Origin of the sequence: Kiloniella sp., assembly GCF_048270245.1 — a bacterium.
Classification (GTDB): Bacteria; Pseudomonadota; Alphaproteobacteria; order Kiloniellales; family Kiloniellaceae; genus Kiloniella.
Map to the genome: position 1 here is coordinate 403,699 of NZ_JBLWTH010000003.1, position 57,671 is coordinate 461,369.

The 57,671-nt window shown below is 44.8% G+C and carries 50 protein-coding genes (1 of these 50 running past the window's edge); 22 read left to right on the plus strand and 28 right to left on the minus strand.

All coding sequences use genetic code 11. The features are described 5' to 3' along the window. Positions 1 to 108 precede the first annotated feature (108 nt). Positions 109 to 798: a cell wall hydrolase gene (locus ACN0W5_RS09555; RefSeq protein ID WP_417453905.1), complete on the minus strand. Its 690-nt coding sequence runs from the start codon at positions 796 to 798 to the stop codon at positions 109 to 111. Positions 799 to 1,507: 709 nt separating this feature from the next. On the opposite strand from ACN0W5_RS09555, the gene ACN0W5_RS09560 reads away from it, so the two are divergent. From ACN0W5_RS09560 to ung, 4 genes are all read left to right on the plus strand, one after another. Then, complete coding sequence (locus ACN0W5_RS09560) at positions 1,508 to 2,341, plus strand: AsmA family protein (RefSeq protein ID WP_417453906.1); 834 nt, start codon at positions 1,508 to 1,510, stop codon at positions 2,339 to 2,341. Positions 2,342 to 2,524: 183 nt separating this feature from the next. After that, positions 2,525 to 3,790 carry an FAD-dependent monooxygenase gene (locus ACN0W5_RS09565; RefSeq protein WP_417453907.1) on the plus strand — a complete coding sequence of 422 codons (1,266 nt, stop codon included), beginning with the start codon at positions 2,525 to 2,527 and terminating at the stop codon, positions 3,788 to 3,790. Between the two features lie 168 nt (positions 3,791 to 3,958). Next, positions 3,959 to 4,876 carry a LysR family transcriptional regulator gene (locus ACN0W5_RS09570; RefSeq protein ID WP_417432287.1) on the plus strand — a complete coding sequence of 306 codons (918 nt, stop codon included), beginning with the start codon at positions 3,959 to 3,961 and terminating at the stop codon, positions 4,874 to 4,876. Positions 4,877 to 4,906: 30 nt separating this feature from the next. Beyond that, the gene (ung, locus tag ACN0W5_RS09575; protein WP_417453908.1) at positions 4,907 to 5,605 is read left to right on the plus strand and encodes a uracil-DNA glycosylase; all 699 of its coding nucleotides are present in this window, start codon (positions 4,907 to 4,909) and stop codon (positions 5,603 to 5,605) included. A 46-nt stretch (positions 5,606 to 5,651) separates the two neighbouring features. Here ung and ACN0W5_RS09580 read toward each other — a convergent pair whose 3' ends face one another. The 6 genes from ACN0W5_RS09580 to ACN0W5_RS09605 all read right to left on the minus strand — a co-directional run bounded on the left by ACN0W5_RS09580 (position 5,652) and on the right by ACN0W5_RS09605 (position 12,191). Further along, positions 5,652 to 6,194, minus strand: coding sequence for a glycine cleavage system protein R (locus ACN0W5_RS09580; protein WP_417453909.1), 543 nt, complete (start codon positions 6,192 to 6,194; stop codon positions 5,652 to 5,654). Positions 6,195 to 6,414: 220 nt separating this feature from the next. Beyond that, on the minus strand, positions 6,415 to 7,599 hold the full coding sequence (locus ACN0W5_RS09585) for an extracellular solute-binding protein (protein WP_417453910.1): 1,185 nt from the start codon (positions 7,597 to 7,599) through the stop codon (positions 6,415 to 6,417). A gap of 390 nt (positions 7,600 to 7,989) precedes the next feature. Continuing rightward, positions 7,990 to 8,859, minus strand: a complete 870-nt coding sequence (locus ACN0W5_RS09590; RefSeq protein WP_417453911.1) for an ABC transporter permease — start codon at positions 8,857 to 8,859, stop codon at positions 7,990 to 7,992. Positions 8,860 to 8,870: 11 nt separating this feature from the next. Beyond that, positions 8,871 to 9,770 (minus strand): ABC transporter permease, encoded by a 900-nt coding sequence (locus ACN0W5_RS09595; RefSeq protein WP_417453912.1) that lies wholly within the window; start codon positions 9,768 to 9,770, stop codon positions 8,871 to 8,873. Further along, positions 9,767 to 10,912: an ABC transporter ATP-binding protein gene (locus ACN0W5_RS09600; protein WP_417453913.1), complete on the minus strand. Its 1,146-nt coding sequence runs from the start codon at positions 10,910 to 10,912 to the stop codon at positions 9,767 to 9,769. The genes ACN0W5_RS09595 and ACN0W5_RS09600 overlap by 4 nt, the downstream gene beginning before the upstream one ends. Positions 10,913 to 11,096: 184 nt before the next feature. Beyond that, complete coding sequence (locus tag ACN0W5_RS09605) at positions 11,097 to 12,191, minus strand: extracellular solute-binding protein (RefSeq protein WP_417453914.1); 1,095 nt, start codon at positions 12,189 to 12,191, stop codon at positions 11,097 to 11,099. A gap of 303 nt (positions 12,192 to 12,494) precedes the next feature. Here ACN0W5_RS09605 and ACN0W5_RS09610 point away from each other — a divergent pair, with 303 nt between their 5' ends. Next, positions 12,495 to 13,994 (plus strand): PLP-dependent aminotransferase family protein, encoded by a 1,500-nt coding sequence (locus tag ACN0W5_RS09610; RefSeq protein WP_417453915.1) that lies wholly within the window; start codon positions 12,495 to 12,497, stop codon positions 13,992 to 13,994. A gap of 53 nt (positions 13,995 to 14,047) precedes the next feature. Here the strand turns inward: ACN0W5_RS09610 and ACN0W5_RS09615 are convergent, their stop codons facing one another. Next, a complete protein-coding gene (locus tag ACN0W5_RS09615) occupies positions 14,048 to 15,202 on the minus strand; it encodes an aminotransferase (RefSeq protein WP_417453916.1) in 1,155 nt (384 codons plus the stop codon). 255 nt (positions 15,203 to 15,457) lie between these two features. Here ACN0W5_RS09615 and ACN0W5_RS09620 point away from each other — a divergent pair, with 255 nt between their 5' ends. After that, positions 15,458 to 16,615 (plus strand): TauD/TfdA family dioxygenase, encoded by a 1,158-nt coding sequence (locus ACN0W5_RS09620; RefSeq protein WP_417453917.1) that lies wholly within the window; start codon positions 15,458 to 15,460, stop codon positions 16,613 to 16,615. A 56-nt stretch (positions 16,616 to 16,671) separates the two neighbouring features. Here the strand turns inward: ACN0W5_RS09620 and ACN0W5_RS09625 are convergent, their stop codons facing one another. After that, positions 16,672 to 17,436 (minus strand): sulfite exporter TauE/SafE family protein, encoded by a 765-nt coding sequence (locus tag ACN0W5_RS09625; protein WP_417453918.1) that lies wholly within the window; start codon positions 17,434 to 17,436, stop codon positions 16,672 to 16,674. A 493-nt stretch (positions 17,437 to 17,929) separates the two neighbouring features. Between ACN0W5_RS09625 and ACN0W5_RS09630 the strand changes: the two genes are divergently transcribed. Beyond that, positions 17,930 to 18,223 (plus strand): hypothetical protein, encoded by a 294-nt coding sequence (locus tag ACN0W5_RS09630; RefSeq protein WP_417453919.1) that lies wholly within the window; start codon positions 17,930 to 17,932, stop codon positions 18,221 to 18,223. Between the two features lie 85 nt (positions 18,224 to 18,308). Here ACN0W5_RS09630 and ACN0W5_RS09635 read toward each other — a convergent pair whose 3' ends face one another. Further along, positions 18,309 to 18,959 carry a substrate-binding periplasmic protein gene (locus ACN0W5_RS09635; protein ID WP_417453920.1) on the minus strand — a complete coding sequence of 217 codons (651 nt, stop codon included), beginning with the start codon at positions 18,957 to 18,959 and terminating at the stop codon, positions 18,309 to 18,311. Positions 18,960 to 19,286: 327 nt separating this feature from the next. On the opposite strand from ACN0W5_RS09635, the gene ACN0W5_RS09640 reads away from it, so the two are divergent. The 6 genes from ACN0W5_RS09640 (at position 19,287) to ACN0W5_RS09665 (ending at position 24,924) form a co-directional block, all read left to right on the plus strand. Next, the gene (locus tag ACN0W5_RS09640) at positions 19,287 to 19,856 is read left to right on the plus strand and encodes a hypothetical protein (protein ID WP_417453921.1); all 570 of its coding nucleotides are present in this window, start codon (positions 19,287 to 19,289) and stop codon (positions 19,854 to 19,856) included. Between the two features lie 85 nt (positions 19,857 to 19,941). Beyond that, on the plus strand, positions 19,942 to 21,084 hold the full coding sequence (locus tag ACN0W5_RS09645; protein ID WP_417453922.1) for an MlaE family ABC transporter permease: 1,143 nt from the start codon (positions 19,942 to 19,944) through the stop codon (positions 21,082 to 21,084). 2 nt (positions 21,085 to 21,086) lie between these two features. Further along, on the plus strand, positions 21,087 to 21,869 hold the full coding sequence (locus ACN0W5_RS09650; protein WP_417453923.1) for an ABC transporter ATP-binding protein: 783 nt from the start codon (positions 21,087 to 21,089) through the stop codon (positions 21,867 to 21,869). Between the two features lie 108 nt (positions 21,870 to 21,977). Beyond that, on the plus strand, positions 21,978 to 23,012 hold the full coding sequence (locus ACN0W5_RS09655) for an MlaD family protein (RefSeq protein ID WP_417453924.1): 1,035 nt from the start codon (positions 21,978 to 21,980) through the stop codon (positions 23,010 to 23,012). A gap of 111 nt (positions 23,013 to 23,123) precedes the next feature. Then, on the plus strand, positions 23,124 to 23,768 hold the full coding sequence (locus ACN0W5_RS09660) for an ABC-type transport auxiliary lipoprotein family protein (RefSeq protein WP_417453925.1): 645 nt from the start codon (positions 23,124 to 23,126) through the stop codon (positions 23,766 to 23,768). 175 nt (positions 23,769 to 23,943) lie between these two features. Beyond that, a complete protein-coding gene (locus ACN0W5_RS09665) occupies positions 23,944 to 24,924 on the plus strand; it encodes a bestrophin family protein (protein WP_417453926.1) in 981 nt (326 codons plus the stop codon). A gap of 24 nt (positions 24,925 to 24,948) precedes the next feature. Here the strand turns inward: ACN0W5_RS09665 and ACN0W5_RS09670 are convergent, their stop codons facing one another. Next, on the minus strand, positions 24,949 to 25,479 hold the full coding sequence (locus ACN0W5_RS09670) for a MarR family winged helix-turn-helix transcriptional regulator (RefSeq protein ID WP_417453927.1): 531 nt from the start codon (positions 25,477 to 25,479) through the stop codon (positions 24,949 to 24,951). Positions 25,480 to 25,628: 149 nt separating this feature from the next. On the opposite strand from ACN0W5_RS09670, the gene ACN0W5_RS09675 reads away from it, so the two are divergent. Then, on the plus strand, positions 25,629 to 26,252 hold the full coding sequence (locus ACN0W5_RS09675) for a nitroreductase family protein (RefSeq protein WP_417453928.1): 624 nt from the start codon (positions 25,629 to 25,631) through the stop codon (positions 26,250 to 26,252). A gap of 43 nt (positions 26,253 to 26,295) precedes the next feature. Continuing rightward, positions 26,296 to 27,231: a DMT family transporter gene (locus tag ACN0W5_RS09680; protein ID WP_417453929.1), complete on the plus strand. Its 936-nt coding sequence runs from the start codon at positions 26,296 to 26,298 to the stop codon at positions 27,229 to 27,231. 51 nt (positions 27,232 to 27,282) lie between these two features. Here ACN0W5_RS09680 and ACN0W5_RS09685 read toward each other — a convergent pair whose 3' ends face one another. Further along, a complete protein-coding gene (locus ACN0W5_RS09685; RefSeq protein ID WP_417453930.1) occupies positions 27,283 to 28,170 on the minus strand; it encodes a LysR family transcriptional regulator in 888 nt (295 codons plus the stop codon). 105 nt (positions 28,171 to 28,275) lie between these two features. On the opposite strand from ACN0W5_RS09685, the gene ACN0W5_RS09690 reads away from it, so the two are divergent. Continuing rightward, a complete protein-coding gene (locus ACN0W5_RS09690; protein WP_417453931.1) occupies positions 28,276 to 28,749 on the plus strand; it encodes an OsmC family protein in 474 nt (157 codons plus the stop codon). A 64-nt stretch (positions 28,750 to 28,813) separates the two neighbouring features. Here the strand turns inward: ACN0W5_RS09690 and sthA are convergent, their stop codons facing one another. Further along, positions 28,814 to 30,205, minus strand: coding sequence for a Si-specific NAD(P)(+) transhydrogenase (gene sthA / locus ACN0W5_RS09695; RefSeq protein WP_417453932.1), 1,392 nt, complete (start codon positions 30,203 to 30,205; stop codon positions 28,814 to 28,816). A gap of 465 nt (positions 30,206 to 30,670) precedes the next feature. Here sthA and ACN0W5_RS09700 point away from each other — a divergent pair, with 465 nt between their 5' ends. Both ACN0W5_RS09700 and ACN0W5_RS09705 read left to right on the plus strand, forming a co-directional pair. Further along, entirely contained in the window at positions 30,671 to 31,696 is a 1,026-nt protein-coding gene (locus ACN0W5_RS09700) for a glycosyltransferase family 61 protein (RefSeq protein ID WP_417453933.1), read from the plus strand. A gap of 35 nt (positions 31,697 to 31,731) precedes the next feature. Next, positions 31,732 to 32,694 (plus strand): UDP-glucuronic acid decarboxylase family protein, encoded by a 963-nt coding sequence (locus ACN0W5_RS09705; protein WP_299376858.1) that lies wholly within the window; start codon positions 31,732 to 31,734, stop codon positions 32,692 to 32,694. A 95-nt stretch (positions 32,695 to 32,789) separates the two neighbouring features. Here ACN0W5_RS09705 and ACN0W5_RS09710 read toward each other — a convergent pair whose 3' ends face one another. The 7 genes from ACN0W5_RS09710 to cysD all read right to left on the minus strand — a co-directional run bounded on the left by ACN0W5_RS09710 (position 32,790) and on the right by cysD (position 45,916). Then, a complete protein-coding gene (locus ACN0W5_RS09710; RefSeq protein ID WP_417453934.1) occupies positions 32,790 to 35,210 on the minus strand; it encodes an acyl-CoA dehydrogenase in 2,421 nt (806 codons plus the stop codon). A gap of 64 nt (positions 35,211 to 35,274) precedes the next feature. Further along, the gene (locus tag ACN0W5_RS09715; protein WP_417453935.1) at positions 35,275 to 37,605 is read right to left on the minus strand and encodes a 3-hydroxyacyl-CoA dehydrogenase NAD-binding domain-containing protein; all 2,331 of its coding nucleotides are present in this window, start codon (positions 37,603 to 37,605) and stop codon (positions 35,275 to 35,277) included. Further along, a complete protein-coding gene (locus ACN0W5_RS09720) occupies positions 37,602 to 38,744 on the minus strand; it encodes a thiolase family protein (protein ID WP_417453936.1) in 1,143 nt (380 codons plus the stop codon). Before ACN0W5_RS09720 ends, ACN0W5_RS09715 begins: the two co-directional genes overlap by 4 nt. A gap of 71 nt (positions 38,745 to 38,815) precedes the next feature. After that, positions 38,816 to 40,498, minus strand: a complete 1,683-nt coding sequence (locus ACN0W5_RS09725; protein WP_417453937.1) for a long-chain-fatty-acid--CoA ligase — start codon at positions 40,496 to 40,498, stop codon at positions 38,816 to 38,818. After that, on the minus strand, positions 40,498 to 42,846 hold the full coding sequence (locus tag ACN0W5_RS09730; protein WP_417453938.1) for a serine aminopeptidase domain-containing protein: 2,349 nt from the start codon (positions 42,844 to 42,846) through the stop codon (positions 40,498 to 40,500). Before ACN0W5_RS09730 ends, ACN0W5_RS09725 begins: the two co-directional genes overlap by 1 nt. A gap of 263 nt (positions 42,847 to 43,109) precedes the next feature. Next, on the minus strand, positions 43,110 to 45,008 hold the full coding sequence (cysN, locus tag ACN0W5_RS09735) for a sulfate adenylyltransferase subunit CysN (RefSeq protein WP_417453939.1): 1,899 nt from the start codon (positions 45,006 to 45,008) through the stop codon (positions 43,110 to 43,112). Continuing rightward, a complete protein-coding gene (gene cysD / locus ACN0W5_RS09740; RefSeq protein ID WP_417453940.1) occupies positions 45,008 to 45,916 on the minus strand; it encodes a sulfate adenylyltransferase subunit CysD in 909 nt (302 codons plus the stop codon). The genes cysN and cysD overlap by 1 nt, the downstream gene beginning before the upstream one ends. Positions 45,917 to 46,373: 457 nt before the next feature. On the opposite strand from cysD, the gene ACN0W5_RS09745 reads away from it, so the two are divergent. Next, positions 46,374 to 47,069: a D-glycero-alpha-D-manno-heptose-1,7-bisphosphate 7-phosphatase gene (locus ACN0W5_RS09745; RefSeq protein WP_417453941.1), complete on the plus strand. Its 696-nt coding sequence runs from the start codon at positions 46,374 to 46,376 to the stop codon at positions 47,067 to 47,069. Positions 47,070 to 47,186: 117 nt separating this feature from the next. On the opposite strand, the gene ACN0W5_RS09750 is transcribed toward ACN0W5_RS09745, so the two are convergent. From ACN0W5_RS09750 to ACN0W5_RS09765, 4 genes are all read right to left on the minus strand, one after another. Then, on the minus strand, positions 47,187 to 47,753 hold the full coding sequence (locus tag ACN0W5_RS09750; RefSeq protein WP_417453942.1) for a D-sedoheptulose-7-phosphate isomerase: 567 nt from the start codon (positions 47,751 to 47,753) through the stop codon (positions 47,187 to 47,189). A gap of 157 nt (positions 47,754 to 47,910) precedes the next feature. Then, positions 47,911 to 48,558 carry a GntR family transcriptional regulator gene (locus ACN0W5_RS09755; protein ID WP_417453943.1) on the minus strand — a complete coding sequence of 216 codons (648 nt, stop codon included), beginning with the start codon at positions 48,556 to 48,558 and terminating at the stop codon, positions 47,911 to 47,913. A 65-nt stretch (positions 48,559 to 48,623) separates the two neighbouring features. Next, positions 48,624 to 49,217, minus strand: coding sequence for an NADPH-dependent FMN reductase (locus tag ACN0W5_RS09760; RefSeq protein ID WP_417453944.1), 594 nt, complete (start codon positions 49,215 to 49,217; stop codon positions 48,624 to 48,626). A gap of 98 nt (positions 49,218 to 49,315) precedes the next feature. After that, positions 49,316 to 50,191 carry a helix-turn-helix domain-containing protein gene (locus tag ACN0W5_RS09765; protein WP_417453945.1) on the minus strand — a complete coding sequence of 292 codons (876 nt, stop codon included), beginning with the start codon at positions 50,189 to 50,191 and terminating at the stop codon, positions 49,316 to 49,318. Between the two features lie 174 nt (positions 50,192 to 50,365). Between ACN0W5_RS09765 and ACN0W5_RS09770 the strand changes: the two genes are divergently transcribed. Continuing rightward, on the plus strand, positions 50,366 to 51,262 hold the full coding sequence (locus ACN0W5_RS09770) for a DMT family transporter (protein ID WP_417453946.1): 897 nt from the start codon (positions 50,366 to 50,368) through the stop codon (positions 51,260 to 51,262). Positions 51,263 to 51,335: 73 nt separating this feature from the next. Here ACN0W5_RS09770 and ACN0W5_RS09775 read toward each other — a convergent pair whose 3' ends face one another. Continuing rightward, positions 51,336 to 51,908: a TetR/AcrR family transcriptional regulator gene (locus tag ACN0W5_RS09775; RefSeq protein ID WP_417453947.1), complete on the minus strand. Its 573-nt coding sequence runs from the start codon at positions 51,906 to 51,908 to the stop codon at positions 51,336 to 51,338. Positions 51,909 to 52,034: 126 nt separating this feature from the next. Next, positions 52,035 to 55,070, minus strand: a complete 3,036-nt coding sequence (locus ACN0W5_RS09780) for an aminotransferase class III-fold pyridoxal phosphate-dependent enzyme (protein ID WP_417453948.1) — start codon at positions 55,068 to 55,070, stop codon at positions 52,035 to 52,037. A 170-nt stretch (positions 55,071 to 55,240) separates the two neighbouring features. Between ACN0W5_RS09780 and ACN0W5_RS09785 the strand changes: the two genes are divergently transcribed. After that, positions 55,241 to 55,672: an Lrp/AsnC family transcriptional regulator gene (locus ACN0W5_RS09785; protein WP_417453949.1), complete on the plus strand. Its 432-nt coding sequence runs from the start codon at positions 55,241 to 55,243 to the stop codon at positions 55,670 to 55,672. Between the two features lie 212 nt (positions 55,673 to 55,884). Here ACN0W5_RS09785 and ACN0W5_RS09790 read toward each other — a convergent pair whose 3' ends face one another. Then, on the minus strand, positions 55,885 to 56,283 hold the full coding sequence (locus ACN0W5_RS09790) for a DUF983 domain-containing protein (RefSeq protein WP_417453950.1): 399 nt from the start codon (positions 56,281 to 56,283) through the stop codon (positions 55,885 to 55,887). A 141-nt stretch (positions 56,284 to 56,424) separates the two neighbouring features. Further along, positions 56,425 to 57,285, minus strand: coding sequence for a GNAT family N-acetyltransferase (locus ACN0W5_RS09795; RefSeq protein WP_417453951.1), 861 nt, complete (start codon positions 57,283 to 57,285; stop codon positions 56,425 to 56,427). A 109-nt stretch (positions 57,286 to 57,394) separates the two neighbouring features. On the opposite strand from ACN0W5_RS09795, the gene ACN0W5_RS09800 reads away from it, so the two are divergent. Continuing rightward, positions 57,395 to 57,671: the 5' portion of a DinB family protein gene (locus ACN0W5_RS09800; RefSeq protein WP_417453952.1), read on the plus strand. 218 nt of this gene lie beyond the right edge of the window; the window shows 277 of its 495 coding nt (coding positions 1–277); it begins with the start codon at positions 57,395 to 57,397; its stop codon lies beyond the right edge, outside the window.

Genomic DNA, 57,671 nt, shown 5'->3' on the forward strand with positions numbered 1-57,671 from the left:
CGAACTTAATCCACGTCTGAAAATTAAATATCTAACGTATTCTAAAAAACCGCTCACAAAAAAAGCGCCATAAACGGCGCTTTTTACTATTTCGGGATCAGCGTGAAGCTACTTTACTTCTAATGAAGCAACTTCCAAATCATCCGTTTTCTCACGATAGAAAATATGGCGGCCAATGGTTGGCCCTTCGTCAAAAGCTGTACGCCATTTTGGGTTCACATAATCAGCGTGATACCAAAGGGCGCCTTCACTAACATCATTAGAAACACCCCAATACACATACCGAGCTAACTTTTGTGCCTCATCCCAAGACGCCTGATCTTTAATTTCGTCTTTCTTACCGTCACACCACCAAGAAAACTGGCACTTGTTCAAGCGAGAAGAACCACCCTGTTGAACCACACCACATATCGTGGACGGGAAGCGCTTGCTTGCAACACGATTGAGGACAACATGGGCAACAGCACGTTTACCACTTGTATTTTCACTGCGGGATTCAAAATAAATATTCTGTGCTAGACACTCTAATTCAGTATCATAGCTTGCCGGCGTCGGACGGCGGCGCTCTAATTCTGGTAGGACAGCGTAATCACGCGCCAACGGCCGTACATCAACAGGAGAAATAAAGTCATCTTCTGCCACCTGAACGGCTAGAGCATTTTGCTGCGCTTCAGGTGCAATTAACCCAGCACTGATAACAAGTGCAAACAAGAATGACGAAAAACCATACCAATGGTTACGGAATTGGCCACGTAGCCCATACCCTACACGTCTGATCTGTCGTAAACCACGTCTCATTTAAGTACCTCAGCTTATCACTTCAGCAGCTTCTTCAAGCCCGTGCCCACACAGCCTGTATCATTGTGAGCGTACCCCGATGTGGGGATGAATTGAAAACAAACAACCCTATGTCGCTTGTTACGACCAAATCTTTACAAGAGATTAACACAAAGAGTCAAAGAAATATTTATCATGAATTAGAGACAAAAACGTCTCAAACTACTTACACTCACCATGAATACACTAACTAAAAAACACTTTTACTTTAATTTATTCATCTTTACTTTAAATAAAGAATAATAAGCCATGCAACTTTCGCATGCACCCTATGCCCACTAATCAAAAATGCTGATATTTATTGTGATAAAAATGAGACCTAAAAAAATAAACGCCAACAACACACCAAGACATTGATTTATAATTGTTTTCTATAAATAAGCCATTTTTGACGAATTCTTTTCGTTAACAATTTTTATTTAAAACAATCATCGTGGTAAAATTACAACAGCCGAAAGGCATTCGAAACCCTCTGATAACGTCCCGACTTTCATTAACCTTTTTACTTCAAGCGTTAACCATATTTACTGCATGTAAACCTGTTGGTTTTCGCGGATTCACAAAAATCCTCCCCCAATTTGGCTCCCATTTTGCGGTATATACCTATAGATTTTGGCTACCACAAATGCTTTAGTGCGCTATCAGATCAACCTCGGGGAAGCCTGAAATTATGAACAAGACTATTAAAATTGCCGGTATTACACTTATTACAATTGCCGTCCTAATCGTTGCCGGTGTTATTTTCATATACTCATCACTGGATTCAATCGTTAAAGCCGCTGTCGAAAGCGTTGCTTCGGACATGACCCAGACAGAAGTCACGCTTGATAACGTCTCTATTTCGCCAACGACAGGTGAAGGTAGCCTATCCGGTTTCCTTATGAGTAACCCGCAAGGCTTCAAATCAAGCGATGCTTTCAAATTTGAAGAAATCACAATTAAGGTTGACCCAACGTCTATCGCCAGCGATGTAGTGGTTATCAACGAGATCCGCATCAAGGCCCCACACATCACCTATGAAGTCGGCCCGCAAAAAAGTAATATCGACACAATCAACGAAAATGCTCAGACAACCAGTAACTCTAATAATAGCGACAACAGTGCGGGTTCAGGCCCTAAATTCATCGTCGAGCACCTATACCTAAACGACGGCGAAGTTTCTGTAGCTGCTGCGCCGCTTGGGGATAAAACAATTGATGTTGATTTACCCAACATACACCTTAAAGACATCGGCAAAGGTGATAGCGGAGCAAGCCCGGATGTTATTTTACAAGCCGCGCTTGGTGCAGTGACAAAAAATATTACCCGCGCGCTTAACTCTGTTGATCTAGAAGGCATTGCAAAAGATGTAAAAGGCCGTGTTCAGGATCTATCAGAAGGGGCCGCCAGCGGTGCTTCAGCAGTAACCGATACGGTTGGTAACGCTGCATCTGGTGCTTCCGACGGCATTAAAGACGCCGCTGATGGTGCTGGAAATGCCATCAAAGGTCTGCTTGGCGACTAAAAAGACCGCGATAAAAGCAACGATGGAATGGGGCCCTTGACAACAAGCGGCCCCGTTTTTTTTATCACTTCGCAAAAATCTCTAAACTGTGACAAGACAACACCTTGCACCACTGGTACTTTGAGGGTACCTCAGAATACAAAATAATACCTTCCGCATTCAGCACAGGTGTAACCAGAAACCATGACCGACCAAAATTCTTCCGCAGCACTTGCAAATCAGGTTCAGATTATTGGTGGCGGATTGGCCGGATTAGGTTTAGCCGCAGCACTTGGCACCGCAGGCATAAAAACGCTTTTGGTCGACCTAGAACCGCCTTTGCCCGAAAATGCCTATCAAGATGCAAAAGATAATCGTACCACTGCGCTCATACAAAATTCGATAAATCTGCTCAACGCCTGTGGCGCGTGGGCCGGATGCGAAGAACACGCAACGGCGCTGACCGTCATGCGCATTGTTAATCTGCCACGGGGAAAACAGAAATACCCCAGCTCAACTGATTTTGATTCCAGAGAGATAAATGACAGCCCCTTTGGTTTTAATGTACCCAATGCAGTTTTACGAAGAGCATTATGTGACAGATTAACGGAACTGCCCGCCGTCACCCACCTAACATCAACCAAGATGGAAAAACTGGAAGAAGGCGACAATGGCTATACCCTCACCCTGTCAAACGGGCAACGTTCTATAGCAGAATTGACAATTGGTGCTGATGGAAAGAACTCCCCCAGCCGCAAAGCTGTTGGCATCAAATCCATGTCCTGGCCCTACCCACAAACAGCCATAACCTGTTACATCGAACACAGTAAATCACACCAGAATGTTTCAACAGAAACCCATTTCCCAGCTGGCCCTTTCACTCTCGTACCAATGACAGGAAAACGATCGTCCATCGTTTGGGTAGAAGAAACTTCCTTGGCGAAAAAAATGCTCGCTTTGGACGAAGAGGCCTTCACAAAAAAACTGAAAGAGAAGATCAAAGGGCGCCTTGGCAATGTAAAGCTATTTGGAAAACGTGGTGGGTTTCCTATATCTGCCATGCTCAGTAATTCTTTCCATGCCAGCCGCTTCGCTCTTATCGCCGAAGCAGCACATGCACTGCCACCTATTGCGGCTCAGGGACTTAATCTGAGCTTACGCGATGTTGCCGTCTTGGCAGAACTACTTATCGATCAAAATAATAAAGGAAACGATCTGGGCGACACTCAGCTACTTGCTGAATACGACAGGGCCAGACGCTTCGATGTTGTGACACGCTTGGCGGCTGCCGATGGCCTTAACAGATTTGCCTCAAATGACAGCGCGATTCTTCACAAAGTCAGGGACCTTGGACTATCCGCTGTGCGGAATTTTGCCCCGCTGCGCCACTTCATGATGAAATCGGGAATGACATCCCCACTTGGAACGCCAAGCCTGATGACAGGTAAAGAAATAAAAAAACAAAGCTAATGTCGCCAAGGATACATGACTCTGCCGTTTTGAGTAATGGCTTTCAAGACATATCCCCTTATATCTTTTAGGGATATGTTGTATACACCCTATGTCAGGAATTCGGCACGCCGTAGTTCTCAAAACGAATAAAAATATAACTCTATTGCACGACAGGAGATAACGACCTTGGATTTGCGCCAATTGGAACTACTCTGTGCGCTGGCGCGCGAAAAGCATTTCGGACGAGCCGCGAAAAATTGCCACATCTCACAGCCGGCCTTTTCTGCCCGAATTCGACAGCTAGAGAACGAGCTCGGCGTTCCAATCGTCAAACGTGAGCGTAGCTTCCAGGGACTGACCACCGAAGGTGAATTGGTTGTTACGATCGCCCAGCGTATTCTGGCCGAAGCGCGGACCCTCAAGCAATCCCTCAGTCAAATGAGTAAAGGCTTGGCGGGGCATTTACGGATTGGGGCCATTCCATCGGCAATGCCAATGATGTCGCTGATCAAGAATCCTTTTTGCGAAGCTCACCCCAATATAACTGTTTCAATTCTGTCACTCTCTTCAGCAGAAATACAGTTAGGCTTGGAAAAGTTCGATCTTGAAGTCGGCGTCACCTATCTGAGTGATGAGCTTAGCACCAACGTCGAAAGTCACGAACTTTACCACGAAGAATACTCCCTTATCCACAAGGCAGACGGCCCATTAAAAGGCACAAAGACAATAACCTGGCAAGAAGCTGCCGAGCTGCCGCTTAGCCTATTAACAAGGGATATGCAATATCGTCGTATTATCGATAAAACATTTGAGGAACTCGATTGTTTTGTCACGCCACATACGCAAACCAACTCTATCACACAGCTTCTTCATGAAACGCGATTTGGCAACACATCCAGCATTGTTCCGATTAGCCTGATCCATGTCCTGCGTAACCTAGAAGGCGTCGTTGCAATTCCCCTGTCCGAACCAAGACTTGTCAATAAAATCGGTATGATTATCGCCAAAAGAGAACCAAGTTCCCCCATCGCAAAAGAGTTTTTCAAACACACCAAACGTTTGGATGTGGAAAAACTGCTGCTTGAAGCGGGGCAGGAAAGCTAAAATAATTATCGATTAACTCTGAAACCTGACATGAATACAACAGCAGACACAGTAAAGCTTGATCCTAGCTGGAAAGAAGCGCTTTTTTCCGAGTTCAACAAAGATTATATGCGGAATCTTAAAGCCTTTTTGAAGCAGCAAAAAGACAGCAAGAAAGTTATATTCCCCAAAGGTAACGAGCTTTTCCAAGCCCTTGATCTTACGCCAGTTGATAACGTGAAAATCGTTATTCTGGGGCAAGATCCATATCATGGCCCCGGTCAAGCACACGGGCTGTGTTTTTCTGTCAAACCGGACGTTCCGATCCCTCCCTCTCTTAAGAATATCTATAAAGAAATGGAGCAGGATCTTGGTATCTGCCAGCCACCTCACGGCTATCTCAATTCTTGGGCGGAACAAGGTGTCCTACTGTTAAACTCGGTTTTAACCGTTGAACAGCATAAAGCCGGATCGCATCAAGGTCGTGGCTGGGAAATCTTTACTGATAAAATAATAGAAACGCTAAACCAAAAACATAGCGGGTTAGTGTTCATGCTTTGGGGAAGCTATGCGCAAAAGAAAGGCGCTGTCATAGACCGAGACCGGCATCTCGTTTTACAATCGCCCCATCCATCGCCCTTAAGTGCCCATCGCGGATTTTTTGGCAACCAGCACTTTTCACAAGCAAATGCATATCTGGAACAGAAAAAAAAGACAGCCATCGACTGGTTACTCCCTGAAAACCCTTAAGCATTCAGGACCAAATTCTCTGGCTGCCTTTTGATAGCTAACGCAGTTAAATCCGTGTCACAGTTCCCTTTAGGTCGTCCATGGTGATATCTACAAATAACTGATTTGCCAGCTCTTCCAACTGATCCCGAATACTGTCAACAGGCATAGATGTGGGAATGGCAATATTAATCTCTGCGTTAAAAATGCGCTCAGAAGACATTGCACCATCCTGACAATCAGTAGAGATCTCATTAATGCCGATTTTCTTCTCTGCCAAGGCATGTGAAATGTCTTGAACAATACCGGGATGATCTGGACCAATTATCTCGAGACTAAGTTCACGCAAGGTCTCATCAGAGCCAACTTTGGTTTCTTGTTCGATGATGAGCTGACAGTTTGCACAACCAAGAGACTGTATATCGCTCTCTAAAGCCTTGTGGTTCGCTTCGAGGACAGAAACGCGAACGATACCTGCGAAGTTACTGGATAGCCTAGTCATCCTACTTTCCAGCCAATTACCACCATGCTTATTCACCATCGTGGCCAGGTCATCAACCAACCCCGGCCGATCAGAACCAATAACTGTAAGGATAATGGTATTCGCCATGACACAATTCCTTTTCCCTGTGCATTATACAATTAGTATAAATTGTTGACCGCTCTCCATTTATACAAAAACGACTTTATTTGCCTATTTAATGACATAATATTTCAAAAATTATTTAAAATATATCACCATCTGCCCCGGAGAGCACAAGAGCATCCGGAGACGAGCTCTGGGATTACCTGCAATTTCTTGAGAAAAATATATAAATGGCCCTTTGTAATCAGGCTGCTTCTACGTATTTTCGAACATAAATATCACGCAAGTCCCTAAACCAAGCCGGTTCGGGCTTGAGCCAATAAAGGTCGTCGATGGCTTTAGCGTCGTTATAAGAAAAGTTAAATCGTTCTTGAGCAGCCAAATCCAATTCATTATGCGCATCTTTAACAACCGAATTATACCCAGAAGATGCCATAAACATCCCGGCACCTTTTGGGGATAAAAGCCAATTAATCAACTCATACCCTTGATCAACATTCGTGCTTCCGGCAGGAATCGCCAAAGTATCCAGCCAAGCAAGGGCCCCCTCTTTCGGGGCCAAAAATTTAAACCTGCTCTTTGTTTGCTTCCACAATGTGTGCGCAGCACCACCCCATCCTTGCCCAACAACACAATTGTTGAGTGTAAAGGCAGAGGCCAAACCTTCAGTATCGCGCCAAAACTGGCGAACATGCGATTTATGTTCTTTGGCAAAAAGAAGTGCTTCACCGAAAACTTCCCGGGAAAGGTCTTCATTTAAATAAGCAGAGTCCAATCGTTCTCCCGTTCCATCAAGCATCAATGCCATCGACGTCAGGGCAGATCCAGGGCGGGTCGCGACAAATCCCTTATTAATAAAGGACCATTGGTCATTCCAAGAGATCTCCCCGGGCTGATAGTCTCTTAACAGACTATCAAAGACAATGCCTTCACAGCCCCAAGCAAAAGGCAGTGCATAACGACGCCCCCTATAAATTGTCCCCATATTTTCAGCATTTGACAGAATACTGCCATGTATAAGGCCAAGGTCTAACTTACCTTCATCAATTGGCTGTAACAGATCCCTGGCCAGATGCCAGTTTGTTAAAAAAGAGGACGACGGGAAGACAAGATCAAAGCCCAGCCCCTTGGTGGCCTTAAGCATCAAGAGTGCTTCATCATTGCTGTCATATTCTGTCAGGTAAACTTGAATACCCGTATCTTTTTTAAACTCATCTATGATTTCTTGATTGAAATAGCCTTTCCAGCAAAAGACTTCTAACTCTTGCTCTGCGCTAATCGCCGGGGAAGGAAAAAGAGACGATGCACAACTGACACCTGTAAGACCTGCAAGCCCTTTGAGAAGGCTACGGCGGCCCATAACGGGTTCACGCTGTTTTAATGAAGCTGTTCTTTTGTCAGAAATGACAGGGCGATACGGCACGACCATGGACTGAGACTTCCCAATTAATTTTTCTCTTCAGACAATGGTATCAAGCCCCCACTCAACACACCTATCTGATCAGATAAAAACCGCTTTATTACGATATAAACATTGCCCCGCCAAAGATCAGTCCCCAATCCTTCGACAGGCGATACCCAAGCAGCATAGTGGCCCCCTAGCAAAAAAGCCACATAGAAAATGATATAGAAATATCATCCTTTAACCGAAACCCTTCATACAAAAAAAGACCGGGCATTAAAGCCCGGTCAAGTCATGTGGGGTAAGTTACTCGAGGAGCAACTTCCTTTTTATGTGCCGACCTTTCGGATCGGACGACACATAACTCGTACAGTTAAGCTGAACTAAAATACCTTATCCAAATTCAGCACCGTAGTATTACTCGTCATCAGCCGACTTTTTATCCCGCTGAACAAAAACAGATATCAAAGCCAAAACACCGGATACAACCATCAACATCAGTGACACAGCATTCAATGCAGGGGTTGATCCTTGTTTCAGGCGATCAAACATCGTGATTGTTAGCGGAGAGTCCGATCCAACCAACATCAGTGTTGTGTTGAAGTTCTCAAAAGACATCAGGAAACAAACAATCCCCGCACCAACCATTGCAGGCTTCAAGAAAGGAAGCGTAATCGTTTTTACCGCTTCCCACTTTGTTGCGCCCAAATTCAACGCAGCTTCTTCCAAGCTGGTATCAAATTTTCGAAGGCGAGCCGAAATCACCAACGTTGTGATCGTAGTTACAAAAGCAAACTGCCCCATAATAACGATAAACAAACCTGGGCGCAGAAAATCTAAATCCAGTCCGAAGCTGTCTTCAACACCATTGGCAATCGAATTAGTGAAAATCAGTATAGAGATCCCCAATATCACACCGGGAATAACCAACGGCATCAGCGCGAAGATGTAGAGAACATTTTTCCCCGGGAAAGTATGGCGTTCAAACAAAAATGCATTACAGGTCCCAACGAAAACAGACAACAACGTCACACAAACAGCAATAAAACCGGAATAGCCAATTGATTCCAAAAGTTGCCCATCATTAAAGACCCCAATACGGGTATCTTCTGTGCCAATAAACCAGTCGAACGTGAAACCATTCCATGGCATGGACGGGAACAGACTGTCGTTAAACGCAAAGACACCAACAACCACAAGCGGTGCCGCCAGGTATATAAAAAATAGAGTTATATAAGCCACATAAAGACGTGTGCTGAACTTTGACTGAGGAAGAGACGGTATCATATCAAAGCACCTTATTTCACAGTATCAGCAAGTGTCTGGCGACTTAACTTTAAGCCGACAAAAACAATCACAGATGAAAGGAATAAAAGAAGGAAGCCAAAGGCTGAGCCAGATTCCCAGTTAAAGCGCGTGATAAACTGGTTATAGATTTGCTCGGTAAACCACAGGCTATCTTTCCCACCAAGAAGCGTCGGCGTTAGATAATTCCCCAGCGTCAGCATAAAGACAACAATACAGCCAGATGCAATACCCGGCATTGCGTGAGGGATAACAATCTCACGCAAAATAGAATACGTGCTGCCACCAAGATCATACCCAGCTTCGATAAGGCTATCATCCAGCGTATCCAGCACAGAAACCAGTGGGACGACCATAAAGAGCATGGACGTATAAACCAGACCAACCATCAATGTTGCATCACTGTAGAGCAGCTCGACAGGCCCATCAACAAGACCTGCCCATTGTAGAAAACTACTGATCACACCGGATTCACGCAGTAAAATCATCCACCCAAAAGTTCTGACAAGCTCGGAAACCCAAAAGGGGATCAAGCACATCATGAACAAAAGGTTACGTTTTTTGCCCTTAAGAACTTTAGCAATGTAGTAAGAGACCGGGAAACCAACAACCAGTGTGATGGCTGTTGCGACAATGGACATAACAGCTGTGCGAACAAAGGTGTTCCAATAAAGTGGTTCGGTAAAGAACTCGATATAGTTCTGAAAACTGAAAGCATATTCCCGATACCCCAGCTTTTCGCGAAGGGAAACGGTCAAAAGATCAAGATGCGGTAAAATAATAAGTAAGAACAGCCAGAGCAAAAGCGGTAGCATCAACAGGAAAGTCCCGAGTTTAATCATCGGGATTGTATCACTCTTGTCTGTTCCAGAGGTCATCTGGAGTGTACTCATGCCGCCTGCTCCTTACCAAGCCCCGCCTGAGAGACATAAGCGCGGGCCTTGTCCACACCCCAAGACAATCGAAGCTGTTCGCCAGACTTGAGATCGCTAAAAGCACCTGTCTGAGGCAATGAAACAGTGACCTGATGGCCTGTTTGTTGATCGCGGACCTGCGCGCGGCTGTTTGCCCCGTCAAAGAGAAGGTTTTCAACAATCCCGGACAGCGTATTTTGACCATCTTCAAGATGCGCCCCTGTTTGAGCAGAGCTGTCGCGTTCAATCGTAATTGCTTCCGGCCTGACAAAAAGCTCTACTCTGTCACCAACCGTTAGCGTTTTTTCGTTGCCTGTTATTCCAGCAATCATACCGCCATCATCAAGTGATACCAGTGCCTGTCCGTTATCCATCGTATCGACCCGCCCACTCCAGCGGTTAGAATCACCAACAAAACCAGCAACAAAAGCTGTTTTCGGGTTGTAATAGAGATCTTGCGGAGATCCAACTTGCTCAAAGCGTCCCTGGTTCATAACAGCAACGTTGTCAGACATAACTAATGCTTCGGACTGGTCATGGGTAATATACACAAAGGTTGTACCCACCTCGTGCTGAAGCTGTTTCAGTTCAACTTTCATGTGTTCACGTAGTTTTAAATCGAGAGCACCTAACGGCTCATCAAGAAGTAAAACAGCCGGTTCAAGTACAAGAGAGCGCGCAATCGCAATACGTTGACGCTGTCCACCGGAAAGCTGCGTCACATCTTTTGGTCCTGCGTCGGGCAGACTTACCCGCTCCAAAACATTAGCAACCTTTTTATCAATTTCTGCCTGCGGAAGTTTTCTACGTTTCAAACCATAGGCAATATTCTCAGCCACATTCATCATAGGAAAAAGCGCGAGATGCTGGAAAACCATATTAACAGGGCGCTTGTTCGGGGGAACCCCCAACATGGACTGTTCTTTAATGACAATGTCGCCTGCAGTCGGTTCAATAAAACCAGCAAGCATACGTAAAAGAGTGGTCTTACCACAGCCACTTGGACCGAGTATTGAGAAGAAAGATCCCTTTGGAATTTCCAAAGACACATTATCAACAGCTGTAAATTTCCCAAAGGACTTCACCAGCTGCCGACACTCAAGATCCAATTGATTGCTCATATTCTTTATTTACCTGCGAAAGGGTGTTGTATTTATCAGGTCTGTTGGCCTGTTATGCCGGGTTTTAAAGTCCCCCGAGATTAGGACTTTAGCGGAAAGTGACTGAACAAACCGCTGATGGCAATACCCCCGATCTCTAACAAGACCGGGGGCCGCCTTTTATGCACCGTATGGCACGCTTTTCTTAGTTAGAAGAAGCAGCTTTCACACGGTCCAGAACTTTACCTTCGATAGTTTCAAGCCCTGGTGGTACAGTTGGGTACCATTTGATGTTATCAAGATCTGCCTGTGGGAAACTTCCCTGGAACTGAGCTTTCAGCGTAGCATCAGCATGCTCATCAGCACCTTTGGATGCTGTGAAGTTACCGGCAGCTGCTGTAATTTGTGCAGCAACTTCAGGACGCATTACGAAGTTGATCCACTTGTAAGCAGCAGCTTCATTTTCAGTTTTCTTTGGCAGAACAAAAGTATCAATCCAACCAAGAGCACCAGATTTAGGCGCAACAAAAGTTACGTCTGCATTATCGTTGTTAAGCTTCCATCCGCCTGTATCCCAGGCCATGGCAGCAACAACTTCGCCTGAACGAACAAGGTTAAGAAGTGCGTCGCCGCCTTCCCAATAGGTTTTCACATTTGCTTTACAAGAAATGAGCTTGTTTTCAACATCACCCATGATTTCTTCGTACTTAGCTTTATCGCCATAAGCAGCAAATGGATCATGACCAAGAGCAAAAGCAAAACCAATCAACGTTGGACGCTTTAGGCGGTAAGAAACTTTACCAGCAACGGCATCATTACAAAGATCAGTATAATCTTTAACAGTGCTTGCCAGCTTTGTATTCAAAACCAGACCACTTGTACCCCATACGTGTGGCACACCGTAAACATCGCCTTTGTAGGTTGTGTTTGTCTTTGTTGCTTCAAGCATAGAGCCGATGAACTGGCTAGAATCGATTTTCGAAAGATCAATTGGCTTGTAAATTCTATGTTCGGCCTGCGCACCAGAAATACGGTCTTGGCTGGGCTGAGCAAGGTCAAAACCGCCGCCGCCAGTCGCACGAAGCTTCGCAATCATTTCTTCGTTGTTAGATTTAGTAACCTTAACATCGATGCCAGTTTCTTCCTTGAACTGCTTAACAACAGATTCAGGAGCATAACCACCCCAGGTAAGAAGGCGTAGTTCTTCTGCGTGTGCTTGACCAGCAAATGCCAGGCCTGCGATTGCAGTTACACCCAGAATTGCCTGCTTAAGCGAAAGCTTGGCTTTCGTGTTAATCATAAAAAACCTCCGTGTTTATAAATGCGCATGTTCGAATACGTCATAGGCCCAAATTGAACCTTTTATTCACCGAACAAGAGCTCTCCAAGTCTGACTTCAATGTTCAGAATGAACACTTTTCTATCATGAATGCACACCTACAGGGCATGTATTACAGTGACATTGAACTTTGTTTGCAATTCCGCTTTTACACGGTTTTGCTTGCGGCTTTGTTGTTTTGGAAATACTACACGGATAGTGGCATCACTTTAAGATCCATTATTGAACACCCAAGCAGACCAATTTTACATTAAGTTCACGATCATGGCTAAATTTGCATCCGGCGCCTTACTTGAAGGCATAAAACTGGACCCGACATCACAAACCCCGCTTTACAGACAACTCTATAGCGGGATAAGAAAGCTTATTCTTTCCGGTGACTTACCCCCCGGAACCAAGCTTTCGGCCAGCAGAACAATCGCAACAGAACTGGAAATTTCCAGAACGACAGTCATCAATACAATTGAGCAAATGATTTCCGAAGGCTTCCTAGAAACACGTCGGGGAGCTGGTACTTATGTAACCCATCGTTTATCCGCAATGACAGATTTCTACCAATCTGCAAGTGATGACGACCCCGATTCTTTCGAAGAAGATCCAGATTTAACGCTTTCAAACCGGGGCCTCAAATATTCAGAATTGCCTCACCAATATGAACCGGAAGGCATCTACACCTTTAGACCTAGTCAGCCAGCATACGAGCTGTTGCCACATGATGTTTTCTCTCGCCTTACCAACAGGTATCAACGCAAGCCATCCAACGATGACCTCACCTATGCGGATCGCGGCGGGTTCATGCCTTTGCGAGAAGCGATTTCAAGCTACCTAAAAACGTCTCGTTCAGTGCGCTGCACACCAGAACAGATCATTATCACCTCTGGTACCCAGTCCGCCCTTAATCTTGCTAGTCAACTCCTGCTTGATCCCGGCGATACCGTCTGGATGGAAGATCCAGGTCACACCGCGGCACGCTGTGTCTTCGAGGGGACTGGCGCCAATGTCGTCCCCATTCCCCCCGATGAACACGGCTTCAACCCTGATCTTTGTCCGGAAGAAGCCAAAGATACCCCTGCACGCCTTGCCTATGTAACACCGTCAAGCCAACATCCCCTGGGTTATCGGATGCCCCTCACCCGTCGCATCAAGCTTTTGGAATGGGCGCAGCAAAACAATACCTGGATTTTTGAAGACGATTATAACAGTGAATTCAGATATACGGGGCGTCCTCTGTCAGCTTTGCAAGGGCTGGATAAAGGGGGGAGAGTTCTTTATGTCAGCTCATTTACCAAGATACTCTACCCTGGCCTTCGACTAGGCTATATGATCGTCCCCAAATCCATGGCAGAGGACTTTGCCCATGCCTCAACCATTTTACAGCGTTCAACCCCCAAGTTGACCCAACAGATCATCGCCGATTTCATTAATGAAGGTTTCTTCGCCACACACATGCGGAAAATGCGTCGTGTATATCATCAACGCCAACAAATTCTTATTGAAGCAGCAGAAAAGCACCTCAAAGGGCTGATCGAAATAAACCCGGTAGAACAGGGTTTCCACTGTAACGCCTGGCTTCCTGATCATGCAGACCCAGAACAAGTTGAACAAACATTACGAGCCGCTGGCTATGCCGTAAATAATCTGGACTATTACTGCATGACCCCGCTCAAACGAAAAGGTTTCATGATCGGTTTCGCAGGCACACCAGAAGATAAAATTTCAGACGGTATCAAAGGCATGGCCAAGATACTGAAAGAAATCCTCTAAGATTAAAACTCCCTAGCTATTCCAACGATTTTAAGCAGAAAAAGATCTTAAAGCTACGACAGGGCTTTCTTTAACCGGTTGACCGCTTCTTCAAGGACTTCCATTCGCTTGCAAAAGCAAAAACGAACTAAGTTGGTGGGGCCTTCCATATCAAAAAATACACTGACCGGGATTGCGGCAACTTTTGCCTCTGTCGTTATGTAACGGCAAAACTCTTCATCTTTGCCAGAGTGAACACCACGAATATCGACCGTAACGAAATAAGTACCATCACATGGCAAGACATCAAAACCTATATCAGCTAATGCCTTTGAAAGATAATCCCTCTTACCTTCCAGACCTTTTATTAGATTATTGAAATAGCTTTGATCTTTTGACAATCCCGCAGCCACTGCCTTTTGCAAATTTGGTGGCGTGGTAAAGGTCGTGAATTGATGTGCCTTGATAATCGGGGTTAAAACCTCTGGTGCGCCACACACATAGCCAACTTTCCAGCCCGTTAACGCAAAACTTTTCCCCGCAGATCCGATACGGACCGTACGATCACGCATACCAGGCAGGGTGATCAATGGATAGTGTTTACGGCCATCAAAAATTAGATGCTCATAAACTTCATCACAAACCGCATAGATGTCATACCGTAGACATAATTCGGCCAAGGCTTCCAGCTCATCCCAATGAAAAGCTTTTCCTGTTGGGTTCATTGGGCTGTTGATAATAATCAGTTTGGTTTCTTGGGTAAGGGCCTCATCCAGTTCTTCAATCGGCAGCTTCCAATCAGGTGCCGACATAGGCACAATTACCGGAATACCACCTGCTCTTTTAATAAGCGGAATATAACAATCATACGATGGCTCCAGAACGACAACTTCATCACCAGGTTCAATTAACCCGAACAAACAATCCGCCAAGGCTTCGGTTGCCCCGGAAGTCACCATAACTTCGGTCTTCCAATCCAGATTTAAGCCATAAAACTTTTTATCATGGTCAGCGATCGCTTTACGCAATTCAGGAATACCCATCATAGACGGATATTGATTGGGGCCTTCCATCAAGCTATCAGCCGCTATTTTCCGTAACTCTTCCGGGCCGTCTTCATCTGGAAAACCCTGTCCCAGATTAATGGCATCATGTTTCAAGGCCAATTGGGACATCACCTCAAAAACAGTCGTACTATAAGAAGAAAGGACAGAATTGGCGTCTTTCATGGTTTTGGCTCCCGGTTAGAATTTCTTGCATTAATAGTAACACCTTAGCTGGTTTTCACACAATGAAAGTTCAAACTATTATTGATCCCATGACCACTTCGTCATTCCCCTGAGAAAAACTGACTGATCTACCAAATAAAATCACTTCCCGATGCCCTCGATCTAATCCAAGTTCCTTTTTTAATCGTCAACAGATTTGCCCACAGACTTGCCCTACGACCTTCGGGGGCCAAATAGCTACTTACGGAGTAAAGAATGAGCTCGCTCGCCCAAAAAGGACAATTTGACGTTTCAGTAAAGGAATTAGGCCTTTCAGATCGTTCCTTGGAAATCAGCTGGTCAGACGGCAAGGTTGCAACGTTCCATTACCTATGGCTTCGCGACAACTGTCCAAGCGGGTTCCACCCCTCAACACAAGAGCGCTTATTCAACCTGACGACGGTAAGTCCTGATATATACGCCACCGAAGGAAGCTTTGACCAGACCACCTTGTCTATCAGTTGGTCAGAAGAAGCACACAAAAGCACCTATCAACTACAATGGCTTTATGAGAATGCCTATTCCCCCGATTTCAAAAAGCCGAACACATCCGTTATCGTACCTTGGGGAACAGAAATACTTAATGATATGTACGAGGTCGAATACAATGACCTCATGCAGGATGACCTAGCCCTTTTTAACTGGTTAAAAGCAGTTCAAAGATCCGGCATTTCTTACGTACGCAATGTACCTTGCACAGACGAAGGGGTCACAAATGTTGCCAATCGGATCTCTTTTCTGCGTCAAACCAACTTCGGAACTGTTTTTGATGTACAGTCAAAACCAAACCCCATCAACAACGCCTATACCTCCGAAGCTCTGCCCCTTCATATTGATCTGATCAATCAGGAAACGCCACCAGGATATCAATTCCTGCACTGTCTGATGAATGACAGTCTTGGTGGAGAATCAACTTATGCTGATGGCTTCAAGATCATAGACGAACTCAGAAAAACAGATCCAGAGGCATTCCACCTGTTAACGACCGTGACTGTCCCCATGCGATTTCATGATTTTGAAACAGACATTCGAACACGAAAAACCATCATCAATGTTGACGAAAATAATCAACTTATTGAGTTAAGGTACAGCCCGCACCTCGTCGATACTTTTGATATGGATGAAAAAATAATGGACCGCTTCTATCTTGCCTTTAGAAAGCTCATGGTTCTGATTAATGATCCACGTTTTGTTATTTCTGTAAAAATGACCCCCGGCGATCTATGCATCTTTGATAACAGACGGGTCATGCATGGTCGAAACTCATACGAAGCTGGCGATGGCTACAGTGGCGCAAGACATCTAAGAGGCTGTTATGTAGATCGAAGTGATTTTGAGAGCCGTCTCCGCGTTCTGGCGCGGACTTACGGTTAATTCTCTTCCAAGTACATTCCATAACTTACCAAGTTCAAAAGGCAGCGTTTGTTATGTTACCAAACAAGTGGCGACATTCCATCATAAAGCAGTTTTGCACCAGCCAATATCATCATCAAATAACTGATTTGATAGAATAGTTCAGGTGCAATTAATTTATGTAACTTCAAACCTAACCAAATGCCCAAGGGGACAATTGGAACAAACAAAAGCGAAAGCATCAGGTTTTCAGAAGAAAACTGCCCCATCCACGCGTAGGGTATTAACTTAACCTGATTAACAATCAGAAAGAAGGCAACGTTTGTTCCAACAAAAACCGTTTTGTCTAACCGCTGCCGTAAAAGAAAGAACTTAACTGGGGGACCGCCCGCATGAGCCACAAAGCTGGTAAATCCAGCAATCACACCGCATCCAATTCCGACAGGAGACGATGCCTCTGTTTGTTTTCTTTCTTTTTGATTACCAATAAAATAACTCAGCCCAAACAACAGCGTCAGAAGCCCTAGCAAAATTCGGATATCATTCGCATCGACATAGCTATAGGTCAGTGCGCCGATACCAATCCCCGATAAAGCCCCCAGAACAAGCACCATTAAGTTTTTACGGTGAAAGCTTTTCCGATAAGCCCAAATACTAAGAGCATCCATACAGCACAAAATGGGTAGCATTATCGCAGCCGCTTTAAAGGGGGAAATGAACATCGCCATCAAAGGCACGGTCAAAGCCCCCATTCCCCCCGAAAATCCGCTTTTGGAAATTCCGGTGATTAAAACAGCAAAGGCTGCGACGATATAAAAAGAAAGAGAAACATCCGGCAACATGAAGCGCGGCCATCCTGTGAGATAAATGTGTCACCCAGTTACACTACAAATTCCCCAAAAGGCAAGGCAGGGGATAATCAAAGCGCAAAATAATAAGTTAAGACACTGTATTCATTTAAAAATAAATACTTTTCACAAAATTATTAACGTCCAAAAATAATTCCTATCAACCTGCCTTTTTGTGAACAAAAGGTTGTCTTTTTAATATCACACCTAAAGCACGGGTAATCAGTTAAGTTAATAGCCAAGATCTACTTGGAGCACCTCAGTCGTTACTCTAGGTATCAAATTTTGATCAAGCTAATTAAAAAATAAGAGGAGCCCGAATTGCAGTATTTAAACCGTGTATGAATGAAATTTATATCCACGCCTTTTGATCCAAAACACCGCATTGAAAAGGCTTAGATGAATGCATGATTAGCTCTCTCAAACATAATCAGCCCATTCAATTTAAATAATTCACTGTCTAAAAACTGTAATTGGAATCCTAGTTATGAAACAACTTATGCTTGCTCTATCTCTAATCGCCTTGTCATCATCACTAACGGCCCCGACCTTTGCCCAAGACATCATCGTCCCAAAAAACCATAAAGGCGAAGCGATGACACTTGCCGCGCTAGCTAAAGATGCGGCCTGGAGACAGAAAGTTACAAAGCAATGGAAAACTTCTGAGGCAAATCAGAAGACACGAAAACTAAGATATACAAAAGATAGCTTCTATATTGTGAATAACACTCAAGAAGCCTCGCTGTATAATAGTTATTCATCAAAATACATCTATAATTGAGACCTTAAATCGTGGCTCAATAGGCAGTCAAATTTCTGTTAAAAACAGTATGGCTACCTGTGTGTTGAGTTCTATTCAATAGCCCTTAGTTGTGATTGTTAAAATCGTGTATCAGGTCAGGTGCTATTGTTTTTGCATCCTCGAGTAAGGCTTCCCATTCAGGGCTATGTCTAAGTTCTCTGGCTGCATTTTTGATTTTTACTTTTTTTGAAAAATTTGGCGAAGCATTGGATAGCATCAGAAGCACATGTTTACAGCTCAAAAAATAAGGTGTTCCAATATCGCCTGTTGTCATACCGACTTTGGGCAACGAAGCATGAATAACCTGTTCTGTTCCGGTTACGACATCTACGCGCCCTTTTTTAAGTAACCACAAAGCCTCGGTAAAGTTAGCGGTTTCGATTTTCTTAATCGCTTTATTTTGATCTACCCAAGAGCCTGTGCTTGCCCCTCTGACTATAGCCAAACGCAAGCCTTCGATGTCCTCTTTGGACTTAATATTCAGCCCCTTTAACCCCACAAGCATTTTATCAAGCATAATGGTAGGCTCTAAAGGTGTTGCAAATTCTTCAGGCAGATAATCTTGAAATGTGATCGTTAGATCATAGGTTCCTTTTTTCATGCCACGGAGCAATCGTTGCCTTGGCACAAGAACAACTTCTATAGGTTCGTCCAAAAATTTCGACAAGCGCTTAAAATAAGAAACTGTGACGCCGCCCATCCCCCCCTGATTCATCGTAAAATCCCCACGGTTTTTCAGCCAACACAACAGCTTTCAACGGATTATCCGCGGCAAAACCATAGCTGATCGATGATACCAACAAGAACAGAATAAAGGAGCACAACTTCATTAACGCAAGCAACCAAACGCAAAAAAACAAACGTAAGCAGATCATTACAACAATTCTACTACCCATCAAGCGTTATATTAAGTACGTAACTTTACACAGTTATTTAAAAAAAATTGAGAAATGTGAAACTATTATGACAGTATCTTCTTGCTCTGGCTTGCTCAGCAGGAAAAGGGTAATAAATCCTTTCTACAAAGGTGAAAGGCAAGAAAGTGCCAATTGAAAACGAGTATAAATTTGCTCTCCACGATCCAGAGGGCAAACTAGAAGCAACGTTATCAGCCTCGGATTGTTTTCGTGTTGCCATACGGCAGGGCTATATTCGAAAAGGTGCTCGTATTCGTGAATGGCGTGACCTTAAGGCACAGATGGTCCGTTATATTTTCACCTACAAACAACGTGTCGATGATGACGTTATAGAAGTAGAAACAGACATATCTGAAGATGATTTTAACCGTCTTTGGTCTGTACGTGAGTATGATGTCACCAAAGTTCGCTTTAAATTCATTGTCGATGATGTGACGTGGGATGTTGATTTTTTAAAGGATCATGGCAAAACCTATTTCTCTTTGGCAGAAGTAGAATTACCCGAAGACGAACGCACCGTTCCAATGCCGCCTGACCTGATAAAAGATTATGTGCTGGGGAGTACAGGGCGACACGATAAAACCCTATCAAACAAACGTCTTTTGCATATTGATTATGCCAAGCAGGTCCAAGCCGCTTTTATCACTGGTGAAGATGCCGTTAGGGAATTGGTTTCAACATACCAAGTAACATAACCTTCTTTAAACTGGCCTTTTCAGGAAAAGAACGCGTAATATATATTTACGATCTCACTGAAACAAAAATGCGGCCTCTGATAATTTGACTTCACCGGAAATCAAGTTCTCCTCTGACAAAACAACACTGACCTACTTTCTTTCCGGTTCTTGGACAACGCAAGAACTCGCCAGCGTCATCACGCAAGTCTCTTCTTCAAAGGTTTCAAATGAAGCCGGCGCAGATAACGCGGTTCGAGTATTCGACCTAAAAGCTGTCGAGGTTATGGACACGGCTGGCGCACTTTACTTTCTACAGTACAAAGAAGCGATTGAAGAAAGTGAAGGAAAAACATCCCTTAAAAGTGTTCCCAAACATGTCAGGCAAATTCTTGATACTGTTCAAAAACATAGAATAAAAGAATGCCCCCCTGAAACCAGTCTCGTTGGTTTAAAAAAACTTCTTGCGGATACAGGTGAGAGTTTCTTCAAAATCATCACGCAGGTACAAGAACTCGTTGCATTTTTTGGGTTAGTTCTCGTTGCCTTCGCCAGACAAATGACCAACCCTAAACGCATCCGATGGACGCCTTTAGTTGCACAAATGGAACAAATCGGGATTCATGCCCTTCCGATCGTTGGTCTAATTTCCTTTCTGATTGGTGTGGTTTTAGCCTTTCAGGGTGCTGGACAACTCGAACGTTTTGGCGCACAGATATTCACAATTAATCTCGTTGCTGTCGGTGTGCTGAGAGAAATGGGAATCTTACTCACCGCCATTATTGTGGCTGGCCGATCTGGCAGTGCCTTTACGGCACAATTGGGAACCATGAAGGTCAACGAAGAAATTGATGCCATGCGCACAATAGGTTTAGACCCCATTGATGTTTTGGTTCTCCCTCGCATTTTGGGATTGATGCTAGTTTTACCCCTATTGACCTTTTACGCAGATATCATGGGCATTCTTGGTGGCGCAGCAATGACCATGCTCACGCTTGATCTGTCCTTTTATCAATACGTCCGTTATCTACAGGATGCTGCCTCACTGGGGGATTTCTGGGTTGGCATAATCAAGGCCCCTATTTTTGCGTTTATTATTGCCCTGATAGGCTGTCACGAGGGCCTACAAGTAAGTAGAAGTGCCGAATCAGTTGGACGACAAACAACCCGTTCTGTTGTTGAGGCAATCTTTTTTGTCATTGTTTTGGATGCGCTTTTATCCATTCTCTTCTCTGTTATGGGAATTTGAGAATGCCCACAGAAATCAAATCTGAAAATCTTGTTATCTCACTCAAAGGTATTCGCAATCAGTTCGGCGACCACATCCTTCATGACTACCTTGATCTCGACATCAGAAAAGGCGAAGTTTTAGGGGTTGTTGGTGGCTCGGGCACCGGAAAATCGGTTTTGATGCGTACGATAATTGGCCTTAATCAAAAAGCAGCAGGGTCCATAAAGATCCTGGAACAAGATGTTGATCAGATTTCACAGGCAGAATTAAGGGCCCTAAGACAGCGCATGGGAGTCCTTTTTCAGGATGGCGCCCTCTTTTCCTCCCTAACTGTTTCTCAAAACATAGAAGCCGTGATTAACGAACATACAAAACTCCCGAAACAGTTTGTACGGGAAGTTGCAGCTTTGAAAATTGCCTTGGCAGGCCTACCAATTGAAGCAGGAGACAAGTACCCTTCTGAACTGTCTGGCGGAATGAGAAAAAGGGCTGGTATTGCTCGCGCTCTGGCTCTGGACCCAGATATCCTTTTCCTCGACGAACCAACCGCGGGCCTTGACCCTATTGGTGCCGCCCAGTTTGATGCATTAATCGCAAAGCTACAGGATACATTAGGACTTACTGTTGTTATGATTACCCATGATTTGGATTCACTTCATGCCATCTGTAATCGTATTGGCGTTCTGCTGGATAAGAAAATAAAGGTCGGTACAATTTCAGAGCTGTCAAAAGAGCCTGATCCATGGATCAAGGAATATTTCGGCGGTCCACGAGGACGGGCAGCGACAAGATCACATGCATAACGGCAACTTAAAAATTATAATAACAAGCCACAACTATATGAGTAGCGCCCTAATCCAGACATATTCTGGGGCATATTCCGGGATATATTTTCCCGGTAAGGAGATATAATGGAAACCCGTGCAAACCATATGATTGTCGGCTCTTTTGTCATTGCTTTTTTTATCGGGGCTCTTGCCTTTGTGGTCTGGCTCGCAAAGTTTGAATCAGATCAAAGCTATGCCAATTACAATATTATTTACCGCGGGGATGTTACAGGTCTAAAACCCGGAAGCCCGGTTCGCTATCATGGCGTCAACGTAGGAGAAGTCGTTGATGTTGCTTTGTCACCGGACAAACCAGCAGAAGAAGTTGTTATCCTTTTAGAAGTAGAAGAAGGCACCCCCGTAAAACAAGACACCACAGCTACACTCCAGCTAGAGGGGATTACAGGGGTTAAATCCATCCAACTGACAATTGGCAATATGCAGTCTGCGCCACTTGTCGAAGAAGGCCCCTATGGTCACCCTGTCATCCAATCAAAAACATCCGCTCTAGATCAGTTATTAGAAGGTGCACCAGAACTGGTCTCAAGTGCCAATGTTCTTCTTGCACGCGGCAATAATCTGCTGAATGACCAAAACAGAGCGAGTATTGCCCTAACGCTTAAGAACATTGAAGCCCTGACAAAAGCCCTTGCTGAAAAAGAAAATCAAATCTCAGGCCTTATCGACGACACCGCCGTTACTGCCAGCAATATGAAGGCCGTTTCTGTATCGGTAAAAGAGTTAACTGACGAACTACGTCAGGGCAGTACAGAGATAATAAACAAAACTAACCATGCGATCACCTCGTTGGATAACGCCGCCGTATCAATTGATAATCTTGTTGGCGAAAGCACCCCGGAAATCAAAATTCTCGTACAGGATTTTCAACAAACAGCTCGCAGTTTTGCAAGCACCAGTAACCAGGTCGAAGCGCTTATCAGGGAAAACAGAGAACCTCTTCAGGATTTCACATCCACAGGGCTTTATGAATTTTCCAACCTGTTGTCAGAAACAAGAACTCTTGTTCGGGACCTACAACTCATCGCCGGGGAAATAGAGAGAGATCCCGCTAGGTTCTTTTTTGGCGATAAACAAAAAGGCTTTGAGCCACCAGAATAATATATCAAAATGGCTTCTAGCTATTGGAAAAACGATAGTTCTAGCCCCACTATACGTAAAAGATACGCCGAAGATGCCCAAAAAACGACAATGACAGAGTAAGTAGGCCCAATGAACGATACAGATAATAAAAAACGCACCTTCCTGAAACTTGCTGGCTTGCTTCCTGTTTCTGGCCTTCTTGCATCCTGTGCAACTCTTATTCCTGGACAAGGTCCACTTCCTGACCTTTATCGCCTATCGCCAAAAAGTACTTTTGACGAAGGCTTACCAAAGGTTCCATGGCAGCTGGTCTTAGAACAAACTTCGGCCAATGCCAGCTTGAACACAACAAAGATTGCGCTACAGCGTAAAGCCAATCAGATGGAATATTACGCCAATGCCGGGTGGGTCGACAAAGCCCCGATCATGGTCCAGACGCTGCTTGTGGAATCATTTGAAAATACCGATAGAATTGTGGCTGTTGGTAGAGAAACCATCGGCCTAAGATCAGATTTTATTCTAAAAACGGAACTCCGCGAATTTCAAACTCTTTATTTGGGCAATACGCCAGAGGTCAGGGTTGTCATTAACGCGAAAATTGTACAAATGCCCCGGCGAACAATTATTGGCTCCCAAAGTTTCGAGGCAAAAATTCCAGCACAGTCTGATCAATTGAATTCTGTTGTAGCTGCTTTCGACGAAGGGCTTGGGAAAGTTACCAAAAAACTCGTTGAATGGACTCTGTTTACTGCAAATTCGAAATATAAAGATTAGTTCATTTCCCAAAGACCAAAAGGCGCAGCAATGTGAATAGACTGGTTCCTTTACTCTATTCGAAACATCAAAACGATTATACTGAATTTTCGAATTGCGAAGCCCTTTAATTAACTAGATTTTGCGATGCTCACTTCGTTTTGCCCTCATGTTCTTATATCCGGAAAGCATCCAAATGATTATCAGGGACAAGCCTAATGTATTCAGATTATTCTTCGTTCTAAAGGGATCAATAGTTCCAACGATCGCGCCCCAAATTCTTTTTACAGCTTTGCTAGGACTGTTGGTTTATTCTATTCACCTTTACGCGCCGACCTATCTACCACACTTAACAGTTACACCCTTTATTTTACTTGGTGTGACGCTCTCAATTTTTCTGGGCTTTAGAAATAGTGCGTCTTATGAACGCTGGTGGGAAGCCCGAAAGCTTTGGGGACAGTTGATTATCGACACGCGTTCTCTTGCAAGGCAGACTCAAACATACGCATGGGTAAAAGGTTCTTCAGATAAAAATCAATCTACTGAGATAGAAAGTAAAGCCACCGATATGGCTATAGTATGCAAAACGCATCAGGAAAAAATTGTTTTCCTTGCAATCGGCTTTGCACACTCGCTACGCCATCACCTAAGAGGCACAGATTATAGTGACGATGTTCACAGGTTTCTATCCCCCGGTGATTTTCAAAACCTCAATAGAGTACACCACAAGCCCAACTTCATTTTAAACTTAATGGGGCAAGAGCTCCGCCAGATGCTTCAGAAAGAATTCATCGGTGAAATCTCGGCAAGGAACCTGGAAGAACGCCTGACTTCCCTATCCACCATTCTCGCCGCCTGTGAACGGATACACAATACACCTCTGCCCTTTGCCTATAACTTACTCCTCCACAGAACAGCGTATATCTATTGTATTTGCCTTCCTTTTGGTCTCGTTACGTCATTGGGCATAATGACACCTTTTGTAACAGCAATAATCGCATACACCTTTTTTGGTTTGGATGCTTTGGGCGAAGAGCTAGAAGATCCTTTTGGCACATCAGCACACGATCTCGCGCTGACAACAATGTCTCGCAATATCGAAATTAACCTGCTAGAGACACTTAATGAAGAGAACTTACCAGAGCCGGTAAAGCCAAATGGCTATTACCATATCTGACCTCAATATCCAGTAAGCACATAATCAATCGATCTTTGCCAATAGATGGCGAAGGTGTTGGCGTTCTTCATCAGATAGATTTGATAGCATAGCCTCTTCTTTTTTTACATGTGTAACCACCATCTCATTGGCCAAGTGAAAACCGTCATCAGTCAAGGCGACCATTTGCCCTCGCCTGTCATTTGGGTCCATCATTCTCTCAATAAGGCCACGTTTCTCAAGACGATCAAGCCGATTGGTCATCGCAGACGTTGATAACATCATATCTTTAGCTAACAACGAAGGAGACAACGTCTCTCCTTTTCCTTGACGGCGTAGGGTGAACAACACATCCATACCGGCAAAATCCAGATTGTAGTTAGAAATATTATCTAAAACGCCCTGCCGAAGTTTTTCCCCGGCCCGCCAGACTTCACCACACACAGCCATCGGTGCAGGGTCTATATCGGGCCTTTCCCGACGCCATTGCGCTAAAATTCCCTCCATTGGGCCGCCTTCTGTTGTCGACGAAATAACAGCCTTTTTTGGAATCGACTTTTTGGGGGCTTGACTCATCACAAAACAATCCTTATTTATTTTGACATCAAATTATTTGACGTCAAAATATCTTATATCAAATTATCCTAGATAGAGATACATGACGCCCCAAAAATTGTAAAGGCCCATAAGCAGTAAAGGGTCTGGAAATAGTAAAGGATTGCGTTATGCCAGATACATCACTTCCACTCCGCACCCCGAACCACCCAATTGATCCATTATTTATCAACAGGTGGTCTCCCCGTGCTTTTGACAGCAGCAATATTCCGAACGAGGATCTTCAAACCATTTTGGAAGCAGCAAGGTGGGCGCCCTCAGCATTTAATGTACAGCCTTGGCGCTTTGTTTATGCCCATCGTGGTGATGAACACTGGAATACACAATTGGATCTATTAGACCCCTTCAATAAAAGTTGGGCACAAAATGCATCAGCATTGGTTTTTGTTATATCGGACAAGATTGTCTCTGGGGATGGTACACGGCCAGACCGCCCATCAAATTACAATAGTTTTGATACAGGCGCAGCCTGGGCTCAGCTAGCCCTTCAGGCTTCTATTAGTGGATATAAAGCCCACGCAATGGCTGGCCTTTATTTCGACAAAGCACAAGAAGCATTAAACTTACCAGAGCGCTATAAAGTCGAAATTGCTGTTGCTGTTGGTAAAAACACAGACCCGGACTTTCTTGCCCCTGAACTACAGGAAAGAGAAATTCCCAGCCAACGTCTTTCTAGTACTGAAATTATTTTTTCTGGCACGTTTTCACAAAGCTTCACACCAAGCACTTTTTGAAAGTTAGTTAACAACAAGTACATTCGTACTCAGGAGAAGACAAATGAGTTTATCAACAACAAACAATGCCTCGGGAAACAACTCAAAGGGTAAAAATGTATTGAAAAGTCCTACCAGCCTTCTCCTGATAACCGGCACATTAATCGGTTTCAACTTTCCTTTGGGAAAGATTGCTGGCGAAGCAAACGTTTCCCCGATGATTTGGGCTCTTCTGGTCTCTGTCGGGGTATCTAGCCTTATACTGCCAAGCTTAATTCTTCGAAAACAGCTCGCAATACCCAAAGGAAAAACATTACGGTACGCCATTATATCGTCTCTTATTTCTTTTGTTATTCCGAACCTACTTCTTTTTAGTGTTATTCCCCATGCCGGAGCAGGATATACAGGATTAATGTTTGCGCTCTCACCTGTGTTTACGCTCGCGCTTGCAACTTTGTTTAGACTTAAAACACCTAATTTTTTAGGATTACTAGGTATAGGCATTGGTTTTGTCGGCGCCATTGTAGTGAGCATCACTCGTGCAGGCTCAGCAGAAGCCCCGGAACTTATCTGGATTATCGCGGCAATCCTGATCCCCCTGACACTGGCATGCGGTAATATCTATAGAACCATTGATTGGCCGGAAAATGCACTTCCAGACAGCCTTGCATTCTGGAGCCACGGCTTTGCAATATTAGTGTTTATTGCCTTGCTTCTTGCCACTACAGGAACTGTCCGGATTTCAGAACTTGCCGTAATCCCATGGATCGCAGCAACACAAGCTGTTGTAGCTGGCTTAACTTTTCCGGTTTTCTTCAGACTCCAACAAAAAGGCGGTCCAGTTTTGCTCAGCCAGATTGGGTATGTTGCCGCCGCCGTCGGTCTTCTAACCGCTACCTTTATTCTCGGCGAACGTTATAGTCTTTATACGTGGGGCGGCGCAGGCATAATAGCCATCGGTATTGTCATCACCATTATTTCACAAAGGCAAAAAGCATAATAACCCTGCCCTAATGACTTCCCTTCAGGCCTAGCGTGTCACAACGACATCTTAGGCCTGAAGGGAAGTCATTAAATTGGCTCCATCTTGTAAAAACTTGTGCCACAGAAAGTTGACGTGCGGATTTTTAAGCGCCTCGGGATGACAAACCATAGTAATCTCTGTTTCTGGTATCGAACCTTGCCAATTGACCCTAAAAAGCCCCATATGTGTTGCGATATAATCAGGCAAAACGCCAATACCGACACCTGCCAGAACCGCTTGCGCTTGGACAGGTACACTATCGGATCGAAAAACAATGTTTTTGGAAAGTACCCGTGAGGCAAAACTTTCTATATAAGGCATCGACATATAGGCTTCGTTAAACCCAACAAGCTTATGTAAAGTTAAGTCCTCCTCAGAATTCGGCTCACCATAGGTTTCGAGATATTTTTCCGAAGCCCATAAACCGTTTTTCAATGTAAATATCTTTTTCTCAACAAGCTCTGTATCTTTCTGTCCGCGAACTCTAAAAGCGATATCAGCCTCGCCACGGTGTAAATCTTCTATCTGGTTTCCAGGTGACAGCAAAACCTTCAAGTCAGGCTCCCGCGCTTGAATCTTAGCAACAACCTGAGGCAACCAATAAGCGGCCAGTCCCTCCGTTGCCGTCAAGCGAACTGGCGGATAATCACGCTGGCCAAAGCTTTCCAACTCTTTCTCAAGGCGAAACGCCGTTTCAACAAGGGGCGTTATCCTCTTAGCAAGCAACAACCCATAGGCCGTCAGGCGCACATATTTGCCATCGCGCTCCAAAAGCTGTTGCCCCAAGCGCTCTTCCATCGCGGCAATCCGCCGACCAACCGTTGGTTGGCTTACGCCTAACTCTCGGGCAGCAGCAGAAAGCCCACCGTTTTTAATAACGGCCTGAAAATATCGATAATCATCCCAATCACTCATCTATTCATTTTTGTATTAATAAAGATCAAAAACAAACATTTTTATTTATAAAATAAATTGCGTATGATTTTACCAGAATGAACACGCTGCGACGGGATTATACCGATGAGCCAAGAGCATCAATACAGAACTCACCTTTCCTGGACAGGGAACAAGGGAAGCGGGACGAGCAACTACAAAGCCTATGATCGCTATTATGATATTATAATAGAAGGAAAAACCACATTGTCAGGCTCTTCGGATCCTGCATTTCGTGGAGATCCCACACGACATAATCCCGAAGACCTTTTATTGGCATCGATTTCGTCCTGTCACATGCTGTGGTATTTGCATCTCTGTTCAGTCAATAAAATCGTTATCGTCGATTATCAAGATACGTCAACAGCGACAATGACCATGAATCCAGATGGGAGTGGGCAGTTTACAGCCGCAACACTTAACCCGATTGTGACCATTAGTCAGAGCTCTGACAAAGAAAAAGCCATACAACTGCATCATGACGCAAATAAACTATGCTTTATTGCCAGATCCGTGAATTTCCCAATTCATCACAAACCACAGATAAAAATAGAAACATAAACCAGCTAAAAGCTCACGGTCTGGTTCGTAGAAACTGACCGTGAGCGCAGTTCTCTTACCTAAACTATTCAGACGGCATTCTATTCCACGCATCCAGAGCTGCGACCTTATAAGCCTCGGCAAGGGTTGGATAGTTAAATGTGTTCTCAACAAAATATTCCAGCGTGCCCTTTAGATTGAGAACGGCCTGCCCAATATGAATAAGCTCTGTCGCCCCTTCCCCGACAATATGCACCCCAAGAAGACGTCGGGTTTTAAGCGAGAAAATCATTTTCATCATACCGTGACTGAGGCCCATAATCTGTCCCCGAGCGGTTTCATGAAAGTGACAAACACCGCACTCGTATGGAATACCCCGCTGTTGAACTTCTTCTTCTGACATACCAACCGTCGACATTTCCGGGACAGAATAAATTCCATAAGGGAAATATTCAGGCGCGTCATAAGCATCTTGCTCAAATGCGTGACAGGCAACGATGCGACCTTGCTCCATGGATGTTGACGCCAAGCTCGGAAAGCCAATGACATCCCCCGCAGCATAAATATGGTCAACCTCGGTCTGAAAATTTTCATTAACCTGAATTCGGTTACGATGATCAGCCTTAATCCCAGCTTTATCCAGACCAAGTTTATCTGTCGCACCCATCCGTCCGGCAGAGAAGAGGACCATATCGGCCTTAACGATACGCTTGTTTTCTAACGTAATCGTATTACCACCGCCCTCAATTTTCGTGATTTTCTCGACCCCTTGCCCAAAACGGAAAGTGACATTTTGCTGTCTGAGAAGGTGCGTGAATTCAGCAATAAGTTCCCGATCAATGAAATCGAGCATCGTCTCTCTTGGCTCAATAACCGTTACGGCAACATCCAATGCACTGAATATGGTCGCGTACTCAATACCAATGACCCCAGCGCCTATTACGGCAAGTGACCTCGGCAAGGTTTTTAAATCAATAATTTCATCGCTATCAATGATCGTTTCCCCATCAAAGGGAATGTAATCAGGCCTGTGAGGTTGCGTGCCCGTGGCGATAAGAATTTTATCACCATGCACAGACGTCACCTCACCTTCGTCATCAACAACCTCAAGCGTATTAGAGTCAACAAAGTGTGCAAGCCCTTGTATCCAATCAACTTTGTTACGGACAAACTGATGCTCAAGGTTGTCCACCTCGTGCTGCAAGGTCATATGCAACCGTTCGAGAAGGTCTTCCGCGGTAATATTATCTTTCACACGATAAGAACGACCATAGAAAGTACGCTCACGCCAACCTGACAAGTTCAGAACTGTTTCCCGTAATGTCTTACTTGGCAATGTACCGGTATGAACAGAAACACCGCCAATCGCAGGGCTTTTTTCAATAACAAGAACTCGTTTGTTCCATTTCGCAGCCTGAACAGCAGCCCGCCGCCCCGATGGCCCACTTCCGATAACAACAAGTTCATACCGTTCCATACTTTCCCCCAGCAATCTTTCTTCTATGTCGAGTTTTATTTCAACAAAAGCACATCATGTTATTAAAATACACTGATGTTATTTGCTGTATATCACAGCTTATATCGTTCAAGATTTATTCAATCTCTATTGATTAACATCAACCAGATAACAATTAAAATCATGCCCTGATATTACAATACGAGAGTTACCCATCGCCTAATTAAATTAGCTTATCATCCTGAAACTGATAAGTGCTATAATTTACCTTTACTTACAACCTGTTTTTCTTAACAATTTTACGGATCTCGAAGTCAAATTAGTACAATTACATTGATTTTATAGAACCATTTTAAAACGCTTAAAATAGAACTGCTTCTTTGTTCATTTAAGACCCGTTTGTCATAATTAAGTTGCTCCAATTATTGGATTATGTAATAGGACAAGCAACCTTAAATTTAGAAGTCTGATAGAGGCACTTCCTTTATGAAGCCTGATAAAATCCAGCGAACATCCCTAACTGAGGCTATAATTGTTCGTCGTGATTATCCAAAAAATATCAAATCGGATGACAAGCATCTCTTCAAAAGCGCAATAGAACAAACCGTTCCCGGAAGTGATCTACTGACAATTGATGGTGCTGTAATTCTTGGCAACGGATGGGTCTGGTCAGACGCCAACGTTGTAAGAGAAGCCTTTAACCCACACAGGCAGCCAGATGCCAGAAAAAAAAGGTTAAAGGGAAGACTGCGCTTATTCCTCTCCAACCTTCAAAGACAACAATCCTCAGAAGGTCTTTGGATCTCTGATGTTTGGAGCTACAACTATTATCATTGGCTAACAGATACAATTCCCCGCCTATTTCTTGCTCGAAAAAATGGTGTAACCGCACAATTATATCTGTCTAAAATTTGTATAAATCCTAAGTTCATCCCAATTTCATTGGAACTTCTAGGAGAGAATAAGCCTAAATATATAAAACATGATCTCGCTTCCATAAGGTTTGAGAAGTTATTCTTACCAACCTACGCAGGCGAAGTTGGTAACAATCATTCCCCGACAATAAGGGCGGTTGCCGAAAAGTTCCGACAGCCTTGGGCAAAAACAACACCGCCCAAACGTCGTGTGTATATCAGCCGTAAAATGGCCCCCAACCGTCTTGTCGCGAATGAAGATGAAATTTTACCAATTCTAGATAAATTTAATGTCGAACCTGTCTGTTTCGAAAAGCTCTCTTTCACAGAACAAATAGAGCTCGCAGCTTCTTGCGAACTTATTATCGCCCCTCACGGTGCAGGTTTAACCAACATTATGTTTATGCCAGAAGGTGGAAACGTAATTGAATTCCATCCCAGCAACGTTGAAATTAATCAATGTTATTTCAATCTGTCTCACTCTATGCGTCATTCTTATCAATACTTGATTGCAGATAGTATAGACAATAAAAGCAACATGACACTTAATCCCGCAGCAGTGGAACAATGCTTGGCTACAGCATTAGACCATTCTTAACCGCTAAGTAGGGTGAGCGCCCAAGGCAGAACAAAATGAACAAAAGAATATTGATTACCGGCGGAGCAGGTTTTCTAGGCTCCCACCTTTGCGAACGACTGCTAGAGCGTGGGAACGAAGTGCTTTGTGTTGATAACTACTTTACTGGTACCAGAAGAAATGTAGAGCACCTTATCGGACATCCAAGATTTGAATTAATGCGGCATGATGTCTGCTTTCCTCTCTACGTAGAAGTTGACGAGATCTACAACTTGGCCTGTCCAGCATCCCCTATCCACTATCAACACGACCCTGTGCAAACGACAAAGACATCAGTGCACGGTGCTATAAACATGCTTGGTCTGGCCAAAAGAACCAATGCCAAAATCCTGCAAGCCTCGACGTCTGAAGTTTATGGAGACCCCGAAGTACATCCACAAACAGAAGACTATTGGGGTAATGTAAATCCAATAGGTATTCGTTCTTGTTATGATGAAGGCAAGCGTTGTGCAGAAACACTCTTCTTTGATTACTGGCGTCAACATCAGCTGCGGATAAAAGTTTTACGTATTTTCAATACCTACGGCCCGCGTATGCACCCCAATGATGGACGTGTTGTTTCAAATTTTGTTATGCAGGCATTGCAAAACGACAATATAACGATCTATGGGGATGGAACACAAACCCGGTCATTCTGTTATCGTGATGATCTTGTCGAAGCTATGATCTTATTGATGCAAACAGATGACAAAGTTACCGGACCAATAAATGTCGGTAATCCAAACGAATTTACGATCAAAGAGCTTGCCGAACTTGTTATTGAACTGACAGGATCCAAATCAAAAATCATCTACAAAGACTTACCTCAAGATGATCCCACTCAGCGAAAGCCGGATATATCTATAGCTACGAGAGATCTATCCTGGTCTCCCAAAGTACAGCTTAAGGAAGGTTTGCAGAAAACAATCGAGTACTTCGAAACTGTTATAAAAGCCGAAGTTCAAGAGAATAAAATTTAATCTCACCTTTTATCGCTTTACTCCCGAACGTTTAACGCCTTAACCCATAAAACGTTCGGGAGCTATCTCTTAATGAGGATAACTAAAAAACCAGCTCACCCCTTAAGTTTTTTGTAAGCTGTCTGGCTATAGTCATCCACTTCCACGACGGCATCCGCTAGGCTTTGCGCTTCCAGCAACTGCTGAAATTCATCCTCATCAACAACACCCTTTGCGACAGCGACAAGATAAAGATCTTCGCGCGCAACACCCCTCAAAATTCCTGTTTTTCGGGCTGTTCGGATACGGGCTTCCAACGGAATAACACCTTGTATTTTACGATAGGCTTCTTCCAAAGCCCCCATTGCATCATCCGGGTTATCCGAGACGGAAATATCACGGGACAGTTTCTCGCGCCCACCTAAATCCCCCATCATGCGGTTGGCCAGCGCAATGTTTTGCATATCAGTAGGACCATGGGCTTTTCGACCCAGCAGAAACAGACGGAACCGAAGCATCGTTCCGACAAACTTTACCGGATAGTTGTGTGTTATTGTCAACAATGCCTGTTCAATTTCCTGATAGGCATGGGCACAAAACCAGTCCAGATAAAGCTCGTCTTCTTTCAAACTCCCTTCATCTTCAAAGCGCTTTACTGCTGCTGTCGCCAGATAGAGCCAAGATAAAGCATCCGCTAAACGCCCACTGAGAGTTTCACGCCGCTTTAAACTACTCCCCAAAAGCAACATGGAAACATCCGCGACCAAAACAAACGCAGACGAATAGCGGGTGATCAACTGTTTGTGGCGGCGCGCTTTTGCCGTCCCTTTGACCTTAAGAAACCGGCCTGCGGTCAAACCATCAATCCCAGCTCTGGCGGCATTACAAACTGTAAAGTTGATATGCCCCCAGAAAGCATCATCAAAATCTTTGAGGCTATTGTTTGCAACTGCCGCCAGCTCTTTGGGAACAAAAGGGTGTCCACGAATGGACCCTTGTCCAAAGATAATCATGGAACGGGTCAGTATATTTGCGCCTTCAACAGTAATAGCAATGGGTAGCCCATCATAGGCTCTGCTCAGAAGGTTTTTTGGACCTCGGCAAATGGCTGCACCGCCCAATATATCCATAGCATCCAAAAAAACTGTCCGCATGTTTTCGGTTAAATAGGCCTTTGCAATTCCCGATAACACGGAAGGACGTTCACCAGAATCAACAGCGGCACAGGTCAATTGACGCGCCGCATCCATCCCATAGGTTAAGCCTCCAATTCGCGCGAGACGTTCCGCGACCCCTTCAAATTTTCCGATTGGTAATCCGAATTGTCGACGAACGGCAGAATAGGCCCCGGTCACACGGGTCGCCAACTGTGACGCCCCCAAAGACAAGGACGGAAGAGAAACTGATCGACCGGCCGCAAGGGATTCCATCAACATGCGCCAGCCTTGACCAACGCCATCTTCTCCACCGATAACATAGCTTATTGGAATGAAAACATCTTTGCCTTCAATGGGACCATTTGGAAAAGGAATACCCATCGGATCATGACGCCTGCCAATTGACATGCCTTTTGTATCTCTCGGGATCAGGGCACAGGTTATCCCAAGATCCTCTTTATCGCTGAGCAAACCATCGGGATCACTTAGTTTAAAGGCTAATCCAATAACCGTCGCAACGGGGGCCAGCGTGATATAGCGCTTGCGCCAGTTAAGGCGAATACCCAGAATTTTCTTACCCTTTATTTTTTCTTCACAAATAACACCATGACTTTGGATAGAGGCAGCATCACTCCCCGCCTTTGGTTCTGTTAAAGCAAAACAGGGCATCTCTTCCCCGGTGGCCAAACGAGGAAGGTAGTGATCTTTTTGTTCTTCCGTCCCATAGTGAAGCAAAAGCTCAGCAGGCCCCAAAGAATTAGGCACCATCACAATAACGGACAAAGGCAGAGATCGAGACGAGAGCTTCAAAACCACAGCAGAATGAGCCTGTGCAGAGAATCCCAAGCCCCCGTATTTTTTGGGAATGATCATCCCAAAAAACTTCATGTCCCTTAGTTTTTGCCAGAGTTCTTCTGGTAAATCGCGGTCTTGAGCGATCTTCCAATCATCTGTTTCCTGACAGATTTCTTCGACAGGTCCATCCACAAAATCCTGTTCTTCTTTTGTTAGTCCAGAAACATTAAATTCTTCCAGCTTCGTCCAATCCGGACGACCACTGAATATTTCAGCATCCCACCACACGGTACCTGCATCCAATGCAGTTTGTTCTGTCTCGCTGATTTTTGGCAGGCTGCGTTTGACAATTTTCATCAACCCTGCGGTGAGAAAAGGCCGCCTGATGCCTTGAATTCCAAACAAGCCAGAAAGGACAGCTGTAAAGATGATTGCCCATCCAGTTAATACGGTTGGCATCCCGGCGAGATCACCCCCAGCAATAAGTACAAGAAGAGCCAACACCCATCCCCAAAATCCTTGCCCGCGATATAACAGCGTCGCAAGAACAATGATCGCAAGTAGGAATGTGAAAAGGATAATCATAACGGGAACCTCTTCTTCTTTTGATTTATTAATCTCAAACTTTGGCCAAATTTCTAAACGACGGCTAATTCCTCAGCGGCTTACCGGTCTTGAGCATGTGGTGTACGCGCTCAATCGTATCAGGGTGACGGCACAAGGCATGGAACGCTTCACGCTCCAACTCCAACAGTTTGTCTTCACTGACTTTGCTTGTCATATCCGTATCACCACCACTCAGGATCGTTGAAAGTGCAGCTGAAACAACGACATCATGCGGTGTGGCTTTTCCTGATTTTCGGAAGCCCTCCACGGCCAGATCCAAGGCAACTTTTCCACTTTCCCCCGGAAGGGTTATTTCAGCCGCTGTTGGCGGGTGGTATCCAGAAACCAGTTCAAGCGCACGCTCTTTGGCATCCGCAAGAACACGGTCGCGGTTCATGGTTATTCCATCACCCGCCCGGATAATTTTCATATCTCGTGCTTCTTCTGCTGACTTGGCGACCTGCGCCAGCCCGATCAATTCAAAGACTTTGGACACAGGCGGCATTGGTCCTTTTGGCGTGTCCGTCGCCAGTGCCCAGCGACACATCATTTCCTTACACCCACCCCATCCGGGAATAATACCAACGCCCACCTCTACCAGCCCGGTATAGGTTTCGGCATGCGCCTGTACCGCATCACTATGTAAAAGCAGTTCGCAAGCCCCACCAAGCGCAAGCCCCGAAGGGGCAGAGACAACAGGGAATGGTGCAAATTTCAATGCTTTGTAGGTTTCCTGACCGCGGCGAACCATATAATCGATAAAGGGATAGGCCCAAAGTCTGGCAGCAACAGACATTAAGCCTATATTCGCCCCAACAGAAAAGTTGGTTCCATCATTATAAACAACCAGTGCTTTGTATTCATTGGTTTCAATTTTCTCTCTTGCCCGGTCCATCATAGATAAGGTCCAAAGATTGAGAGAGTTCATCTTGCTATGAAATTCCAGGCACAAGACGTCATCATCAAGATCCCATAGGGATGCAGACGGATTACGCAGTACAGGCTTTGATCTCGCTTTAATATCATCAAGCTTAAGAACCCCGGCATTAGGATAGCGTTTTAAGTATTGACCTTCATGCCCAAAGACTTCCCTAAAACCTTTGGATTTACGATAGAACTTACCCCTACCAACAGATTTCAGCACAGCAGGCACATCTGTGTTTTCTGACTGCAATCGAGTACAAAACCATTCTACGCCAATTTGATCCAACAGCTCAAAAGGGCCATACTTCCAATTGTACCCCAGTTGCATGGCTTCATCGACGGCTTCAATATCGTCAGAAACATCCGGGACAAGTGATGCTGCATACGCCAAGGTTTTTGACATAACAGACCAGGCATAGCGTCCAGCAGGGCTGTCATCGTCAAGAACCTTGCGCGGGTTCTTACGACCAGCCTTTTCAACAATTGCGACGGAGGGACGTTCCGCTTTTGTGTATTCACCTGTCTTTAAATCAATCGCCTCTTTTACCTTCTCAGCACTATCGGGCCTTAGACGATAAAAGCCCCCCTTGCCTTTACGCCCGGTATAACCATCAGCAATAAGCGTCTTGATCAACTCCGGTTCCTGATAAATTTCGTGGAAAGGATCTTCAGGCGACAGGCTTTCTGACATTGATGAAAGAACATGGGGCATGAGATCCAGCCCAACCATATCCAAAAGGGCAAAAACGCCTGTTTTGGGGATACCAAAAGGCCGTCCGATTACTGCATCTGCAACTTCTATGGAAACATTCTGTTTCATGGCCTCGACAACGGCACATTGCAGCCAGAAAACACCGATACGATTAGCAAGGAACCCCGGCGAGTCCTTACAATGAACAACGCCCTTACCCAAGCTGCGATCACAGAATCTCTCAATAAGTTTGCACTGTTCTTCGGATACTTCAGAACCCGAGACGAGTTCCAGTAACCGCATATAACGAGGCGGATTAAAGAAGTGGGTAATCAGAAAATCGCGTCTGAAACTTTCGGGTAAATCAGCAACAAGTTGTTCGCGACACAGAGTAGAGGTGTTCGACGAGACAATTGCGCCCTTTTTGCGGAATTTATCTATTTTTTTATAGAGCGTCTGCTTAATTGCTACGTCTTCGATAATCGCCTCAACGACCCAATCGCAGTCAGCTAACAGCTTAAGATCATCTTCTGTGTTCGCAGGTGTAATGCGATTAGCATTCCGCTTGTTCATCAAAGCAGCAGGGTTGCTTTTGACCAGTTTACCAATAGCATCTTTTGCTATCTTATTGCGATCTTCGTTATCTTCTGACGGGCGATCAAACAGCAAAACAGCCACACCGGCATTCGCAATTTGCGCTGCAATACCAGCCCCCATAACGCCAGCGCCAATAACGGCAACTTTATCTATTCCCTTCATTCAACGGCCTCCAGAATAGTCGCTATTCCCTGACCGCCACCAATACACTGGGTCGCCAAGGCAAACTTACCCTTTTCCCGCTTTAACAACTGGGCCGCTTTCCCTGTAATACGGGCGCCAGTTGCCCCCAAGGGATGCCCAATAGCAATCGCGCCGCCATCCAGATTAATTTTACTCTCGTCCAGTTTCAAATCTGCCATACACGCCAATGCCTGGCTTGCGAAAGCTTCGTTTAGTTCTATGACATCCAGATCCGCAAGAGAGATTCCTGCGCGCGCAATCGCCTTGTTGGTTGCCGCCACAGGACCAATTCCCATTATTTCTGGTGCACATCCTGCAACGGCAATACTGCGGATTTTAGCCAGAACACCCAGCCCCTGAGCTTTTGCAAAATCAGCCGTACAAACAATAACAGCCGTTGCGCCATCAGTAAGAGGAGATGACGACCCCGCGGTTACATTCCCCCCTTCTTTGAAAGCGGGTGAAAGTCCTGACAATCCGTCGATCGTACTGTTCCCCCGAATACAGCCATCCTGATCCACCATATCGCCAGCATTTGTTTTTATAGGAATAATCTCGTCCTTAAAGTTTCCCTTTCCCTGAGCTTCTGATGCTTTCAAATGACTGTTAAGAGAAAATTGATCTTGATCCTTACGGCTGATGCTATACTTGTCAGCAACATTCTCAGCGGTTTCCCCCATGGAGACATAGGCAGGCGGGTATTCCTTTGCGAGAGCCGGATTCAACAGAGGGTTAAAACCCATCATAGGCACCCGTGTCATTGATTCGATACCCGCACAAATATAGGCATCCCCCGCCCCCATGGAGATAGCACCGGCAGCCATGTGAATGGCCTGCATGGATGACCCACAAAAGTGATTGACCGTTGCACCACCAACAGATTGAGGTAAATTCGCGAGAAACACCGCCAGACGGGCGACGTTTAATCCTTGCTCACCTTCAGGAAAAGCGCACCCCATAAAGACCGCTTCAATGCTTTTACCTTCAATCCCGGTTTTCTGAACCAATCCTTTAATGACCTGCGCCACGAGATCATCAGGTCGAACCTTGGCCAAAGCCCCTTTATTTGCAAAATGGAACGGGGAACGTGCGTAGCCTGCAATGACAATATCGACCATATTTCTACCTCTGTTGTTCTCAGAACCGCTGTTCTGTATTCCAATATCTTTTTACTGTTCTCTCTTAATCATTACGTCGAAGACGTTTCTTCACGAAGCTCTTTCTTGGAAAGCTTGCCAATCATCGTTTTAGGTAGTTCAGACCTGAACTCAATTTCTCTTGGCACTTCAATGGGGGATAAATATTCTTCCAGAAACTCTAGCAGTTCATCCGTTTCCAAGCTTGCGCCTTCTCTTAACTTGATAAAGGCTTTGGGGATTTCGCCGTGTTCGACCTCGGCGATACCAATGACAGTGACCTCTTCCACGGAAGGATGACGATTGATCGCTTCTTCAATATTCCGGGGATAAACATTGTATCCGTTACAAATAATAAGATCTTTAAGACGATCCAAAAGAAAAACATATCCTTCATCATCCATATAACCAACATCACCGGTATGAAGACGGCCTTCCTTGATTGCACGCCCCGTTGCTTCCTCATTATGCCAATAGCCCTTCATGACTTGAGGCCCCGTTACACAAAGCTCTCCCTTTTCACCAATATCTAGCAAGACATGGGGCGCTTCTATGCCCCGGATTTCAAAATGGGTCTCTGGCAACGGGAGGCCGATAGATCCTTCTTTATTTTGCCCGCCAACGGGGTTACAGGCACAAACAGGTGATGCCTCACTCAGACCATACCCTTCAACAAGAATGCAACCTGTTAGGGTTTCAAACTGCTTTTTTGTATCCAAAGGCAAAGGCGCCCCACCTGAAATACAGTACTTAATAGACGAAAGATCATACCGCTCAACGACGGGTGAATTATTTACCGCGCCGTACAAAGTTGGCACACCCATCATTAATGTCGGCTTAAATCGGTCAATTGTCTTAAGCATCTGCCCCAATTGGAAGCGAGGGAGTAGAATTAATTCTGCGCCAAGAGCAATTCCCATATTCAGGACAGTGGTCATGGCAAATACATGGAACATGGGCAAAACGCCAAGGATACGTTCTTCGCCGGGAACAGCATCGGAAAACCAAGCAACAACCTGAGTTGTATTGGCAATAACATTGCCATGACTCAAAACCGCGCCCTTAGGCTTCCCCGTAGTTCCCCCCGTGTACTGCAACACGGCGGTATCCTTGCGTGTAACATCTACCGGATAAGCACCCTCTGCACTTTCGGCCAGATCAGTAAACTCTATAAACTCAGAGCCCGAAGGGTGCGATATTTTATGAAACTGCAGCACAGAAAATAGTGCCCCCTTGATTGTCGGCATCGCTTGGGCAAGCCGACAAATAACAACTTTTTCCAGTGGTGTTTGAGAGAACTGTTTTTCAACCTTTTCGCAAAGCTCTTTAACATCCAGTGTTATCAAAAGCTTTGCACCGCAGTCATTTAGCTGATGTTCCAGTTCCTCTGGTGCATACAAAGGATTTGAATTAACGACAATCGCACCAATTTTTAAAAGCGCATAATAACACACAACAAAATAAGGACAGTTTGGCAAGAACAAGACCACGCAGTCCCCCTTGCCGACACCTTGCCTTTGCAATCCAGCCGCAACCAACTCTACCTGATCAAAAATATCCGTGTAGCTATAGCTCCGGCCAAGGAACTCAACACAAGGACGTTCAGGAAAACGAGCAACAACCTGCACCAAATTCTGATAAAGAGACTGGTTATCAGATCGAACCGCATCATCGCGCATCAAAGAGGCTTCGGGGTAAGTTCCAGTATGAGATGCTTTTTGAGGCGTCTCATTCATCACCCAATCCCCCCTTCTTCATACAGGCGATCTTCTGACTGTTCCTTTTGTATCACCTCTTGCTGATTAACCGCTTTCTGATCAATCGTTTCCAAGAAACCAAGAATACCTTGGCGGCAATTGCCAATGTTCTCGTATAAAATTCCATGCTTCTCTGATTCGACCATAATCAACTCTTTATCCTTGGTCCCGATCAAATCAAAAACTTCATTAATCCCTTTGGCATCGACGACTGGATCCTCAATCCCCTGGAAAAGTTTTACAGGACATGAAACCTTTGCCAGACTATCCCGAAGCTGTTCGTGCAGTTGGTGAAGTTCATAGGTCGTTCGTACAGGCACACTGCGATAATTAACTTCTGGATTTTCGCTAGGATGCTCTTTGAAAACACCTTTCTCTTCTAGCGTCGGAACCCAACTTGACAGCCTTTCAAAGCCATGTGCCAAATGCGCAAATAACAGGTTACTGGTCTTGAATTGCCAAGGAACAGATACAGCAGAAACCGATGATATCCCGTCAGGGTTCTGAGCAGCTTCAAGTAAAGAGAGTGTGCCGCCAGTCGCAAAGCCAACCAAACTGATATCATCAACAAAAGCTGATAAGATCTGACGGCCCCGCCCGATTGAATCCATCCAATCTTGCCAATGACGATCTCTCAAATCCCAAGGGGACGTGCCATGCCCCTTCAAGCGAATACCCATGACCGCATATCCTTGTTCGGAAATCTCCCGACCGAATTCATAAAGCTCGGCGGGTGATGCGAGAAGACCATGAACCAGAAGCACACCTGTTTTACGGCAATTTTCCGGAACAATTAGATAGGGTTCAGCCGGGGCACAGGCTGTTTCCTTGAGATTGATCTCGATATGATGTGGTTTCGTATAAGTCTTGCGATCGCAATCAAGAGATAAATTTTCATCATCAAGAAGATGAAGTGCGAATGCGGATTGCCCAACATCCCCTATTGATTCGTAAGCCTCTTCAACACTGATAACAGCTTCTTTTATAGGCATCACTTCATTAGCATATACACGGATTAAATTCTCCAACCGAACCGTGTTAAAACTTGTTATTTCAAGAACTGTTTCATCAAACAGATAGTAATCACCATCTTCTTTTATATGCTCGACACAACCTTCGGCCGACATATATTTTACCAATGCGTCACAGCTATTCCCTTTATTCAGGCTCCAATAATTTTCAGGTTTTGTCAGGCTACGGTGGAGGTGAACATCTGTTTTTTGCTGACAAGACTTAATGGCGAGATACAGCGCCCTGTGGAAATTTCTCTTTGAAATTCGAGCTTCTTTTTTCAAAACAAGATATCGGATCAAAGACGAAGCCAAGTGATAGAGATTGACGGTAACCCCGGTATAGATAGCATCCATGTAATAGTCGCGCAGACGATTGGTGCCACGGGAACTGCATAACTTAAATATCTTTTCGTTTAGGGTATCCGGTGCATGAGAAAGTTTGAAAAAATCATCAAGGGAATTGATCTGGTTAAATACTCTTGAAAGCAGGCGTTTTTCCCACCATTTCCAGACATGCCGCACATCCAGTGGCTTGCTGACGCGAATATCCATGTCGCAATCCTTGAGGATCATATTCGCTTCGATCAGAATCTCTTCAACAAGCCTCGGGTTAGTCCCCTTGCTGAAAAACTCTGCACTTCGGCTTAAAATATTATCACTCGCCCTGATAGGATAAAAAGTAATGTTTGCCGGGATGATTTCGGTCGGTTTGCTTGCGACAGCCAAAAGTTCTTCTGTTGTATCCATTTCCAGCGCTTTTGCCCATCTCTCCAAGCGCGCGTATTCTTTGGCTTCAAACACAGACAAGACACGCTGTTTGAATAGTTCGACAGTCAGGGCAAGAACGGCAGCCCCGGTATGGTGCTTGCGCCTGATCTTTGCCGTTGGCGAAAAGATACTATACTCACCAGAAGGACCAACAACGTGCCTGTCTTTGACCATCCCTCCCTCGGGAAAGATGATGACCTTTCGCCCACGCAGGATTTCAGCAGCAAGGAATGGGAGTAATCCCGGATGATTATGGGGCACTGCCCCAACACCATATAAAAAATTGGCAAAGGATTCATTACCGTCAAACAGCTCACCCGCGGCGACACAACGACAGTACTGTCCCGTTTCTTCGTGAATTAAATATTGGGGAATAATTGTTTCAAATCGGGCGAAGTGATTAAAAAGATAAATATCGCCCTCTGCGAATTTATCGTAATCATCATGCAGACAGATATTGATGCCAAGGCGCTTTTTCACCAAAGAAAAAGCCTTCACGCACCAGTCATATGTTGGTTTAAAGTCGAGGTCCAGTTCTGTATCCATCTCCCCACCTAAGCCGTTACTCTAAATACCCCTATAGTATTTGAATGCGACCTAATAACTATTATCTGTGTACGATCATCCTTACCTGAAAATCACAATCCGGCGATCAAACATCATCTTAGCTCAATCTCTCAAATACCAAGTAAACCACAATACGGGCTAAGGTAGTATTAATATTAGCTACTTTCGCGCAAAATTAAGGCACAAAAAAGGGGCTGGTAAAATTACCAACCCCTTTTCCCGAACAACAGACTATGTTTGTTTTATATAAAACCGCGCTCTTTGAGCTGGGCAATAACGTCGTCTGCCAAAACTTCTGGTTCCGCACTTCCGCCAGCCAAAACGATTTCGGCATTCACTGGCGCTTCATAAGCGGAATCAATACCAGTAAAGTTTTTGATATCTCCAGCACGGGCTTTCTTATATAGCCCTTTCGGATCCCGTTCTTCACAAACTTCCAACGGCGTATCCACAAATACTTCGAGGAACTCGCTTTCGCCCATCAGCTCTCGCGCCATACGGCGTTCGCTTCTAAAAGGCGAAATGAACGATACAAGAACAATCAACCCAGCGTCGACAAACAGGCTCGCGGTTTCAGAGACACGGCGAATATTCTCAACCCGGTCAGCATCTGTAAATCCAAGATCCTTGTTCAAGCCATGACGCACATTATCCCCATCCAGGGTGTATGTGTGTCGGCCTTCGGCAAAGAGTTTCTTTTCAACCAAGTTGGCAACCGTTGATTTACCCGCGCCAGACAATCCGGTAAACCAGAGAACACAGGGCTTTTGCCCCTTCTGCTCTGCTCGATTACCTTTGTTAACGTCCAGCTCCTGCCAAACAATATTACTTGCGCGGCGCAATCCGAAATCAATCATCCCAGCACCAACTGTTGCGTTGGTATAGCGGTCGATCAGAATAAAAGAACCTGTTTCGCGGTTATCTTTATAGGCATCAAATGGAATAGCTCGATCAAGCGCCAGATTACAGACCCCAACCTCGTTCAATTCCAGCGTTTTACCAGCTTGTTCTTCCAGGGTATTCACATTGACCTTGTGATGAAGGTCAGAAATGACCACGGGCACAGTCGTTGCAGCCGTTTTCAAAAGATACGGGCGCCCCGGCAACAAGGCATCTTCCTGCATCCACAAAATATGCGCCTTTAGCTGATCACTAAGCTCTGGCACGTCATCTACTTTGGATAGAAGATCGCCACGGCTAATGTCGATTTCGTCCTGTAGCGTAATTGTGACGGCTTGCCCGGCAATGGCTTCATCCAAATCACCATCAAAGGTCACAATACGGTCAACTTTGGATGTTTTGCCCGACGGAGAAACAGCAATGTCGTCCCCCGGCTTGATACGTCCGGATGCAATCGTTCCGCTGAAGCCACGGAAATCAAGGTTCGGACGGTTGACCCATTGAACGGGCATCCGGAAAGCCGTCTCGGTTATATCCGTGGTGACATCAACGGTTTCAAGGTGATCAAGCAAAGTCGGACCTTTGTACCAAACCATCTCAGCACTCCGCTCGATAACGTTCTCCCCTTTAAGGGCAGAGATCGGCGTCGTAATAATGTTCGGTATATCCAACTTTTCCGCAAAGGCCAGATACTCTTCGACAACCTCGTTGTATCGGTCTTGGGAATAGTTAACCAGATCCATCTTATTGACCACTAGTACAACGTTCTTAATACCAAGCTGAGATACAATATAGCTATGGCGTCTGGTTTGGGTCAAAACCCCTTTGCGCGCATCGACAAGGATAAGCGCGAGTTCTGCACCTGATGCACCCGTTGCCATGTTCCGGGTATATTGTTCGTGGCCCGGTGTATCCGCGACAATAAACTTGCGCTTGTCGGTAGAGAAAAAGCGGTAAGCAACATCAATGGTAATGCCTTGCTCCCGCTCGGCTTGAAGGCCATCAACCAACAAAGCCAGATCGATATCTTCGCCTGTTGTACCAACTTTTTTACTATCACTTTCCAGTGCCGTTAGCTGGTCTTCGAAAATGAGCTTAGAATCATAAAGCAAGCGACCAATAAGCGTTGACTTACCATCATCGACAGAGCCACAGGTAATAAACCTCAACAGGCTTTTTTCTTCCTGCGCTTTAAGATAGGCCAGAATATCTTCGGAAATAAGGGTATCTTTGTGGGCCATTAGAAGTAGCCCTCCTGCTTTTTCTTTTCCATTGAGCCAGACTGGTCGTGATCAATCACACGTCCCTGGCGTTCTGATGTTGTGGTCAGTAACATTTCCTGAATGATGTCCGGTAATGTCGCTGCTTCTGATTCAACAGCGCCTGTAAGCGGATAACACCCTAGGGTTCTAAAGCGGACCGATTTCATCTCAGGTGTTTCACCCGGCTTCAACGGCATACGATCATCATCAACCATAATCAATGCACCATCGCGCTCAACGACCGGGCGCACTGCGGAATAATACAAGGGTACAATCGGAATATTCTCACGATAGATATATTGCCAGATATCCAGCTCGGTCCAGTTGGAAATAGGGAAAGCACGTATGCTCTCACCCGGTTTCACACGGGCGTTGTACACATTCCATAGCTCTGGACGTTGATTTTTCGGATCCCACCGATGATTTTCTGATCGAAAAGAGAAGACACGCTCTTTTGCACGGGACTTTTCTTCATCCCGGCGCGCCCCCCCGAAAGCTGCATCAAACTTGTACTTATCCAACGCCTGTTTCAATGCTTCAGTTTTCATCACATCCGTATAAAGTGCGGAACCATGATCAAAGGGGTTCATTCCCTTCTCACGGCCTTCTTCATTGGTATGAACGATGAGGTCAAACCCATATTCCGCAGCTATTTTATCTCGGAAAGCGATCATTTCCCTGAATTTCCATGTTGTATCAACATGCATCAAAGGAAAAGGCGGTTTAGAAGGATAAAAAGCCTTACGTGCCAAATGCAACATAACGGCAGAATCCTTACCAATGGAATAGAGCATCACAGGGTTACGAAACTCTGCCGCCACCTCACGAATGATATGGATACTCTCAGCTTCCAGCTGTTTTAAGTGTGTCAGATACGGGTCGCTCACCGTTTTCTCCGCAATACTGCTATATCAAGCAGGTAAAATACAAAAAATACAGCCCCAAAGCAGCCATAAACTCAACAGATGTCAAGTTCTTAGTCAAAAGCGGGGCGTTAAATTAAACACAAATTTTTAGTAAATACTAAAACTCAATGTCAATTTGATATGTTAAATAGTAACTACACTCTATTTAACAACATTAAAAGAGATTTTTTTATTATTAACATAAATTTAGTGTTTTTAATTAGAGGCAATATAATTGTTTAATTTCAACACACTACATCAAAAATACAAAAATAACTATTATTTTAGTATAAACAAAAATTCATATTTTCCACTTATTTAATGTAATTAATAATCTCAATTAATCATCATTGGCTTGAGAGTTTATTCCACGCAAGGTACTCAGAGTATATAATTCTATTTCCTTCCATTGACGAAACACCTTAACGAAGCAGAAGACATGAATACTCCCTTTTATGATCCTGACTTTCCTTACGCGACGATGCCTTATATTCAAGAAGATGGCATCTGGTGCGAAAAAAGAACGATCAAAGACCAAGTATTCCCAGTAAACGGGCCTGCCCTTTTTCTTGATCGTGATGGCGTTATCGTTAAAGAAGTGAATTATCTTCATAACCCGAATGATGTCGAGCTCATTCCCGGTGCTGCCGAGATAATTAAAGCAGCTAACCAGCAAAACATTCCTGTGATTATCGTTACCAACCAAGCCGGAATTGCATATGGCTACTTTGGCTGGTCCGATTTTCATTCGGTGCAAAACAGGATGCATCGAGAACTTGAAATCAAAGATGCCTATATAGACGCTGTTTTTGCCTGTCCCTTTCACCAAAAAGGGGAAACACCTTGGGGCGGACACCTAGAACACGAAGCAAGAAAACCCAACAACGGGATGCTTACGCGGGCCAATAACATACTTTCAATCGACCTAAAAAAGTCATGGATCGTGGGCGATAGAGCGACCGATCTTGAAGCGGGAAAAAAAGCAGGGTTAGCTGGCGGCTTGCATGTATTAACCGGACATGGCTCTCGCGTAGGAGAAGCCTCACTGGCAAGAGAACTGGCGAGTTCAAAATATCTAGTTCAAGAATCTGCCTCAATTAAAGGCGCTCAAAAACTGCCTCTGTTTATGCTTTAGAATCTTTTTTACAGATCCAAGCAAACAAAGAAATGTGCCCAACCACAGATTAAGAACATTCTGGATATTATGAACAGTTTTCAAAAGCCGAAGCCATGAACAGCAACAAACCTTTGGTTACTTCTCGTCTCGCAATCTAATTTCGGTTACACCACAGATATAGTGTCCGACAGCAATATGCATTTCTTGAATATGATTTGTTGTATCCGATGGTACTTTAATACAAAGATCACAAAGCTCGGCAAGTTTGCCACCACCTTGCCCCGTAAAGCCCATCACCGTAATACCCATCTTCTTTGCAACATCAACCGCAGCCACAATATTGCTGCTGTTACCGCTTGTCGTAATGCCAACAAAGACGTCACCCTCTTTGCCCAATCCGCTCAGTTGGCGTGCAAAGACCTGATCATAGCCATAGTCATTTGCAATCGCCGTCAAGGCAGAGGTATCAACCGTTAAGGCGATAGAGGGAAGGGAATCACGTTCGATAATATAACGCCCGACCAATTCAGCGGCTAAATGTTGTGAATCAGACGCAGAGCCCCCGTTTCCGCAGAAAATAATTTTATTCCCACGCTTTAAGGCCTGCACCCAAACGTCTGCAGCCTCATCCATGACGTCCCCCAAAACACTCAGTGCTTCAAAGTTTGTCACAACCGTCTGGCAATAATTTTTAAACGTCACGAGAGAACCTTTTGTGGAAAGTCAGGATGTCATTTAACTGGGATAAAATAATATTTTGTCAAAAATATGTGTCTCAAGACAACATGGCAACAACTGATTTAAAACCGGGGTGATGAAGATCCCAATTCGTCCAGCAACAAACCAAAGACAAGCGAAATCAAGGCAGCCTGTCTTGTAAGATCTGTGTCATCTTAGAGCCCCCCTCTTTGATATGCCTTGCCAGCAAATCAACCGCTTTTTCACTAAGATCAGCCCTGACCGCGGATAGAATCTCAGTATGCTCTTGTTGTGACTTTAACTTATAAGGAATGGTTTCGAATACTAATCGTTGATAACGTTCATTGTGCAGCCACAGTGCCTCGAGTGACTTCATTAACCTTGGCTGCTTCTCTGCTGCATAGATTGAACGGTGGAAAGCCCAGTTCGCTGACATAAGCAGATCCAGATCATTGGAATCATTTCCCTTCGTGATCGCCAATTCAGCACTGCCACAGTCAACAGCCCCAAAAACCGTCATTGCTTTTCTAAGCGCCAGACACTCCAATTCAAGTCGCATGTCTGTGATTTCTTGAGCATCTTCTTGCGTTAAAGGCGTAACCATTGCACCGCGACGCGGTTGAAAAAGGACCAGACCTTCTGCCCCAAGCTTTTGCAAAGCTTCACGTACAGGAACATGACTGGCACCAAAGCGTGCAGCAATGTGATCTTGACGCAAACGCTCACCCCCCGAAATCCCCCCCCGAAGAATGTCATTTCTCAGTTGCTGTGCGATTGCATCACTCATCCCCAAACTAGCGACAGGCAAAGTAAACCTCTTGATTATGATTTATGCTTCTTAAACAGAGTGCCTCAAATGACCACCTCAAACCATTACGATCGAGGTCGAATAGCATTCAAGCAAAGCCCAAGTTCTCTCAACCGATCCAGATAGTTGGTTATGCGTGTTACCGTCTTAGAATCATTTAGTTTCATCTCGTCATCGAATTTACTTTTATACAACGGCAAAACAAAATCCGGTGCCGCCAAAGGATAGGCCCCAAGCCCCGAAAGACTTTGTTTTAATTGTTGCTGTACCTTAGACGTTCCCAAAGCCCCCGGGCTAGTTCCCATGATGCCAACCGCAAGGTTTTTAAAAACCGACGGCGTACCACGAGATGCCCAATCGATCGCGTTTTTCAAAACCGCGGGTAAGCCGCTGTTATATTCAGGTGTAACCACAAGAAACCCGTCAGCTTTGCGAATAACTTCTTTAAAAGCCAAGGCAGAATCTGGGGTTTCAATTTCTTCAATATCTTGATTGAAAAGAGGCATGTCGGCCAATTGATCGAAAACTTCGATGGTGACGCCTTCTGGTGCCGCAGCAATTGCTTCCATCATCAAAGCTCGATTATAAGAAGCTTTTCGCAAGCTCCCGACCACAGCAACAATATGAAAAGACTTATTCGGACCTTCTGACAAACCCATCTTACTTTTTCTCCTGAACCAAAAATGTTAGCACCTAAACATGCCATAACATAAGCTTGGCCACGACCCCAGTAAGTTTATAAACTCACCTGATCTTTTCAGGACAGTTGCCGAAATTTTCTTGGCGTCAACCCAGTTGCCTTACGAAAGCGTGTAGCCATATGGCTCTGACTGCTGAACCCGCACTGAAAGGCAATTGAACTCAGCGTTTTTTGACTATTCCCTAATAAGTCCTTGGCCCTTTGCACCCGTCGGGTCAAAACATATTGGTGGGGGCTGGTCCCCATTGTTCGTTGAAACATCCGGGTGAAATGAAACGGGCTCAACTCGGCAACAGCAGACAGATCTTCGACAACCAAACCTTGATCCAAAAACGCCTCTATATAGTCCTTAACTCTTTTTGCGACATAAGGGGGTAATCCTCCCTTGATAAATTCTGGTTCAGCCGTTTTGTTTGTATAACCACGGAACAAATGCTGTATCAAGAGCTGCCCCGCATGTGACAAGCTCATTTTATCCGCAGGGTTTTGCCAATCCAAAGGTACAATTATTTGGCGAAACAGTTGTTCGATCACGGGATCACTTCGAAAGGCAACATCTTCAAGAGAAACCAGACTTGGATCAATATCATAACTTTCCAAGGCAATCCGATCGAATTCAGCCTGATCAAAATAAAGATGCATAAATTTAAACGGCGCTTCGATACTCCATTCAGAACGTACGCCAGCCGGCATGATACAAACCGCACCCGGGTGCCCCTTACCAAGCGATTTCTCACCATTATGGCGCTGTGTCCCTTTGCCCCCTTGCAGATAAAAGCTCAATGTATGGTGGCTTGCTCTCTCGTATACCGCATAGCCACCATCATTATGCCACGCAGACAAAGAAAGCCCTGACCCAATCTCAAGAGTTTGACTGGATTGTGCACCCACTTTTTTAAGGGTTTTATATATATAAAGTTCTTCTGGCTGCATGATCTTTGCCGATATCAATTTCCCCCAACTTAATCCTCTTGCTCACTTTTGAGAAGACACCAGTTTTCACTTAGCCGCAAGAATGTGAAAAAAGTGCCCGAAACTGATATACAGCCCGGTCGCTCCCCTTTATGACATCATCATCTTTTGAACAGTGATTTGTCTGGATGCCTTGTGAATATTCTGCTTTACCTTGGAACTGTCTTGATTTGGGGAACGACCTGGCTGGCAATCGCTTTTCAGGTTGGAACCGTGCAGGTCGAAGTGTCCGCCTTTTATCGTTTTGCCTTGGCGGCACTCGCACAAATCATTTTTATGCTTGCTTTAAGAAAACTTACATGGGTTCCGATCAAACAGCATAAGTGGTTTGTACTACAGGGTTGGTGTCTCTTCTGTTTGAATTTCATCTTCTTCTACAATGCAGCTAAGTATCTACCCAGTGGGTTGATCGCGGTTGTCTTTTCCCTGGCAAGCATCTTCAACATGATCAATGCCTTTATATTCCAGCAAAAGCCGCCGTCTTTAAGATCACTTATTGGTTCATGCCTTGGTGTTTTAGGGGTTTGCGCCCTCTTCTGGGAAGACATTCAACTCGGTAACGGAACCAGTTTTGGCCTCGTAGGCTTACTGTTATCCATAGCAGGAACCTATTGCTTTTCCCTCGGCAACTTGGTCTCACAACATCAGCAAAAGGCAGGGCGAAATGTCCTTGTCTCAAATTCCTATGCGCTGATTTATGGCAGCATAACGCTTGGGCTTTGGTGCCTGTTTCAAGGCTACTCGTTTGATATAGAGAACTCCTATAAATACTTAGGTGCTCTTTTTTATCTCGCCATTCCCGGCACTGTGATTGGCTTTGCCATGTATCTCAAACTTGTTGGACAGATCGGCGCAGAAAAAGCCGCCTATTCCACAGTCCTTTTCCCAATCGTTGCCCTGTCACTCTCTACCGTTTTTGAGGAATATATCTGGACAGAAACAGCTGTTTTAGGCGTTGTTCTTGCTTTGGGCGGAAACCTGATTGTTTTCTCAAAATGGTTCCCCAAACATAAGATCAAGCGCCCGACCTGATCATATTCCCAGATCAGGTTCTCAGCTTCAGGACCTTAGATAAATGCCTCTGATTCCGGGACAGGATCAGGCTCTATTCATCAAGCCTAACTATACTCCACGCAGCTTCGGTCAAATCTTGGATAAAGCTCTTATAATCCTGTGTCAGGCGGCCATAGACGTGGAAAACGGCAGGTTGGATCACGACACCCAGCACCATTGCAGCCATAAAATCAGGATCACCTTGCTTTATCCTTCCGTCACTCTGACCTTGCGCAATTAAATCCCGTAAAACCACAACTGGTGTAATCATGTCATCCGGGACTTCTTTGAGCTGTCCGTGCTGTGTCAAAAGCAAAAAAGTAAATAGCGCCTTGTCCTCTGCAAACAACTGGCAAAATCTGACAATCATATCCGCAATTTTTTGCTTGGAATCTTTACCTGTAGAAGCAATTTCCTGTAGATATTTCCCTTGTTCTTCATAGAGAGACAGAAACAGTTTTTTCACCAATTCATCTTTGCTTTTGTAATGGCGGTATATTGTACCTTCGGCAATTCCCGCGCCTGCGGCAATATCTTTGGTCGTGGTTTCCGTCACGCCCTTTTCAGCAAAGAGCTCCATAGCAACCCGATTTATTTTATTTTTCGTCGCCGTGCCATCACGCATAATTTAATGAACTCAATATCTATTGTGATTAAGCACTCACTATACTACTGAATATGAAAACGAAAACCCAAAAGAACTTAAGATCCCTCAAGCTCCTCTGGGTTAATGTATTAAAGCTGTCTAAAACTAACTGGCCTGACTAACCAAAGCCATACAGACATCAAACTCTTTTAGAAATTGATCTGCATTTTCCATCGTAAGGCACACTGGCGGCTTGATTTTCACCACATTATCCAGCGGGCCATCCGTTGAAAGCAGGATATTCTTTTCTTTCATAAGGTTGACAACCTTGCCGGCTTCAGCTGTTGCAGGCTCTAGCGTTTCTTGGTCATATACCAATTCAGCCCCGATAAAGAGCCCCCGCCCGCGAACGTCACCGATTAATGGATAGCGCGCCATCATCTCTGTCAGACCATCCAGAATATGTTGACCAACTTGAGCCGCATTATGCTGCAAGCGCTCATCCCGAATAACCTGCAACACTTCCCGCCCTATTGCACAAGAAACCGGGTTTCCACCAAAAGTATTGAAATACTCCATACCATTGAAGAAAGCATCTGCGACAGCCCGGGTTGTGATAACGGCCCCCATAGGGTGTCCATTTCCAATCGGCTTTCCGAGGGTAACAATGTCCGGCACAACATCCTGCAATTCAAAGCCCCACATGTGACTTCCAACGCGACCGAAACCAACCTGAACTTCATCAGCAATACAGAGGCCACCCGCACTTCGCACCGCTTCATAAACACGTTTTAGATATCCCTCAGGCAAGACAATCTGTCCACCACACCCCAGTAAGGATTCAGCAATAAAAGCCGCAGGTTTCCGGCCTTGTTTTTGCAAACCCGCTAGCTGTTCAATTGCCTTAGCAGCGTACTTATCACCACAATCAGGATCATCCCATTTAACAGGTCCCCGATATCCGTCAGGCATCGGACATATTTTAACATGATCCGGACAGCCCTTCCCCCCTTTGCGATTAAACTTATAGGGGCTTAGGTCAATGAGGGACGTTAAGTTCCCATGATACGCATGATCAACAATCAGCATATCTTTTTGCCCGGTATAGTTCTGAGCCAAGCGCAGGGCCAAATCATTGGCCTCACTACCAGAATTGGTAAAGAAGCATACCTCTAACGAGTCAGGAAAGGTCGCCAACAGTTCGCGTGCATAGTTAACAATATTGTCATGCATATAACGCGTATTTGTGTTGAGAACGGGCATTTGCCCTGTTGCAGCAGCAACAACACGGGGATGGCAATGTCCTACATGGCAAACATTGTTCACCATATCCAAATACTGCTCGCCTTGTTCAGTGTAGAGGTACTGTCCTTCACCACGCACAATTTTAAGCGGATCCGAATAGGACAAACTTAGATTGGGACTTAAATGTCTGGCACGTTCTTCGCGGATACTTTTTGAGCTACGCGTCACATCTCCCTGACATTTGGTTTTCATGCCCAGAATAAGATTTGGACTTGGACAGACAGATGACCAAACATTGATTTCACTACGCGCCGCCACACCGCAGATATCATTTTCCATGCCCATCAGATCTAACAGAAGTTGGAAATGAACATGAGGCGCCCAGTTGCCATTTTCAGGATAAGGACCGAGATAACCGATTACTTCACCTTTCTTAAAAGCTTTCCGATCTTCCCAAAGCTCCAACGATGAACGGCTAAGATGCCCGTATTTCGTATAGAAAACCTGCCCGTCGTCGGTTTTATGCTCTAGTATCATAACCGGACCATAGTCATAATCGCGCGTATTATCATTATGAACGCGCACAATACCGTCTAGTGGTGCATAGAGAGGTTCATATGCTGGCAGGAAGAGATCTATTCCCAAATGAACAGTGCGTTTTTCGTCCGGATCGACTGTTTCAAAAAAATCTCCCTTATACACATCCCGATCTTCCAGATAACTGCCAACCCCGACAGCAGCCCCAGCGTCTTTCATCAAGTCAAAGATAACATTTGTTGCATCTTCGGCACTGCGCGGTATCCCCTCCTCATTTACAGACAAGGGCGATAGATCGAGAACCAATACATTTTCCGGGGAAAGATCGTGTTGGCAAATCGGTCCAATTTTATCAGCATTGGTCAAAAGCCACTGTTCCAGCTTTCGAGACCCGGCACAGGCTTCATAGCCACAGACATCCCGTAAACGATAATGCACCACCTGCGGGTTGATCTGTTCCATCTTACGAAGAAGGTCACGAATATCTTTCTGGCTGATCAGCAGGTATTCATTTTCCGGATTGGCGGCATATTGCTGTGCCGCCATACAGGATGATTCAGCCAGCCGAACCCTTATCAGATCGTAGAGGATAGATAGCTCTTCCTCACACAGCGAATTCACCTTGTGATAACCAGACACAACATCACAAATTTTTCCGACAGGATCTTTCTGGGCCAGCATGGCATAAGCGCAAGCAACAGCAACTTCGCAAACCCGGTGACTTTTAATAAAATCGCCAAAATCAATAAGACCACTGATCTTGCCCTGTTTATCGACAAGAATGTTGTAGTCATTCGCATCATTGTGAATAACCTGTCGTGGCAACCTGCTTAAAGCACTCGCTGTTTCCTTGGAAAATTTTTCCAGGATTGATTCAACAATGGCCTTAATTTCTGCATCTGCAATCAAAGGAATAAAAGCTGTATGGGCAGATGCTTGAGCAATATCCCACAAAAAAGTTCTATCCGCCCCGGCATGCATAAAGGACTTAAGCGCCAGATCCATACGCCCCATCAATCCGCCAATCTGTTTAAAGTCCAAGCTTTGCTTCTGCGCTGCTTTATTCCAGACTTCTCCTTCCAACCAAGTTAGAGCGCGGATAAAACGATCTTGTCCGTTACAATCCGTAATTTTGTAAGTCGTTGCTTTTTTGTTGTTCTCAATAAGTCTCGGAAGCGGAAGTCCCCCGTCCTGATTTGTCAGCTCTATGAGCAACTGATCCTGTGCATCCAACCAGCAAACATCTGCCTCGGGCGCATATAGTTTAAGCACAAAACTCTCGCCTTTAGCCGTATCCATCCGAAAATTCTGATCTCTCTCGCTCGGTAAACCACTGGCTTTTGCAGTAAGACCATAAAATTCCTGAAAAAGAGCTTCGGCCTCACTTACGGTATAAACATGGAGTTTATTAACAGACATTTTATGCACCTTGTACTACGTATGGTTTTTGCAGTTAATTAATTGAAAGCAGTATAAAAAAAATAAACGCCCACATCTTTCGCCATTATGCGCGTTTGATTGTTTTTATGGCAGGTGCCTGATATTCTCTGCCTCTTATTTCCAACAAATAAAAAGATGTTGACGTTTCGATGCGAGACTTAGATGAAATTGATCGCCAGATCCTACAGGTACTGCGCCATAACGCGCGCGAAACGATCAAGGGAATTGCAACACAGACCAACATCGCCAGATCTACGGTACGTCACCGCCTACAACGACTTGAAGACGACCAGATTATTACAGGTTACAGAGTAGAACTTAAAAACGCTACAACTCGTGGCTTTGGTGCGTTTCTGTTTTTGAACCTGACACACACGCCTGCAAAAGACTTGATCTCAGAAATATCAAGTTTTCCAGAAGTCATCCGATGCTATTCGTTGGCAGGAGAACCCGACCTTTTGGTAGAGGTCAGGGCGGAAACACCCGAGGTTCTCAATGATGTACGCAACAAACTTTCTGCAAATCCGGTAGTGAGCGAACTTAAAACATCACTGATTCTTAATCGGGAACTGGAAACTTAAAACAAAAATCAGCTATAGCAGGGAACAGACATATGTTTCTCAACAGACCAGATCTGCCTGCTCGTCCTCAGCATACCCGGTACCAGAAGAGCCCAAAATTACGATCGAAAAATTACGTGGCTAAAAGTACAGGGCTAAAAGTTACGGGGCTAAAAGTTATAAGCCCCGCAATTGAGAACTGAAAATCAGAGACGAAACATCACTGATCAGGCTTATTTTTCATCGCCCTCGACAACCAATCGTCCCTCTTCTGCCTTGAAAAAGAACTGGCTTGCAATCAACCATCCCTTCAAAGGTCGAAGAGGAAGAATACAGGTTAACAAGAGCAAAGGCAGTGTTGTTAGAAAATGTGCCCAAACAGGAGGCTCAAACTTGACTTCGAACCAGAGTGCAAAAATGACAACAGGAATACAGAACAGCATTTGAATGAAAAAAGCAGGACCATCAGCAGGATCGGCAAAGGAATAGTCAAGACTACACACCTTGCACCCTTTGGCAACGGTCAAAAACCCATCAAAGATTTTTCCTTCGCCACATCTAGGGCATTTCCCGCGGGTACCCGTTTTCATCGAAGACAGTTTTGGGTAAATTTTCTCTGCTGTATCGTGCATGTTAAATTCCACATTGTTTTTTTTCGGCAACATCAAAAAAGCGAACCGATTTGTTGTGGGATTATAGATAGTATTAAATCACGCTTTATACGATAGTAAAGTAACGCTTCACAACGTCGCAGCACTATCGCTTATACGTTTCTATCCTAATTCGAACGAGGTGATACCGTAAATATTATCTAACGGTAAATTTACACTCCCGCCTTTATACATTCGTGCTGTTTCAAAGCTTTGCACAAGCCCATAGCGTTCTGCCAGCAACACCCCCTCTGTATTATTCTCTGGCACATCTAGGATAATGGTACTGTCGTCAATCTCGGCACAAAGTCTATTAAAAATATCATTCGCCACGACGGGATTTTTTGCAAACAAAGGCCCCGTTTTATAGCCGTCAAAGTAGGGACGGATAAGACCATAGCCTTTGACTTCAGCGCCATCAATCGCCGCAAAGCCCAAATGCCCCTCTTCACCAAGCCAAGCTTTGAGAAATCTTTTTCTTTCGTCAAAAAAATGTTCCCGGTCAAACGCAACTATCTGATCAAAAGAAAAGGACTTCACATCGACAAGGCCTACTGCCTTATTCTCTTGCGCCTTTGCTGTACCTTCAAAGCGAATATTTCTGTGTGAAAATTGAAAGCCCGATTTAATATAATTATCCTGTTGGTCGACAACGCCATCCAAACCGATAAGACGGCCTTTCAAGCGATCTAATGCATGATCCCAAATGGCGAGACCAAAGCCCTTACCGCGCCACGGCTCCCTAACAATATAAAATCCGACAAAGCCGTACTCTTCCCCATATTTAACGGCCGAAATACAAGCAATCGGCTCGCCGTTTAAAAGCCCTATAAAGAAACCACTTTTATCCGCCTGATAAAAACACTGGATATCTCTTAGGCCAGGATTCCAACCTTCGCCAGCTGCCAAGTCGCATAAAAATTGAATCTCCTCTTCTTCAGCAAGGCGAATTTCAAAATGATCCTTCGTTATACTTCCAGTCACAAAAAAAACCTTTTAGATTAATAAATTACGTAAATATAATATTGAAAAACATGCAATTTAACCACACATTATATAACTGAAAATTATGTCAAAAATTGGAACCCCCGATATGACGCCGAACGAACTCATACAACTCGCAGAATATAACAAGTGGGCGAATCAAACCCTTTATAAAAGCTGTGCTAACCTGCCCGAAGCTGACTACAAAGCTGAACGCCCCAGCTTCTTTGGATCAATCCACAATACTCTCAACCACATCCTTGTTGGCGACAAAATTTGGTTTGGTCGTTTCGAAGGTGCCCCAGAAAAATTGTCTCTATCTGATATCCTGTATCAAGACTTTTCCAGCTTACAAACAGCGCGTGAGAGCGAAGACGCACGCATCC

What these genes read in the sequence shown, in the direction of transcription:
- ACN0W5_RS09565 (WP_417453907.1), top strand. Translation starts at nt 2,525, where the DNA reads ATGACCGACCAAAATTCTTCCGCAGCACTTGCAAATCAGGTTCAGATT.
- ACN0W5_RS09630 (WP_417453919.1), top strand. Translation starts at nt 17,930, where the DNA reads ATGAAACAACTTATGCTTGCTCTATCTCTAATCGCCTTGTCATCATCA.
- ACN0W5_RS09785 (WP_417453949.1), top strand. Translation starts at nt 55,241, where the DNA reads ATGCGAGACTTAGATGAAATTGATCGCCAGATCCTACAGGTACTGCGC.
- ACN0W5_RS09725 (WP_417453937.1), bottom strand. Translation starts at nt 40,498, where the DNA reads ATGAATGAGACGCCTCAAAAAGCATCTCATACTGGAACTTACCCCGAA.
- ACN0W5_RS09730 (WP_417453938.1), bottom strand. Translation starts at nt 42,846, where the DNA reads ATGGATACAGAACTGGACCTCGACTTTAAACCAACATATGACTGGTGC.
- ACN0W5_RS09685 (WP_417453930.1), bottom strand. Translation starts at nt 28,170, where the DNA reads ATGAGTGATTGGGATGATTATCGATATTTTCAGGCCGTTATTAAAAAC.
- ACN0W5_RS09655 (WP_417453924.1), top strand. Translation starts at nt 21,978, where the DNA reads ATGGAAACCCGTGCAAACCATATGATTGTCGGCTCTTTTGTCATTGCT.
- ACN0W5_RS09700 (WP_417453933.1), top strand. Translation starts at nt 30,671, where the DNA reads ATGAAGCCTGATAAAATCCAGCGAACATCCCTAACTGAGGCTATAATT.
- ACN0W5_RS09675 (WP_417453928.1), top strand. Translation starts at nt 25,629, where the DNA reads ATGCCAGATACATCACTTCCACTCCGCACCCCGAACCACCCAATTGAT.
- ACN0W5_RS09590 (WP_417453911.1), bottom strand. Translation starts at nt 8,859, where the DNA reads ATGATACCGTCTCTTCCTCAGTCAAAGTTCAGCACACGTCTTTATGTG.
- ACN0W5_RS09790 (WP_417453950.1), bottom strand. Translation starts at nt 56,283, where the DNA reads ATGCACGATACAGCAGAGAAAATTTACCCAAAACTGTCTTCGATGAAA.
- ACN0W5_RS09710 (WP_417453934.1), bottom strand. Translation starts at nt 35,210, where the DNA reads ATGATTATCCTTTTCACATTCCTACTTGCGATCATTGTTCTTGCGACG.
- ACN0W5_RS09650 (WP_417453923.1), top strand. Translation starts at nt 21,087, where the DNA reads ATGCCCACAGAAATCAAATCTGAAAATCTTGTTATCTCACTCAAAGGT.
- ACN0W5_RS09760 (WP_417453944.1), bottom strand. Translation starts at nt 49,217, where the DNA reads ATGGGTTTGTCAGAAGGTCCGAATAAGTCTTTTCATATTGTTGCTGTG.
- ACN0W5_RS09745 (WP_417453941.1), top strand. Translation starts at nt 46,374, where the DNA reads ATGAATACTCCCTTTTATGATCCTGACTTTCCTTACGCGACGATGCCT.
- ACN0W5_RS09605 (WP_417453914.1), bottom strand. Translation starts at nt 12,191, where the DNA reads ATGATTAACACGAAAGCCAAGCTTTCGCTTAAGCAGGCAATTCTGGGT.
- ACN0W5_RS09595 (WP_417453912.1), bottom strand. Translation starts at nt 9,770, where the DNA reads ATGAGTACACTCCAGATGACCTCTGGAACAGACAAGAGTGATACAATC.
- ACN0W5_RS09560 (WP_417453906.1), top strand. Translation starts at nt 1,508, where the DNA reads ATGAACAAGACTATTAAAATTGCCGGTATTACACTTATTACAATTGCC.
- ACN0W5_RS09680 (WP_417453929.1), top strand. Translation starts at nt 26,296, where the DNA reads ATGAGTTTATCAACAACAAACAATGCCTCGGGAAACAACTCAAAGGGT.
- ACN0W5_RS09665 (WP_417453926.1), top strand. Translation starts at nt 23,944, where the DNA reads ATGATTATCAGGGACAAGCCTAATGTATTCAGATTATTCTTCGTTCTA.
- ACN0W5_RS09715 (WP_417453935.1), bottom strand. Translation starts at nt 37,605, where the DNA reads ATGAAGGGAATAGATAAAGTTGCCGTTATTGGCGCTGGCGTTATGGGG.
- ACN0W5_RS09765 (WP_417453945.1), bottom strand. Translation starts at nt 50,191, where the DNA reads ATGCAGCCAGAAGAACTTTATATATATAAAACCCTTAAAAAAGTGGGT.
- ACN0W5_RS09600 (WP_417453913.1), bottom strand. Translation starts at nt 10,912, where the DNA reads ATGAGCAATCAATTGGATCTTGAGTGTCGGCAGCTGGTGAAGTCCTTT.
- ACN0W5_RS09555 (WP_417453905.1), bottom strand. Translation starts at nt 798, where the DNA reads ATGAGACGTGGTTTACGACAGATCAGACGTGTAGGGTATGGGCTACGT.
- ACN0W5_RS09705 (WP_299376858.1), top strand. Translation starts at nt 31,732, where the DNA reads ATGAACAAAAGAATATTGATTACCGGCGGAGCAGGTTTTCTAGGCTCC.
- sthA (WP_417453932.1), bottom strand. Translation starts at nt 30,205, where the DNA reads ATGGAACGGTATGAACTTGTTGTTATCGGAAGTGGGCCATCGGGGCGG.
- ACN0W5_RS09615 (WP_417453916.1), bottom strand. Translation starts at nt 15,202, where the DNA reads ATGAAAGACGCCAATTCTGTCCTTTCTTCTTATAGTACGACTGTTTTT.
- ACN0W5_RS09780 (WP_417453948.1), bottom strand. Translation starts at nt 55,070, where the DNA reads ATGTCTGTTAATAAACTCCATGTTTATACCGTAAGTGAGGCCGAAGCT.
- ACN0W5_RS09670 (WP_417453927.1), bottom strand. Translation starts at nt 25,479, where the DNA reads ATGAGTCAAGCCCCCAAAAAGTCGATTCCAAAAAAGGCTGTTATTTCG.
- cysN (WP_417453939.1), bottom strand. Translation starts at nt 45,008, where the DNA reads ATGGCCCACAAAGATACCCTTATTTCCGAAGATATTCTGGCCTATCTT.
- ACN0W5_RS09660 (WP_417453925.1), top strand. Translation starts at nt 23,124, where the DNA reads ATGAACGATACAGATAATAAAAAACGCACCTTCCTGAAACTTGCTGGC.
- ACN0W5_RS09635 (WP_417453920.1), bottom strand. Translation starts at nt 18,959, where the DNA reads ATGAATCAGGGGGGGATGGGCGGCGTCACAGTTTCTTATTTTAAGCGC.
- ACN0W5_RS09585 (WP_417453910.1), bottom strand. Translation starts at nt 7,599, where the DNA reads ATGGTCGTGCCGTATCGCCCTGTCATTTCTGACAAAAGAACAGCTTCA.
- ung (WP_417453908.1), top strand. Translation starts at nt 4,907, where the DNA reads ATGAATACAACAGCAGACACAGTAAAGCTTGATCCTAGCTGGAAAGAA.
- ACN0W5_RS09580 (WP_417453909.1), bottom strand. Translation starts at nt 6,194, where the DNA reads ATGGCGAATACCATTATCCTTACAGTTATTGGTTCTGATCGGCCGGGG.
- ACN0W5_RS09625 (WP_417453918.1), bottom strand. Translation starts at nt 17,436, where the DNA reads ATGTTGCCGGATGTTTCTCTTTCTTTTTATATCGTCGCAGCCTTTGCT.
- ACN0W5_RS09620 (WP_417453917.1), top strand. Translation starts at nt 15,458, where the DNA reads ATGAGCTCGCTCGCCCAAAAAGGACAATTTGACGTTTCAGTAAAGGAA.
- ACN0W5_RS09720 (WP_417453936.1), bottom strand. Translation starts at nt 38,744, where the DNA reads ATGGTCGATATTGTCATTGCAGGCTACGCACGTTCCCCGTTCCATTTT.
- ACN0W5_RS09610 (WP_417453915.1), top strand. Translation starts at nt 12,495, where the DNA reads ATGGCTAAATTTGCATCCGGCGCCTTACTTGAAGGCATAAAACTGGAC.
- ACN0W5_RS09690 (WP_417453931.1), top strand. Translation starts at nt 28,276, where the DNA reads ATGAGCCAAGAGCATCAATACAGAACTCACCTTTCCTGGACAGGGAAC.
- ACN0W5_RS09775 (WP_417453947.1), bottom strand. Translation starts at nt 51,908, where the DNA reads ATGCGTGATGGCACGGCGACGAAAAATAAAATAAATCGGGTTGCTATG.